Below are 57,671 nucleotides of genomic sequence, written 5' to 3'. Positions count from 1 at the left end.
ATAAATTACGCTTTGTTGTTGGAACCAAACTCGCGGATTTTACCTTTAACGGTTTCTTTGATTGCTTCACGGCCTGGTACGATGAACGTACGTGGATCGTAAGCATCTGGTTTAGCTGCAAGCACTTCACGAACCGCTTTTGTGAACGAAATTTGGTTCTCAGTGTTTACGTTGATTTTGGAAGTACCCAGGGAAATGGCTTTATCGATGTCATGTTTAGGAATACCTGTACCACCGTGCAATACGAGTGGAACTTGTACCGCATCACGAACTTCTTCCATTTCTTTGAAGCCCAGGTTTGGCTCGCCTTGGTAAGGACCGTGTACGGAACCCAGAGCTGGTGCCAATGTGTCGATACCTGTTTCTTTGACGATACGGATACACTCGTTCAGGTCAGCGTATTGGATGCCGCCGATAACGTCATCTTCCTGGCCACCAACAGTACCTACTTCAGCTTCAACGGAAACGCCTTTAGCGTGTGCATATTCAACGACTTTTTTCGTCATTTCAATGTTCTCGTCGATGGAGTGGTGGGAACCGTCGATCATAACGGAAGTGAATCCGGCATCGATTGCTTCTTTACATTTATCAAAGCTGGAACCGTGGTCCAGGTGAATCGCAACTTCAACGGTGATTTTCATGTCATGAATAAGTCCTTCTACCATTTTAACTACTGTGTAGAAGCCACCCATGTGACGTGCTGCACCTTCGGATACACCAAGGATTACAGGAGATTTCTCTTCTTCTGCAGCTGCAAGAATCGCTTGAGTCCACTCAAGGTTATTGATGTTGTATTGACCAACTGCATATTTTCCTTCAAGTGCTTTGTTCAACATGTTTGTCATAGAAACTAATGGCATGGTTTCAATCCTCCTAGGGTTTGGGTTGTGTCTATGGTTTTTAGCCGAAATCACATACGGGCTTATTATACCACATCCCATGTCAAATACTAAACAAGCATTTGCAAAAATGCTGTGCTTTGCAGCACAGTTTTCATAGACACCGCATGAAGCCGCTCCCATTTTCAATATTCCCTCGTTAATTGGACGAAATACCCATTGCCCCCAAGAAGTACATGCCCTATAGGCGCAGACAAAAAAATCCTGCATTCACAGGATTCAGCTGCACTTATTCGCCGTATCATTGCGAAGCTGCATATTGACGGCCACGCGCATTTCATCAATATCAAACGGCTTCGTGAAATGCATAAGCGCACCGAGATCAGTAGCTTCCTTGATCATGTCCAGTTCGCCATAAGCTGTCATCATGATGACTTTGATATCCGGATCAATTTCCTTAATATGCTTCAAAATTTCAAGGCCATCCATGCCTGGAATCTTCATATCGAGCAACACTAGATCAGGCTTATCTGTATTCACAATTTCCAGAGCGATCTTGCCATTGGGAGCCTGGAATGTGTTATATCCCTCACTGCTGAATACTTCCATTAAGAGGATTCGAATCCCGTTCTGGTCATCAACGATTAACACTTTTTTATTTTCCACTCTGTAACCTCCTGGATTTTAGGAAAGCATGTATTTCTCCGAATCTGGATAACTATCCCATAGTCGTCATGATAAGTATTCTACCCTCCCCATTAAAATCCTGCCCCAAGCACAAATTACAGCAAACATTTTATCCATGTCACGCTTGCACGCGAGCTACTGCCGAAACCAAAAAAGAGGTGCTCACCGCACCAGCCTGCAAACACAGGCCAATCGGCAAACACCCCTCTACATTATAGGGTAAACTCGATATTATTTTTCTGCATTTTCCAATGAAGCTTTTACGAATTCACGGAACAATGGCTGTGGACGGTTCGGACGGGATGTAAATTCCGGATGGAATTGTACAGCTAGGAACCACGGGTGTCCCGGAAGTTCCACGATCTCAACCAGACGGCCATCCGGAGATGTACCGGAGATGACCAGACCTGCTTTTTCAATCGCTTCACGGTACTCATTGTTGAACTCATACCGGTGACGGTGTCTCTCATATACCAGCTCGTCATCATAACATGCCATAGCCAAAGAACCTTCTTGCAGCTTACAAGGATATAGACCCAGACGCATTGTACCGCCCAGATTTTCGATATCTTTTTGTTCTGGCAGCAGGTCGATTACCGGGAATTCAGTAGCCGGGTTAATCTCAGAGCTGTTCGCACCATTCAGACCCACAATGGAACGTGCATATTCGATTACGGAAACCTGCATACCCAGGCAAATACCGAAGAATGGAATGTTTTTCTCGCGGGCATAACGGATCGCTGATACTTTACCTTCGATACCGCGATCTCCGAAACCACCCGGAACAAGGATACCGCCAACACCATGCAGCAGGTCGCCTACGTTCTCGTCAGTAATATCTTCGGAATGGATCCAGCGAATCTTCACATCTGCGTTGGATGCAAATCCTGCATGAGACAGGGATTCAACAACACTCAAATAAGCATCGTGCAGTGCTACATATTTACCAACAATGGCAATCTCAACGGTACGCTGCAATTTGCTGATGCGGTCAACCAGCCCTTCCCACTCGCTCATATCCGGTGCAGGAGTGGTCAGCTTCAGGTGATTTACCACGATTTCATCCAAACCTTCTTCACGCAAGTTCAAAGGTACTTCATACAACGTGCTTGCATCACGACATTCAACTACGGCATTTTCATCAATGTCACAGAAGAGAGCGATTTTGGCTTTCATGTCTTTGGACAGCTCGTACTCTGTACGGCATACAATCACATTTGGCTGGATACCGATACTGCGCAATTCTTTCACGCTGTGCTGGGTTGGTTTGGTTTTCACTTCACCAGCTGCCTTGATGTAAGGAATCAGCGTTACATGGATATACATTACATTGTCACGGCCAACATCACTCTTGATCTGACGAATAGCTTCCAGGAAAGGCAAGCTCTCAATATCGCCTACAGTTCCGCCGATCTCTGTAATAACCACATCCGAACCTGCTTCACGTCCAGCGCGGAATACGCGCTCCTTGATCTCGTTCGTAATGTGCGGAATAACCTGTACCGTGCCGCCGAGGTATTCTCCGCGCCGCTCTTTGCTAATAACGGAGGAATACACTTTACCCGTCGTGACGTTGCTGTTTTTGGAGAGGTTGATATCGATAAAACGTTCATAGTGACCAAGGTCCAAATCCGTTTCCGCGCCATCATCCGTTACAAAAACCTCACCGTGCTGATAAGGACTCATTGTTCCCGGGTCGATGTTGATGTATGGGTCAAATTTTTGAATAGTTACCTTGAGACCTCTGTTTTTCAGCAGTCTGCCCAACGAGGCAGCCGTGATCCCTTTACCCAGGGAGGACACAACTCCGCCCGTCACGAAAATATACTTTGTCACTGTTATTACCCTCCTAATATAAATGCAGAAATTCAGGCGATATATGGTGTTATCGTAACCCGTTTCCCAGGTAATCATCGTTAAAAAGAGCAATGGCAGAAATTCCCTGCATCTGCGAACTGCTCTTTTGTGCGAAGACCGTGTGTAAACCTTGTTCTACAGCTAAGAATGGTGCAAATTTTCCGAAAAGCCAAACATCCATGCCTGTCCACAAGATGGCATCAACCGATCTCTTGTCGACGTTTTTTTATATACAAAAAATGGGCCACGGATGTTTGGCCGGGAGCGTGCGGAAATCAATCATTTTGCAATATTCTGCCTCTAAAAATACAAAAAAAAGTACTCCCGCAGGACGGGGCACTTTTTATAAAAAACATAAATATATTCTCGCTCATTCATAAGCCCATGCAATAGTTTACCCGTTACCCCGTTCGCTGTCAAGGCTGACTATCTGGGGAAAACGGGTAAATTATCGACGTCAAAAATGACGGTTACTTATCGGAATCGTCGTCAAAATCATCCTCGTCTTCGGACTCATCTTCATCGTCTTCATCGAGGTCTTCGTCATCCAAATCATCATCTTCAACCAGAACTTCTTCATCGCTGTCATCTTCATCAAAGATGTCGTCATCGTCGTCGTCATCATCGTCATCATCATCTTGATCATCATCGGCATTGTCGAAGTCTTCGTCACTGTTGTAGCTGTCTTCCTCTTCGCCAAAGTCCTCATCTTCCAGATCATCGTCTTCATCGTTGATGATGCGCGGACGCTTCGCACCAGTCATGGAGTCTTCTGTTCCACCTACTGGATACCAGCGTTTCAATCCCCAAAGACTTGTACCGACGCAGGCAAAACGGCCATCGATATTGATCTCGGTATATAGCTGGGCGATAAACTCGTTGATTTCTTCATCAGTCATTCCGCGCTGTTTCGCTACCTCATTCATCAAATCACGGTAGTAGTACGGCGTATTGGCCGCTTTCAGCACCATAAAGGCAAGGTCAACCAAAGGAATCTCTCTTACCTTTTCTTTATCAATTTTCAAATTGAGCGAGGTACTCACTGACAGACACTTCCTCTCACACATAATTCACTTTATATCCCTACGAGCTGGACCGTTACGTAATAACATATCCATTAACAAACCTAAGTAAAACCTATTTAGCGGTAAAAAGCAAGTTTTTATGTAGGCATTTGATATAAATTCAAGGTGCCGTGCTTCCCGTTTGCAAATATGTCGATTCTGTAAAAGTTAGCGAAAAATGAAAAAGACGGAGTCCCCTCCGCCTTCTGACTGTATACCCTCGTAGGATTGCTCCTCACCAGGTTCCCCGCAAGAGCCCTCTAGCTCTCCATCCATCATATGTCCCTGCGCCCGTTTTGACACGAAGACAACGTCTTTTTGTAAAAAAAGGGCAAGTTCCCCATGCGGCGGGATGAACGCATTCATAGAATACCTCAGCATGTTCATCCCGAAGGGGGCAGCCCATAATGGACTATACTGGTTTTTTGCATCAATTAGTTGAAGGAATGCAACGTCCTGAACCGGAACAGGCAGGGCGGTACCTGATCCGGTTCGCCAAACCTGGACAGTATGAAGCCTGTCTGCTTGAGCTCTCGCGGATGCGGAATGAGCATACTCATCTTAGCATGATACGATCCTCACGGCTGGCCCGCTCCATTATCGCTCCGGTCCATTGTCCGGAGGTTCTGGATCAATACCGTGATGAGATTACCGTAGAGGAAGATACGCAAATCTCCCTTCATGCAACAGCCCTTCACAACAAGCCGGCCACAGCTCAAGGGGTTCCATGGGGAGTGAAGCAGATTCGTGCACCGAAAGTATGGTCCGTCTCCACAGGACACCGGATCAAAATCGGCGTGATCGATACAGGTGCCGATTATCACCACCCTGACCTCAGGTACTCCCTGGCTCGCGGGATCAACCTGTTAAACCGCAGTCTGCTTCCTCATGACGACAACGGTCATGGTACCCATATTGCCGGTACGATCGCCGCAGCGAATAGCACGGAAGGCATGATTGGCGTAGCTCCGCGTTCCCTGATCTATCCGGTCAAGGCATTTGACCATAACGGCTCCGCCTATGTCTCTGATATTGTACTGGGCATCGACTGGTGTGTGCGTAACCGGGTCGATATTATCAATATGAGTTTCGGTATGAAAACCCGCAGCAAGGCACTCCTTGATGTGGTTAACCGTGCACATCAGGCTGGCATCGTCATTGTCGCTTCGTCAGGAAATGACGGCAAACGCCGCAGCATCGATTATCCTGCACGCTATCCGCAGACCATTTCGGTGGGAGCCACCGACAAAAATCGGCGGATTGCGTCCTTCAGCAACCGCGGCGCATATGTGGATGTCTATGCCCCTGGCGACAAGATCATCTCTTCCTGGGTGCAGGGCAAGCACCATGAGATGAGTGGTACATCCATGGCTACGTCTCATGTGAGCGGTGCTATTGCACTACTGCTCGCGAAGCATCCGGGTCTCTCGCCCAGCGAGATCAAGACGATGGTCAAGCGCGCAACCGTTCCGCTGCGCGCACGCAAGTCCACCACCGCGAAGAGCAAAGTACGCGGTGGCGAAATTGACGCACTCCGGCTGATGCAGGAGGGCGGCGGGTAATGGGGCAGCTGCGTATTGCCGCTGCCCTTGGGGTCTTGCCAGCAGCAGCCTATGGCTGGCTGGCTGGCTCGGTGCCCGGCTAGTCCGCCAAGTCTTGGCGGGATGAGGCACCGGGCACAGCAAAAAAGTCTCCATGTCCACGCTGCATTGCAGGCGTGATGCATGGAGACTTTTTGCCATGGCCAAGCCGCTGCTGCGGTGCTTGGCCTGACGGTTTACATTTTGTCTGGTGCGGATACGCCAACCAGACGGAGCGCTGTCGCGATGACGGTGCGAACGGCACCGATCAGCGCCAGACGCGCTTGGGTTTGACCCGCGTCTTCGGTAATGACGCGTTCAGCACGATAGTAGCTATGGAACAATGAAGCCAGCTCATATACATAACGGATCATGCGATGAGGCGCATATCCGGTAGCTGCTGCGGCAATCTCTTCAGGCAGCTCGCCCATTTTGCGAAGAAGATCGAATTCATGTTCCGTATTCAGCTTGGACAGGTCAATCTGTGCCAGCGGAAGCAGTTCAATACCCTGCTCTTCAGCCTGACGGTATACGCTGCATACGCGGGCATGTGCATATTGCACGTAGAATACCGGGTTCTCATTGGACGTCGAAATCGCGAGATCCATATCAAAGTCCAGATGGGAATCCATGCTGCGCATCGTGAAGAAGTAACGGATCGCATCAATACCTACTTCATCCATCAGATCTTCCATCGTTACCGCTTTACCGGTACGCTTCGACATCTTCACTTTTTCGCCGTTCTGGAACAAGCTCACCATCTGTGCAATCAATACCACCAGCTTGGATGGGTCATTACCCAGTGCCTGCATTGCTGCTTTCATCCGTGGAATATATCCATGGTGGTCAGCTCCCCAAATGTTGATCATCGTGTCATATCCACGGGAATACTTGTCACGGTGATATGCAATATCCGGCGTCAGGTACGTGTACGTGCCATCGTTTTTGATCAATACACGTTCCTTGTCGTCACCATATTGCATGGTTTTCAGCCAAGTTGCTCCGTCTTTTTCGTAAATTTCGTCACGGTCACGCAATTCGTCAAGGACACGAAGCACTTCCCCATTGTCGTACAGAGAAGTCTCGCTGAACCAGATGTCAAAGTTGACGCGGAAGCGATTCAGGTCGCGCTTGATTTTATCGAGCTCTTTCTCCAGACCATAGTCACGGAAATAAGCAGCACGGTCACCTGGATGCATCGACAGCAAGCTGTCTCCCTTTTCGGCTACCAGCTCCTTGGCAAATCCTTTGATATCCTCGCCGTGGTAACCATCTTCCGGCATCTCGGCATCCTGACCGAGCTCCTGCAAATAACGTGCTTCAATGGAACGTGCCAGGTTAAACACCTGGTTACCCGCATCATTAATGTAGTATTCACGTGTTACGTCATACCCTGCATAATCGAGGATGTTGCAGAGCGCATCACCCACAGCCGCTCCACGGGCATGTCCCAGATGCAAGCTGCCTGTCGGGTTTGCACTGACAAACTCCATCTCGACCTTGCGCCCTTCGCCGACATTGATCCGTCCGTAGTTCTCACCTTGTTCATGAACAAGTTCAAGCACCGGGTAAAGGTAGCTCTTGTCCAATTTGAAGTTGATAAAACCTGGTCCGGCAATCTCTGCCTTCTCGATTCCAGCTTCCACAAGGTTCAGATTCGCAATGATCTCTTCTGCAATCTGGCGTGGATTGCGCTTGGCAATCTTGGTCAGCTGCATGGCTGCATTGGTCGCCAAATCCCCGTGCGACTTGTCACGCGGCACTTCAAGTGTGATGGCTGGCAGTTCCTCTTGCGTAACGAGGCCGGCAGCAACAACAGCATTGCCGATCGCGGTACTTACCCGTTCGTTAATCGTATCTAGTGGATTACGTGTCATGAAATTGGTTCCTCCTGTATGTGCAAACTGATCTCAAAATGTCCGGCTTCTTCGTCAAAGCGATAAAAGTCATAGCTCCACGCTGCGCGTGCGCTCAATCCCTGTATGGAAAGGTCCAGCTTATGTGTATGCGTGGACAGGGTAAATAACATGTAAGGTGATCGGTAAAAACCTGGGAGCTTGCGATTCATTTCAAACGTTTGCTCCGATTCCACCTCACCATGGCGTATAATCTTGAGGGATTGTCCACCAAGCTTCAATGTTGTTCGAGTAATACCGCCCTCAGGTCCAGCCTGCGGCTCTTCGTAACGAACGTAGAGCACAGAACCCTTCAAAACGGCTTCACCCTTCATTTCCTGCAGCACATCTTCGCCTTCATAACGGCTGTGCAGCCGGATCTGAACCGGTCGCATGTTCGACATGAATGTTAACCTCCAATATATTCGAGGCGGCGCAAAATCGGGCAGGACCGGTGAGAACAGCCCTTCCCGAATTCGAGTACCGCTATACGCGCTAATATGACCAGATAGCTCGCTATCCTACACTCTACTGTATAACTATATCCAGTTCACCCGCTCAATTCAAATCCAAATTCAGAGTTTTTGTCCCATATCATCAAAAAAAGCAGAGCGACACCCTAAAAGTGCAGCCCTGCTTTGTTACATTATAATGAAATCAAACGTTAGAGGCTCGACCATCTGGATTCATAAGGGAATGGGCAGGTCGATTCTGCCAGCTTGGCACGAACCTGGACCAGACAGCTGCAATAGCGGCAGGTCGTGCCATATTGCAGCCCTGGGCAGTCTGCACAGCAGGATAATCGCCTCTCATATTCCTCGTCCTGCACGACAGGGCGCGAACGCGATGCAATCTCCACCAAACGGGCCATTTTGGAATCACTGATGTTGACAGCATGCTGATCACTGCAGCCCTTACACGACTCCTGCTTAGCCCCAACATGACTTGAATCCGATGTGCTCATCGCATTAGTCCTGGATTGCAAGCACCCCTACAGATGCAGGCGGCAGAACAAAACGCAATTCCTGATTAACCAGAGTAACACCCTTCCAATCCGTTGGCTCAACCTTGCTCGGATCTTCAAATGTATTGAATGCACCAAAATCGGCATGATGCAGAATTCGACCAGAGACGGAAGAAGATTCCGCAGCGTCAAGCTGGCATACCACTTCCAGCTCATCTGTGTGACTGAGATTGCATGTCGTTACATGAATCACGCCGTCCTTATTGCGGGAAGCGGACAAGCTAAGCTGAGGAATAGTATCTTCACCAAGCGTATATCCAGGGCTCTCATAGTTCAGCTCCAACCGCTGTGCATCCATATGAACCTGATACATATCAAACACATGATATGTTGGGGTGAGCAGCATACGCTCGCCTTCTGTCAGGACCAGAGCCTGCAGCACATTAACGATCTGTGCCAAATTGGCCATTTGCACCCGTTTATTGTAGCGATTGAACAGGTTGAGGTTAATGCCAGCCACGAGCGCATCCCGCATTGTGTTTTGCTGATAGAGGAATCCTGGATTCGTCCCTGGCTCGACGTTGTACCAGGTTCCCCATTCATCAATAATAAGTCCCACCTTGCAGTCCGGGTCATATTTATCCATAATCTCGGAATGCTTCACGATCAATTCTTCCATGCGCAAAGTACGCTTCAGGGTCTGAAACCAGGCTTGATCATCAAATCCGGTCGATTCGCCCTTATCACTCCACACTCCCGTAGGCAATGTATAATAATGAAGGCTTAAGCCGTTCATGTGCTGTCCCGCTTCACGCATCAATACTTCTGTCCAGTGGTAGTTGTCCTCGTTGGGCCCGCAGGCAATCTTATAGATCTGATTATCAGAATAATTACGTACATATGTAGCATACCTACGATACTCATCCGCGTAATACTCGGCACGCATGTTACCGCCGCATCCCCAGTTTTCATTACCCACGCCAAAGTAAGTCAGTTTCCACGGCTTATCCCTACCGTTATCCTTGCGCCAGTTGGCCATGGGAGATTCCCCGTCAAACGTTATGTATTCAACCCACTGCTGCATTTCATGGACGGTTCCGCTACCCACATTGCCACTGATATATGGTTCTGTTCCTAACAGCTCACATAATCTTAGGAATTCATGTGTTCCAAAATGGTTATTCTCTTCCACGCCGCCCCAGTTTGTATTGATCATGCGTGCACGTTCATTCTTCGGGCCAACGCCATCCTTCCAGTGATATTCATCAGCAAAACAACCACCCGGCCAGCGAAGTACCGGAATATTCAGCTTCTGCAGTGCGGCCAGCACGTCATTGCGTATCCCTTCCGTATTCGGAATGGGCGAATCTTCCCCTACCCAAATCCCTTCGTAAATACAGCGTCCCAAGTGCTCAGAAAAGTGACCGTATATATTGCGATTTATTAATCCTTGATCTGAATTCACCTTTAAAGTAACACCAACCATAATTTCAACCTCCCAAAATGTGTTGTTACCGCTTACAATAACTTGTTTTCAAACAGGTTTCAACCGTTTTTATTTTTACAAAAACAAGCCCTTTACCAGCATAATTCCTCTGGAAAGGACTTGTTTATCGGGCACAATCAAAATAGAGCTACGAAATGGTTTTTTTTCGATTCAACTAGTGAATTTGGTTAGTTGTTATTTCAAATTAAAGGGCCATTTAATCCTGCTCTGAAGGTAACAACATTTTTTGTACCCAAGAAGTTCCCCCATCTGTCGTTTGATAGACGGCAGGTGAGTTGTCACTTGTTACAACGAGCCAGCCTGTTTGGGCTGATGGGAAAGAGATCCGCGAGCTATAACCCGGAGCCTTCAGATCGATATTTTTCCACGTGGAACCTGCATCATACGAACGCCCAATACCCACTTTACCAGCAGCAGGAGATCCACCTGAGAGATAAGCAGCCTGGTCAACGATTAGCGCCATGTTCCCTGGATGGCCCCCTGGGTCTGCCGGGCCTTTTCCTTTCCCGATATTGCTGCCACCTGGTGCAGGGCCTCCACCTGCTGTCGACTGAGCAAAAACCTGCCTCCAGCTTCTGCCTTCATTCCCGCTTGCATATAGAGAATACGATTGTTGAGACATACCTGCATTACCATACAGGACAGCCCATACCTGCTTCCCGTTTGCATATAGATCTGCCCCATTCCATGTGGCCGAAGCGACTTTGAGAGAGGCTGTCCAGTTCTTACCCCCATCTGTTGTCCGTAGCAGCTGATATCCCGAGCCCGGTACAACTTGTACAGCATACCCTTGTTGATTTGTGGTGAAAGCCGCCGATCTTGTATTTGCGGGGGTAAGGATTTTAATCCAGCTTAATCCGCCGTCCTGTGTTCGATACGCACCATTATAGGTATAGCCGTAACCTTCGTTTTTATTTTTAAAATCAATTCGCTTGAACTGCATGCCAGGGGTATCAAGTCGGTTCCAGTGTGATCCCCCATCCGTCGTGCGAATAAGATACGTCTTGGCAGAATCCTTCATTTGCGCTAAGGCAAATCCATTTACGTTATTCGGAAAATCGATCTGCATGAACTGCCATTGTCCAGTATAGATGGATTGCCATGTACACCCCGCATTCGAGGTGCCAATCAGGAACCCCTCCCCAGCAGCACGACCCGTTGTGTTGTTCAGGAAATCAATGTCTGTAAACTGCAGATGCTGATCTTCTACACCGCTGCCTTTCTTCAATGCAGCAGACAATCCGTGATCTCCACTTCCACAAGTGGATGAAGCTGCAGCAGCACTTACACCGGACTGTGCATATACCGGCCCCAATCCCCAGGCCAGCGTTAAGGATAATGCCAATGTCCCAATCCGTTTCCATGTGATCGCACTCTTTGTTGTCATCGCGACACCTCCTTCTATGTTTTACCCGAATTTGCACGTTCTAAGGTAACAATTGGTTTCTCACCAATGACATTACTGCAATAAAAAAACCACCTTCACCTACGATTGGTATCTTGTAGATAAGGGTGGTCGTTCGTAAACGTTTGGATGACCTCAATTAAATGGGATATGTCTTCATCGCAATAATAACAAAACTGATACTAAGAAACAGACATAGCCCAAAATTTAATTTGTTGTATCTAAATTCCCGGATACTATATGCTGCAAAAAGCATGGCTAGGTTACACAACAGCCAGGTCAGATTAAAAAATACGGTCATCATGGATATAAGATTGATTATAAATATCACAAGAACGGAGCTAAACCACTTTGGAACCATACTCAAGTGAGCCAGAATCGCTTGCATAGACATCCACCTTTCTCTATACCCAATATTATACATCATTGATAGATTCACCCCACTCTTTAAATTGCTCTTGAAGAACGAGGCATTCATGGTATGCAATAAATGGTAGAGTCATGCGAACATACGTGCTATAATTGATATTAAGGACCGTGAATATGGTGGATGTTTTCATGACCACGGCGCAGCTTCCCGAGAGGGGGTGACGTCGATGGTCAAACTTGTGGCGTTGCTTGATGTGATCCGGTGGATTGCTGCGATTCTCAGTCTGGTACTGAGTATACGAAGGCTATACCGTTGGTTGCGTAAAAAGTTTCGTAACAAGCGAAAACCCACCTCATAGGTTGGAGCCTGACGGTGGGTTTCGCTTGAACTAAGCTATTCAGTTTAATGCACGCCGTGGCAGTCCACAGCCTTTCTGGTCCTCAGAGTCCTATGTCGCTACCAACGACAAGGGCTCTTTTTATAGTATATGGCCGAACCAGACCACCATATACTTCCTGCTATAATACAACAATAATTTGATATATTACCTATTAACGTTGTACCCAGTATAACATAGTCGTGGGCCGAGGTTCAATGAAGTGAACCCCACCCAATCAAATATTCGACTCGCTAAAACTGGATGGTGGAGCATCCTTTACAAGTTTCCTGATAACGAAAACACCCTCCCCTACGCAATATTGGAACCGCGCAGGAAGAGAGTGTTATGTTCTAACCATTATTCAGGTTATTTTATTACTTCACGAAACCAAGCAGCATCTCACGGATCAGCTTAGCCGCTACAATCTGAGTCTGTTGTGTTGGATCATAGATTGGCGCTACCTCAACCAGGTCACAGCCAACTACATTTACATCCGATCCGGCAATCATGTGGACAGCTTCAAGCAGTTCTTTGGACGTGATACCGCCCGCTTCCGCTGTACCCGTTCCTGGAGCAGCCGATGGATCAAGCACATCGATATCGATGGTCACATACACTGGATGATTGCCCATTTTAGGAAGAGCTTCCTTCATTGGAGCTGCGACTTCAAACGGGTAGAAGTTAATGTTCTCCCGGCCATACTGGAACTCTTCACGGGAGCCGGAACGGATTCCGAATTGATAAATATTTTTGCCGCCCATCAGCTCAGCTGCTTTGCGTACTGGCGTCGAGTGGGACAACGGCTCACCTTCATAGCTTTCACGAAGGTCTGCATGTGCATCAATATGAATCAGAATGAGATCCGGGTATTTCTTGTACATTTGTTGGATCACTGGCCAAGTGACCAGATGCTCCCCGCCAAGACCGATCGGGAATTTTTCATCAGCCAGCAGGCTGCCGATATATTCGTGGATTACTTCAAGGCTGCGTCCAGCGTTACCGAAAGGCAAGAGCAGATCTCCAGCGTCGAAGTAAGTCATATCCACAATACTCTTGTCGAGGTACGGGCTGTATTCTTCAAGTCCAACCGAAGCCTGGCGGATATGAGAAGGGCCGAACCGGGAACCCGGGCGGAAGCTGACAGTATAGTCCATGGGCATCCCGTAGATGACCGCTTTGGAATTCTCATAATCCTCGGAACTGCAAATAAATACGTTACCAGAATAAGCTTGATCCAATTTCATTAATGATTTCCCCTTTATTTCGTTAAGTCTTCCACGAATTTAGGAAGTACAAAGGCTGCCTTATGCAAACGTGGTGAGTAGTATTTGGTGTCCATCTCTGGAATTTGAGTCTCATCCACTTGAAGTGGATCATGTTTCTTGCTGCCCATTGTGAATGTCCACAGACCGCTTGGGTACGTTGGAATGTTACAGCCGTATACATGTACAATGGGGAAGATTTCTTTCACATCCTTGTTTACCTTTTGAATCAGGTCTGCTTTGAACCAAGGGTTGTCGGTTTGTGCGACAAAGATGCCATCTTCTTTCAATGCTTCATGGATCCCTTGATAAAAACCACGCTCAAACAGTGGTGCAGCCGGACCTACAGGCTCCGTGGAATCCACGATGATTACATCGTACTCATTTTTATGTTCAATAATATGCATATAGCCGTCATTCACGAGCACTTCAACATTAGGCTCGTCCAGTTTACCGGCGATTTCAGGCATATATTTTTTGGAATACTCAATAACTTTACCGTCAATTTCGACGAGAACTGCTTTTTCTACCGCAGCGTGTTTGATGACTTCACGGATAACGCCGCCGTCACCACCACCTACAACCAACACTTTTTTTGGATTTGGGTGAGTGTTCAGGGCAGGGTGAGCCGCCATCTCGTGATATACGAACTCATCTTTCACAGTTGTCATCACCATACCGTCAAGCAGCAGCATGTTACCGAATTCCTCGGTTTCTACCATAGCCAAGTCCTGAAAGTCCGTCTTCTCGCTTACATATGTCTGCTTAATCTTCGCGGTAATCCCGAATGCCGGGGTCTGTTTCTCCGTGAACCACAATTCCATGATCTCTACCTTCTTTCCGTAAAGTTATTGATCAGCCATATCAAGCATGGCGCTGCACGCCGCCCGGTTCGCACAAGCACGCCCAGCGTTCGGCGCCAAAGCATTAGGGTTGCTGGCTGCGGGAAAGGTCCGCGTTCACTTCATTATATAGATTAAATTGACCACAGCGTGCTAAGCGTCTAACCGATCAACGAATCAATGACAATTGGTGCTGTTCGTCTATCTGTGCCTTTTTGTATGTTGTGCCGAACTGCTACTTTTCATTACCCTTTTGCATTATACGCGATAGATGTTTATCCTGCAAAACGGTTTTTTCTGCAGAAATGCTACATTTAAAACTGTTGGGTGGCAGACTGAATATCCCTGTCCATGAAATCCCATACTGGGAAGAAAAGAAGAAAGGAGCCCGTTCCATGACTCAACATCGCCAGAAAACCCGCAAACGCGGGTTCCGTTTATTAAAATGGATTAAAAGCCTCTCTCTGCTCGCTGTTCTCGGCGTTATTGCGACGATTGCAGGATTGGTGTATCTATATGCGACCAGCCTACCCCTAGCTGATTCGGATCGCAACTCAAGACTGCTGGATAGCCAAGGCGAAGTCATCGCCACCTTCTCTGCAGGCGGCAAGGATTCTGTACCCGTGCAGCTACAAGACATCTCACCAGACCTGGTTAGTGCCACTCTGGCTGTTGAGGATCGCAAATTCTATGACCATTATGGTTTTGACATTCAAGGGGTGGGACGGGCCGTGCTCGTTAACCTGCAGCATATGAAAATGTCCCAAGGTGCCAGCACCCTCACGCAACAGCTTGCGCGAAATCTATATCTTTCTCATGAGAAGACTTGGACTCGCAAGGCCAAAGAGGCCATGTACACGGCACAGCTTGAAATGAAGTACAGCAAAGATGAAATTCTGCAAATGTATCTCAATGAAATCTATTATGGTCATGGTGCCTACGGCATTGAAGCAGCTTCGCGAATGTATTTCGGCAAATCAGCCAAACAGCTCGATTTGGCGGAAAGCGCCATGCTCGCAGGCATTCCAAAAGGCCCCACCTACTATTCTCCATATAACCATATGAAGAACGCGAAGGATCGGCAGAAGATCGTACTGGCTGCCATGGTCGATATCGGCAAGATAACCAAAGCCGAAGCGGACAAGGCTTATGAGGAAATGCTGTCTTTTAAACCGGAAAGTGAACGAAAAACAGTAGAAAGCGCGCCCTATTTCCGGGATTACATTCGCAGCCTTGCAGTCAAGGAGCTGGGCATTAGTGAAGCCATGCTGGACCATGGAGGACTAAATATATACACCACTCTGGATCTGCGTGTGCAAAAGGCAGCTGAAGACGCTGTAGCCAAAGGCATGGACCCGAGCAGTGAACTGGAGACAGCTCTCGTGTCCATAGACCCTCGTACAGGCTATATTAAGGCTATGGTAGGCGGCAAAAACTACCGGAACAATCAGATCAACCATGTGCTGGCGACGACACGCCAGCCAGGATCTGCATTTAAGCCTATTATGTATCTGGCTGCACTGGAATCCAAAGAGCTGACAAGTGCATCCATCTTCAATAGCGAACCAACCCTGTTTCACTATGACAATGATCGCAAGACCTATAAACCTGGCAATTTCGGCGACAAGTATCTGGGGGAAATTGATCTAAGGCAGGCCATTGCCGCTTCGGACAATATCTATGCGGTCAATACGATAATGCAGATTGGGCCGGATCAGGTTGTGAATATGGCCAAAAGCCTGGGGATTACAAGCAATCTGAGCGCTGTCCCTTCTCTCGCCTTGGGTACCTCGCCCGTAAGCCCACTGGAGATGGCTTCTGCCTTCTCGGTTATTGCTGCAGGTGGACAGCGGACGCCTCCTGTCGCCATTCTGCAGGTGACGGATGCAGCAGGACGTGTCATCTATGAAGCACCACAAACCAAGGCAGAGAATGTGGTAGAACCGGCCGCAGCATATGTACTGACACGTTTAATGGAAAGTGTGTTCGAAAATGGCGGTACAGGGAACCGGGTTGCTACCACAATTAAGCGCCCCGTAGCAGGCAAAACCGGTACGACCAATACGGATGCCTGGATGGTTGGCTTCACCCCCGAACTCTCCACTGCAGTATGGGTCGGTTATGATCAGGGCAAAGCCATCTCCACGTCGGATGGACGCCGCGCAGCACCGATGTTTGCCCAATTTACAGAACAGGCTCTTGCGAGTGTACCGCCTAAGATCTTCCCTGTTCCCGATCATGTGGTCAGTGTCTATATTGATCCCGAGTCCGGAAAACTGGCGGGTAATGGCTGTGAAGAGAAACGGCTTGAGGTTTTCATTGACGGCACAGAACCGACAGAAACCTGTAGCGGAGCAACCGAGAATACTGATCCGAAAAAGAATGAAGAAAGTCGTGAGGTACAGAATCAAGATGGAATCCAGGAAGAGAAGCATTCGTGGTGGAGAGACTTTAAACGTTGGTGGGTAGAATGACGTAACTAAGTAATGACTTAACAATGACTTAATTGCGTCACTGTGATTGACCGGCTTCAGGTTCTTTCTGGAGGTCAAGTAAAGCAAAAGCCCCGAACCGATCATTTCGGTTGCGGGGCTTTTCATGTTCTTTTTAAAGAGAACAGTTATAACGCTTTTATCAGAAAGCTTTATCAGGAAAGTGCTTCTTTTAGTTCATCCGGAGAAGCGTTCCACCACTCTTCATTGTGTGTAATCAACAGCTTCTTGAGAGCAGCACGATCCTCTGGTCCAAGCTCATCCAGCATGAAGCGGCGCTTCATTGCATAATCCATCCGGTTTACATGGTCAGCCAGCAGCTTCCACCCTCGTTTCGCCTCGGTATCGATCCACATCTCGCACGCTGTTGCTCCGCCGTACAATTGTCCCTGTTCCGTACGGTCCACAGCTACCCAAACCAGCCATACCTGGCGACCATTAGGTACATCTTCCCGATTCGTCGAAAACTTGATTCCACGTTCTACCTTGCTCTTTGCATGCATGGCACCAATATCAATCTTTGCCTCGCCATTATCAATAATAACCGGCGACAGGTTGTTCAGATCAATGGAGCCTGCACCGAAACCTTTATGTTTGCTCTTAGCACTTACGATATTCAAGGCAATCTGTTTTTTGCCGTTTTGCTCGTTTTGATCCATAGTTATAGCCTCCAAGGGTTGATACAAATATTTTAACTAATAATCGCCCCATTGCAAACATATACATGCTGTAGATGCTTGTCAACGGGAGGTATTTAACGATGATTCCACTACGCGCCAAGAGCTGGCTTACTGCAATTCTGGCCCTGTGTGTGTTTACCGGAGCCATATGGATCACTCTGGATCACACTCGTTCTACGACATCCGACTTGCCAACGCTCGCCCCGGAATTGGGCAAGCCTCCGGCCAAAGTCCAAACTCCGGCACCTCCAGAAAGTGTACAGACACCTACTGCTGAGGTGTTCAGCAACCGCGTGGTGGAATATCACATGGATGTGAAGCTGGTAGACGGCAATGTTTTGGAGGGAACGCAGACGCTGACCTGGACTCATCCGGGTAAAAAAACAGTCAGCGAACTTTATTTCCACCTATACCCCAATGCATTCTCTTCTACGGACACAACATTTATGAAGGAATCCGGAGGAAAGCTTCGCGGTGATGTGATGCCAACGGACGGTTACGGCTCCATGAATATTACGGAGATGAAAACAGAGGACGGGCTTTCCCTCCTGCACCGGATGCAGTATGTACAGCCGGATGACGGAAACATGAAAGACAAAACGCTCATAAAAGTGAGATTACCAAAACCCGTCAAGGGCGGGGAAACCATTACACTGCACACCCGGTTTGAGGTCAAGCTGCCCAAAATCTTTGCCCGCATGGGAACCGCTGAAAACTTCGTTATGGCAGGCCAATGGTTCCCCAAACTCAGTGTATACGAGCCTGCAGGCACGCGAGGGCGTACGGCTGAAGGCTGGAATCTGCATCAGTACCACGGGAATTCCGAGTTTTATGCGGATTTTGGCATCTATAGTGTGCGTATTCGGGTACCGGACACATACAAGGTTGCTGCGACCGGGTTTCCTACGAAGCAGGCTGTTATAAAAAATGGCGAAAAGATCTATCAATTCTATGCTGACGATGTACACGACTTCGCCTGGGCAGCCTCACCTGACTTTGTTTATGCAGAAGAACCCTTCTCCGCTCCCAACGTGCCAGGTGTACGAATCAAGCTCTATCTGGACCCGGCCCACCAGGATCTGAAGGAACGTTACTTCTATGCAGCCAAAGCAGCTCTTTCGAATTACAGCAAGTGGTTTGGTCCGTATCCGTATTCCACGCTCTCTATCGTTGTTCCCCCAAAAACAGGTAATGGAGCAGGCGGCATGGAGTATCCTACCTTAGTTACAGCCTTCGGCGCGGATGACGCTACACCAGGCTACGATCTGGAACGCACAGTTGTACACGAGATTGGCCATCAGTACTTCTATGGTATGGTTGCCAGCAATGAATTTGAAGAAGCTTGGCTTGATGAGGGGTTCACCTCTTACGCAGAAGACAAACTGATGGAGCAGGAATACGGACTTATTCCGAATCTGCCCGTTCAATCCGGCTTAATTACTTCGCCTGCCTCACTCACGCAGGAGTCCTGGAAGTTTGATTCCCAGAATCATTACGCAGCCAATGTTTACACAAGGGGCAAGCTTGTGCTGCTGGGCATCGAACAACAAGTAGGCGCCAAAACGATGGAACGCATTCTTTCAACTTATGTCAAAAAGTATCGGTTCAAACATCCCACTTCGGCCGATTTCCAAAAGGTCGTGGAGCAAGTGACCCGTAAATCCTGGTCTGATTATTTTAATCAATACGTATATGGGGACGGGATGGCCGACTTCTCCGTGGAGAATATCCAGGTCAAGCCTGTTGAGAAAGATGGTCAAACGTTGTACGAATCATCGGTAACCTTAGTAAAGAAAGGCAGCGACTACGAGAAAGTACCCGTACGCATCGTTTTTGAGGATGGACACATCATCGCCAAGGAATGGGATGGCGGTAACGGTCGAATTACGTACAAGTTAACGTACAGCTCGCCTGTATCCTGGGCCATGACCGATCCGTTATATACCGTTGTGCTGGAGAACCGTCATATGAACAACTTTTTGAAAGCCGGTCTGGATGAACCATCCAAGTTCCGCTGGAGCATGAGTGTAACCAAACTTATTGAAGCTATATTCGGAGGTCTGTCATGGTGAGGTGGAGACAGTGAAAGCAAAAATACGTGAGGGCTGGTTTCTCGTCCGTCAGCATATGTTCATTGTGGCACTTTTATTTCTCTATCAGCTGGTGTGGGGTTACTTCATCTATAAAATGGTGCAATCCGCAGTCATTCCCTTGCTGCTGCGCTATCCGGACCCTGACGCCGGGGAACTGAGTACCATTTTATTCAAAATGGAAAGCCAGCTCAATCTGTCTACCCATCCCGAGGTGCATCGCTATTTATGGATACTTGGGGCCATGCTCCTGCTCCGCATGCTAATTACCCCTCTCATCCAGGCAGGGCTGCTCTACTCATTACAACACTTCAATCATACAGAAGAACGTGTTCCTTTTGTACGTGGGATCAAGGCACTGTGGAAACCGATGATGCTGCTTCATTTCATTAAAACGCTATTATTGCTGCTGCCTGCGTACTGGCTGATCCCCAAGCTGTATAGTATCTTTCTGGATGGATTCCACTCGCTGCAATTGCTCCTGCCAGGCATTCCATATGTAGCCGGATGGATCGTATATGGATGGATCATACATCATGCTTTGTTATATATGCAGTTTGGCGCTACAGCTCACGAGGATCAGGGCGGGGTAAAAGGTACATTTTTGGGTTTATTGCTCGCCTTGCGTCATATCTTTCCTCTCATTGGTATCGCAGTGGTTCTGGGAGGAATTCATCTGCTCATCTTCGGTGCTTTCACATCTGCGTCGTGGTTCCTGACAGGTCTCATCGGTCTCATCCTGCAACAAACCTATCCGCTCGCCAGATGTTTGCTCGATATATGGAAGATATGCGCTCATTTCCGTCTGTGGCAGTCCAAGTCCTCCAAAGGTTAAAAAGTGTAATGAACCGTGCAAAAATTGTTACCATCTTCATGTAAACTTATGTCAATGTTAACGCTTCACAAACGTAAACCCCGACCTTTCCCCGTCAAAGGTCGAGGTTTTTTTTGCTAATTTTCTTGTTAAACGTTGCCAAAGGCTTACTCCTCTGTTACAATAATCGCAGTGAGTTTTTAGTAACAACTTTGTAATCTTTACCTCATGAATTGTAACTACTTAAAATTAAATCGTCATTTCTTGATTTCGCAGGTGCACAACTAGCATAGCCAAATTCCTGGCACCTGGGAAGCGGGGGAACCAGTTATGGGTGAATTGATCTTGCTACAGAGGGATCATAGGGGACCTTCAACCGAATCCTTAAGCTAACCTCGCAGGCGTTGGAAGGGGTATATCTCTTGTTCAAAAAGAAATTAACAGCAGCTGTCCTCAGCTTAACATTCGCACTATCACTTGGAGCAGGCAGCGCATTCGCAGATTCAAAAATGGATAAAGTAATTGATTCAGCAATGGGAACTACATACAAAAGTGGTGGAACAACGCTTAACGGCTTTGACTGCTCTGGATTCACACGGTATGTATTCGAAAAGCTGGGCATCGATTTGGCTCGTCAATCCAGCTCCCAATTCGACATGGGTGACTCGGTATCCCGCATGGAAATGAGACCAGGCGATCTGGTATTCTTCAATACAACGGGTAAAGGGGTTTCACACGTAGGGATTTTCGTGGGTGAAGGTAAGTTTGCACACTCCTCGTCTTCCAAAGGAGTTACCATCAGTTCTTTGAGTGAGAACTACTGGGCCAACCGCTATGTTGGCGCTAAACGGATTATGAGCACGGACGCATATGAGTCACTGGCCCTCGACTAGGGACAAGCTGAGCAACATCATACTGTAACGAAGCATAAATCAACCGCCCGGTACATTCTCCGCAGGAATGTATCCGGCGGTTTTTTTGTGCATCTTCGTCCGTGCCCTTATGATGTTTTTACCCATCCCACTGTAATATAAACGAAATTCCAGGAACTTTTGTTTCACTTTTTTTCAAGGGAGCAAAACCTTGCCAAATGCCCTCCTCTTTTGTAGAGTAAAATCAGGATTAAATATGAAATGACATATGTTATAAACCATTAGCGTATGACTAGAAGTAGCTTGTTCACAATGAAAGGAGCGTGCAGTGGTGTGGATGAATCTTCTGTAACGTTTCACGTTGTGCCGATGCAAGAAGAACATGCAGCATTGATCTGCAGCTGGACATATGAACCACCCTATAACATTTATACCTGGCTGCCCTGGGAACAGATGAAGGCGCTGGAGGTTGAATTCGGGGATGAGCAGCTTCGAAAAGAGCAATATGCAGTTGTACTCGGAGAGCAGGACCAACTTTGCGGATTCGTTCAATTCTTTCCTCTTGAAGGCGGGACGCGGATTGGGCTTGGCATGCATCCTGAACAGTGTGGACAAGGTCGCGGTACTGCCTTCGTCTCTGCGATCGTGAAGGAAGCCATTCGGCGGAACCCTAGTCATGAGATCGATCTCGAAGTGCTCACTTGGAATACGCGAGCTATCCGGGTTTATCTCAAGGCTGGATTTGTCACCCAGGATACGTATGAACGACAGACACCAAGCGGTTTGATGCCCTTTTATTGCATGGTCTATGAAGGACCTCGCTAATCTTAAACTAACCCTTAAACCGCGTAAGACAAAGAAATTCATGCCCGTTTATGTGATTAGTTCAAAAAATTACCACAAAATGCTATGATGTCTTAACAGGTTCCGTTATAATGATATGGACAGTTTCAGTTTAGATGATCTTTCATTCTGGAGGGGACATAACGGATGCACAAATGGATCATGAGCGGGGTATTTTTTGCAGCATGCGCATTGGCTATTGTATTAATGTTTACGCTTCCAGGGAAAGAGGAAGTGGCTGAAGAAGCGAAACCAACCATGCCTGAAGTGGCAATGGATGCCGGACAGGCTGAAGCACTGGTCAAAACCAATTGTATCACGTGTCACGGGGATCAGCTTCAAGGTGGCGTAGGACCTGCACTAGCAAACATCGGCAGCAAGGATGATGTGGAGAAGATCTACTCTACCATTGTCAAAGGTAAAGGTGGCGGCATGCCTTCCTTCAAGGACAAACTGAAGGACGAGGAAATTGCCAATATCGCGATGTGGCTGGCTGAGAAGAAATAAGGAAATGAGATACACAGCAAAGAGGCCCCTGCCTTCCCTCTCGGAATGGTACGGGCCTCTTCGTCATATCGTTCAGCCTCTGGCTGCGTGTTCTGCCAAAAAGGCTTCCACTTCACGTGCATACGGCATCCCCGACTGGGCGCCGAGCTTCGTTACGGATAACGCGGCCGCTCCCATGGCATAGCCTACTGCCGCGTCCAATGCTTCCCCGCGCGCGAGGGCTACCGCCAGCGCGCCGTTGAAACAATCGCCAGCGCCGGTCGTATCGACGGCGCTTACGGCGTAGCCCGGCGCACGGCAAGCGCCGGCACGCCCTGCCTGTACGCGGCCGCCTGGCGCTGCCGCGTACACAGCCCCCTCGGGGCCGAGCGTCGTGACGACAGCGGCCCCGAGCGATGCGGCGAGCTCTGCGACCGCCGCATCCACGTCTTCCGGCCGGAGATCATCCCGGCCGGTAAGCACGGCAAGCTCGCTGCGGTTCGGCGTGACCACGTCGACGCACCGCAGGAGCTCCTGGGGCAGATCCGGCACCGCTGGAGCCGGGTTGAGCACCACCAGTGCGCTGCCTTCTGCCGCCAGTTCGGCGGCGCGGGTGACCGCTGGCAGCGGGATCTCAAGCTGCAGCAGCACTGCTGCGGCTGCAGTCAGGCTTTTTACCGTATCCGCCTCTTCCAGCATCTCCGGCACCACTTGTCCATTCGCTCCAGGAATAACGATAATCCGGTTGTCTCCCTTGGAGAGCCAGATCGATGCTGTACCTGTTACAGTGTCTTCCAATACACGAACCTGCGAGGCATCTGCCCCACTATCCGTCAGACTGTGCAGCAAGCGTTCCCCAAAACCGTCTGAACCCACTGCTCCAATCATCGTAGTCTGTCCACCCAGACGTGCAGTAGCAACGGCTTGGTTAGCCCCTTTGCCTCCCGCCAGATAGTGAAGCTCCTCACCGCTTACCGTTTCTCCCTCTTCCGGGATGATATCGGTCTTCACCACGAGGTCCATATTGAGACTGCCTACAACCGCGATCAGAGGCTTATTCTGATTCATGTCTGACATGTATGCTTCCTCATTTCTTGGCAGCACAACGATAACCGATCCCGGCTATGTCGTCCTCATTTTCTCAAACGTTTCGTTAAACTGCTCTGCTTCCTTAATATCTACAGATGTAATTCCACCCTCATCCCACGACGTGAGACGCAGCGTAACCGTTGTATAATCAATCGTAATAAAAGGATGATGATTAAATGCTTCCGAGATCGCCGCGACCTCATCCACGAATGCAATCCCTTTCATGTAGTTGGAAAATACGAACTTGCGGACAATCCACCGTCCCTCCTCCAGTTCCCAGCCTTCCAGCCTTCCCAGATGAGCTTCGACTTCTTCTTGCGTAAAAACCATACGTTATCTTCCTCCCCATAAAGACGGCACAAGGGTAGTCTCTAACCCTGTCCCTCATGCCATCCGAAACCTTGGTGCTACCACAGTAACCCCAACCGTCATAGGTTAGCCGCTCTGCGGCTCGCCCGTTTCATGACTCTCATCTTACCACGTACGGAACTCAAAATCCAATACTGTAAATGGCGTTAGAGCCAATAGCCGTAAGGCTTCCAGGCGTTTCCCCTTCCGGTTTCCACGCTAGAATTCCCCTTATATTCGGCCCTAGATTAGGGGTACAAATGTCAATTCTTCTTCCCCAATCAGAATATGAATGCGGTGCTGCTCCTTGTCATGAATAACCACACCACTCCCTACAGGAATGACCGACTCTGTGCCCAGCGCATAGAACAAGTCCTCTGCCAGAGCTTCGTCTACTTCGAGTTGCTCGTTTTCACCCAAACGGGACCAATCCTCTGCATCCATTTCGAAAAAAACATAACGATCCGGAATGCGGCCGATCGCCTGTGTCAAATCTGTCAATATTCCTTCATAATCCCGTCCATGCTTTACGCCCATTGGCTTTTTCACTCCTGTTTGGCCCCTAAAGAGCTGATTTGTTCTTATTATACCTGAAAATAACCCTTAAAAAAAAAGGGCATCTGGTCGATAAATACTATACATGACCGTTTCAGCTGTTACAGCATTTCTAAAAAATGCCATAGGTTAAACGGATTGCGGCCAAACATTCGCCCGGAAGCCCGAATACAGCCGCTTGAAAGGATTCAATTTTATCTCATGGATGAGGTGTATGATGGAAATTTCAACGATTATCGGACTAGTTTTAGGGCTGGTTTCACTTGTTCTCGGGATGTTCCTGAAGGGTGCTCCCCTGATCAATCTGGTTAACAACCCGGCAGCCTACGTTATTATCTTTGTTGGTACAGCAGCAACAATCTTCATGGCATTTCCAATGTCTGAAGTTAAAAAAATCCCCAAGCTTTTTGGGGTACTCTTCAAAAAGCAGCAACTGATTGACCGTGTTTCACTGATCGGCACATTTATGGAATGGGCTTCCACTACCCGTCGTGAAGGTTTGCTGGCACTGGAATCAAAAGTCGAAGAGATTGACGATCAATTCCTTCGCAGCGGTATGCGCATGATTATTGACGGCAACGACCAGGAATTTGTTAGTGATGTTTTGATGGAAGATATCCATGCCACCGAAGAGCGTCACCGCGGCGGAGCATTGATCTTCGCACAAGCGGGGATGTACGCTCCAACACTCGGGGTTCTCGGGGCCGTTGTAGGTCTGATTGCAGCCCTGGCCGACCTTAGTGATATGGAAAAGCTATCTCACGCGATTGCGGCTGCGTTCATTGCTACACTCCTTGGTATTTTTAGTGGTTACGTGTTGTGGCACCCGATGTCCAACAAGTTGAAGCGGATGTCCAAGAAAGAGATGGAGATCAAGCTGATGATGGTTGAAGGATTGTTATCCATTCAATCCGGTGTATCCACCATTGCCATCAACCAAAAATTATCTGTATTCCTGACACCTTCCGAACGTAGACAGCTGGAAGAGAAGGAGGGATCATCAGGTGAAAAAGGCTAAAAAACACGAGCCGCATGAAGAACATATAGACGAGAGCTGGTTGCTCCCGTATTCTGACTTGATGACACTGTTGCTTGCCCTGTTTATTACGTTGTTCTCCATGAGTTCTCTCGATGCAGCCAAGTTCGAACAGATGGCCTCGGCACTAAGCAGTGCACTGAATGGCGGCGCAGGTGTATTGGATCATACATCCATGAACCCTACGGAAGCCACAACCGACCTGGGCAAAAACAAACAGGTGCCTGAAGAGATCACCAAGAACAAATCTGCTCAGATTACAGATGCACAGATGGCTCAAAAAGAGCAGGAAGATCTGGAAAAACTCAAGAAACAACTGGACCAATACATTAGCAAAAACGGGCTATCGGACCAACTCAACACCAAGCTGAATCAATCTGAACTGAAGATTACCATCAGTGATAACGCTCTGTTCTCTTCAGGGCGAGCAGATGTGAAGCCTGAATCGCGATCACTGGCAAAAGCCATTTCCAACATGCTGCAGGAGTTCCCGCAATATGAAGTGGTTGTTTCTGGCCATACTGATAATATTCCCATCTCGAACAGCCAATATAAGGATAACTGGGATCTAAGTGCGGATCGCGCACTGAACTTCCTCAAAATCCTCTTGTTGAACGACGCACTGGACCCTGCGAAGTTCACACCTAGCGGGTATGGTGAGTATCACCCGGTTGCCAGTAACCAGACCAATGTTGGACGGGCTCAGAATCGCCGTGTAGAGGTTTCTATTATCCGGAAGTATCAAAGCAACAATTCGACTGTGAAAGCAGTTAATCCAGTAAACTAGAAGTGAATGCAAGTTCAACAGGACGTTTTTCTCTCCGGTAGAGGAAAACGTCTTTTTGATGTGTAAATGTTTAGTCACCATGATATCAAAAAAGCTCTGCTTTCTTTTCTTCCGAAAAGATATGCAGAGCTTTCATGAATTAAACGATTTATTCCAGAGAGTAGTTCAGCAGGCTGCCCAATTCAGACTTCTCCGCAGCTGTCAACTCTCTCCACTTCCCAGTAGCCTGGTCACCCAGATGGATATTCATGATACGTACACGCTTCAATTTACGCACCTCGTAACCAAAGGCACTGCACATTCTGCGAATCTGCCGATTCTTCCCTTCGGTCAGTATAATCCGGAATACTCGCTCAGAGATTCGAGTGACGGTGCAGGGCAACGTCATTTCACCGAGAATTTTGACGCCCGTGCTCATCCCCTTCAGAAAACTCGGCGTGACAGGGCGGTCAACTGTAACGATGTACTCTTTCTCATGGCGTCCCTCTGCTCTAAGTATCCGGTTGACGATATCTCCATCATTGGTCATCAGAATGAGCCCTTCGGAATCCTTGTCCAATCGGCCAATTGGAAAAATGCGTTCCTTGTGACCTACAAAGTCAACGATATTGCCCTTGATATGCTGCTCGGTTGTACTCGTAATGCCGACAGGTTTATTGAGTGCAATATATACATGTTTTCTTTTTTCCTTGATAGGCTGACCGTTGATCCGTACGTCGTCGCCTTCTTCCGCCTGACTTCCCAGTTCGGCGGTTACGCCATTAATGGTCACTTTCCCGCTCTCGACTAATTTATCCGCTTCACGCCGGGAGCAGTAGCCTGTTTCACTTATAAATTTATTAATACGCAAAAGGTAATCTCACCTCATCTAGTTCTCTTCGTCTGTAAGCGCATCTTCCGTCCGATCGTCCTCTTCCACGCTCTCCGGGAGCTGTTTGGTAGCAGGAAGATCAATGATAACGGTCGTGCCCTTGTTCATGACGCTTTTAATATCCATCATGCCCTTATGTGATTGAATGATGCGCTGACTGACCATTAAACCAAGCCCTGTTCCAGACTCCTTATTGGTAAAGAACGGCTCGCCAAGCTTCGGCATCATCTCTTCCGGAATCCCGATACCCTCATCTTTAATTTCAATCCGCACCCGGTTTAATTCCTCGTCATGGTCAAGGCGAATCCGAATGCTGCCTCCGTTCGGCATGGCTTCCATACCATTCTTAAGCAGGTTGATGAACACTTGCTTCAACTGATTCTCTTCACAGTGTACCATAGCTGAATCCGATGATGCATTTAATACAAATTCAACCCCGTGCAGATGTGCCTGGCTATCCAGCAGCGAGATCACATCGCCGAGAATAAAACGGATATCCCGCTCCTGGAAGTGAACAGCCTGTGGTTTGGCCAAAATCAGGAATTCGCCTACGATCAGATTGATGCGGTCCAGCTCCGACAGCATCAAGTCGAGATGTCGATGATTCAGTTTGTTCGTCTCCTGCTGCAGCTGCAGGAAACCACGTAGCGTTGTAAGTGGGTTACGGATTTCATGCGCAACACCCGCAGCCAGTTGGCCTACGGTTGTGAGCTTCTCTGAGCGTCTGAGCAGCTCTTCCATTCGGTTGCGGCTTGTGATATCCCTCGACACACTAATCAGTGCTGTAATTTCACCTAATTCATCGCGCACAGGCGCTGTACTGACACTAACTTCAACTCGTGTGCCATCTTTTTTCATCCATACGGTTTCATTCGAAGTAATGGATAGACCTTCTATGAGCTGGGCATGCTGCTGCTTCATTTCCTCTTCCGCTTCAGGCGGGATGATCTTCAGCCTGCGGTTTTCGACCTCTCGGCTTCGCCAGCCATATAGTTGTTCAAACGCCCGGTTTACACGCAAGACCTTACCATCTAGATCGGTAATATGAATGGCGTCGGCGGTTTGATTAATGATGGATTCCAGATGCTCCTTAACTGCCCTGTTCTCCTCATACATCTGTTTTAACCGGTTGGTATAGTGACCCAGATTGCGAATCATGGCATTAATCCGATTGGCCAGCTGGCCCAGCTCGTCCTTCCTTCTTACTTTTAGACGGAAGTCGAAATGTCCATCCGCTACATCATTCACTTTGCCCAGGATGGATTGAATAGGACGTGTAATATATCCTGCTAACAAATAGCTGCCAAAGATCACGATTTCCAGCAGCACCAGCGATATGGAAGCATGACTGACCAATTGTTCCGATACCATGGAGGATATTTGTTTATAGTCCATGACAATACTGATGACATATGATGCTTCATTCGGCGTGAAGATGGGGATGAAGCTTTTTAACACCTTCTGTTCATGCGTTTCACTGACAAACGATACATTTTGCCCGGTTCGGATCGCCCTTACGACTGCCCGGTGGTCCTCATCTGCCGTACCATACTGATACGTACCAAAACGAATCGGTCTATTATTCAGCTTGCTGTTGTTGCTATCCCTACCATCATCACTCATGTTTGGACTGCCAAAAGTCAATGGATTGATACCCGTGATTTCCAAGATGGAAGGATTCACTTCACGAATTTTGTTCAATATCTCATCCGGACCAGAGATCTTCACATAGTCATCAACTTCAGCATTATTATAGAAGGGATTGATTATGTAGTTCCTCTTGCCATCATGGTAATAACCCCAGATATCAATATCCGATGGACTGGATGTCGAGTACTCGAAACCATCGGACCAAAAATGATCCAATTTCTGCCCTTGAGTGATGGTAACCTGATGTTTTTCGAACAATTGCTTAAAGGCTTGATACCAATAGGTCATTTTCTTTGTGGATAAACCAACTTCGCGCGGATCGGAAGAGCGGGTTACAACGATATCATCCTCGGTTTGTTCCATGAGAGAGATATGTGATACCCCCACTTTTTTGCTTAAACGTACAAGTTCCTCATTTGTGATATTATTAATATCCGGGTCGAGTTCTTCTGCAGCCATGACTGAAGCAAGCCATAGATTATTACCAATCTGGCGTTTTACATAATCCAAACTATTCTGATTCTGTTCGACAGAAATTGCAATCTGTTTGGCCGTTAGGACCATCTTGGTTTCACTGTCCTGCCTAAGATTTTCCTCGGTCGTATAATAACTCAGCGCAATATTCAGAATCAAAATAACAAGCACCGAGCACGACATAATCATGGATAATTTCGTTTTAATAGACAACTTTTTTAGTTCACCTCTCGGCTTGTACCCTTTGGCGATATATGGCAAAACCTATCTCCATCATAACGGTTGTGTGTGATTTTGAAAAGGATAAATGCCCCTAGTCCAAAAGTTACCGCTTGGCTAAAAAGCTCGAATTTCATTGTTTTTTGTCTTTGCCGTGCCTACAATGAGATTAATCACTAAAACTATACACAAATCCACAGGCTTGTGGATATCCTGTTCATAACTATGTGAGCAACTATGTAGTTATCCACAGACTTATGCACATCATGTTAACAAACGAATATTTGTTCGCCGAATAAATGCTTTGGAAGGAGCTTTAACTGTAATGAACGAACACCCAATCCCGGTTGATCTTTCGCATCTTACGGAGGAACAGCAGCACGAATTCTGGATGCGTGAAGCCATTGCTGAGGCGCTAAAAGCCGAGGCACTTGGGGAAGTCCCTATCGGAGCTGTCATTGTGCAGCATAATCAGATTGTCGGACGAGGATATAATTTGCGTGAGACCACTCTTGATTCCACTGCACATGCGGAGATGGTCGCTATTCGTCAGGCAAGCGAAACGATCGGAGCCTGGCGCCTGCTTGATTGCAGCTTGTATGTGACACTGGAACCTTGCCCTATGTGCGCAGGTGCCATTGTACAGTCCAGAGTGCCCCGCGTTGTATATGGCACCGCTGACCCCAAAGCCGGATGTGCAGGAACCTTGATGAACTTGCTGCAGGAGCCACGGTTCAATCATCGTACCGAGGTGATTCCAGATGTCCTTCAACCCGAATGCTCTACAATGCTGACCCAATTTTTCCGTCGGTTACGCAAGAAGTAATACTTATACTTTTGATTTTGAGAGGATGTGCACTGCTATGGCATTAACACTGTATGATACCCCCAAAGGAATTAGCCTCCGGTTACTTACCACCGACGATACACAAGCTTATCTAGATCTGATCCAGGTTACTCGCGTTCCCTACCAAGCTGTAGAGCCTCTTCGAGATGATGAGTTCTACACACTGGATGCTCAAACAAGGCGGATTCAGGACCGTCTAAAAGCGGCTGAAGAAGGTACTGGTTATCAGTTTGGCATCTACACCATCAAGGACGACCTGCTCATTGGGCAAATCAGCCTGAATAACGTCTCCTATGGCGTTGCCAATTATGCCGATATGGGTTACTTTATCCATCCAGACTATCAGGGTGGTGGACGTATGACAGCAGCTGTTAAACTGGCTGTTGCCTATGCCTTCCGCGCCTTGAAGTTGAATCGTGTTCAGGCGGCAATCCTACCCACTAATGCCGGCTCCCAGCGTGTACTGGAGAAGAACGGCTTTCAGGCAGAAGGCATTGCCCGTAAATATCTGAAGATCAACGGAAGCTATCAGGATCACCGAATTTATGCCGTTCTTGCTGAAGATTTATCGGAATCCCTGCAATAACAGACAGATTTAAACTATAAAACAACAAAAAGCCGCCCGACATAAAATCGAGGCGGCTTTTTCCACTCATTTCTTGGAATGAGCTTAGTATCCGTAAGAAGAATTCATCAGTTCTTCGAATTCTTGCATCGTAATTACATTTTCACCTGTAGGGATATTGATTTTGAAGGCTGCTTTCTCATTGATTTTAGTGTAAGTGTTGGATCCAGTAAAGGCCAACTTCACTTCATCTTTGGTATCCACTGGTTTGATCAGCAGATCAGCTGCAATCTTTTGATAAACCGGGAAATCCTGCTTATCCAATGCAAAATCGATGTTGAAGTTATTGATGGTCAACGTCTCTTTCAACTGATCCAGATCCTTGGACATTTCAGTCTGATCAGCTTCTGTAATGTTCAGATCTTCTTTGGCCTGATCAATATCAGCCTGACTCAGTTGCAGCATATCGCGGTATTCTTCTTTGGACAAGATGTCCAGCACTTTAGGCAGTGCTTTAGTCACTAGTACAGTAACTGCTTCTTTAACGTTGTCGTTAGTAACAGAGAATTGCACTACCTGCTTGGCATCTACACCTTCTGGCAGCTGTGCATCCTTAACATCTACGTTTTTGAAGAATTTGTCTTGATCATATTCACTAAGAACAGCATCCATAACTTCATTGCTCAGTTTTTGTGTTTTGGCTGCGTCCATAGCATCAGGGTTCCACTCCGTACCCTCTTGCTCAGCCAATTCTTTCAGATCCAGCTCCAGGAACTTGCCAACTACTGTTTCCGGAATTGGGAAGAACGGAATGCTTGGCACTTTAACGTAAAGCTTCTCAGCTGTCATCACCATTGGAATGGTAAACGTCATGCCCATATCACCTTTGAGCTCAAGGCTAACTGTCATTTCTGTTTGCATTGGCTCGCTTTGATATACGCCAGTTACGTTAAACTGAGCATCCTTCAACATGCTCATAAACTGAGTCATCGTTGGATCTTGTTGTGACTCGTCTGCAGGTTTATAGCTCAAATCATTAATTGTGAAATTGGAACTCATCTCATACGAAGTCAGTTTAGAAGCATTGGCCGCAGCCGTCTTCAGTGCTTCTTTCGGTTCTTGTTTGCTGCTACATGCTGTCAAAGCCAAAGATACCGTCAACAGCAACGTTAGAAGCAACGCCCCCATACGTTTAGTCATTTGTTTCTCTCCTCTCGTGATAACCCCAAAAAAAATAATTCAACATCAATGATATACCATTTATTCTGAAACGGAAACACGATTTGGGAAATTTGTGATCTTTCCACACTAAAATGGCTACAAAGACCTATGTTAGCTTTTGAATTCCTATCATCATTGGTCATTATTTATGTATGAATACGCAAAAACCCCCTGTTAGGTAACAGGAGGTCTCAATATGCATTACTATATATCTTATATTACGATGCTGAAATGGATGGGTATTCCTCTTACCCTTGTGGGTTGTTATGATCCACATGATTTTGATTTTTTACTTTTTTGGACCCCGACAACGGTTCTTGTCCAGATGAATGCTTTTCCGGACGGCGATGCTGCTCAGCAGCTTGAACCTCCGGTACAGGTATCGCTTTTGGTTTGCTCATGCCAATACCCCCTCTTCGTAATTTTAGGAATGGGATGGGTTCATATCTTCCGTTTTGTCATGATTCAACGAATCCTGATGACGACGATCATTGGTATCTTGCTGAATTTGCTGTGCATGATGGCTGTTCACAGCTGGCTGCTCCAGATCAGCAACAACATTCTGCAAGTTTTTATCAATGCCTGCCTTGGCTTTACTCACTCGAATCACTCCTTCAATTGGGGCTATGTTCTTGTCTTGGACTGCAACGACTGGGCACATTCATGAATATGCCGTGTATAATCCTGAGCCAGCTCCTGGATGGGTTCTGTACGCTCATCTGTCGTTTGTCCATCCCGTTCTACATCAATCAGTTGTACACTGACCTCACGGGAGTCCACATACGCGCATTTGAAATCGAATGAGTACATTTGGTGTCCTGCAGTCGCGATATGAATACGAATAGCCTTCTGATCGGCTTCATCTGCCATTACCTGTGCCTGATCGCCAACGTTCAGTACTTCCGGCAAACGCTCCTGCCATGCGCCTACAAGCTCTGTCTGATCTATATTTAACTCGCGGTTCATCTAACCACCTCCACTCCTATAAAGTGCGGCGAACAAGATGATTTTATACATGTATACGGAGTCAATTCGAGCCTGTTGTTGCCTTTAATAAATAACCATGGCAGATAGCTCGATTGAGAAAAATGTAGATGCAAAAAAGGACCCAAGCTTATCGCTCGAGTCCCTGTTATAAGTGTTGTTATGGCGGAGAGGGTGGGATTCGAACCCACGTGGGCTTGCACCCTAACGGTTTTCAAGACCGCCCCGTTATGACCGCTTCGGTACCTCTCCATAATTTGAAGTTTTATAAACTTGCCACGAAATAGATCATACCACATATACAATTAAAAAAGCAAGCTCTAGATTAAAAAAAACCCGTCATAATTAAATGACGAGCTTTTGTGGTTGGTTTTATCATAAAAAAACTATTCCCTATTTTAGGAACGACGTGAAATTACACTGATTCCACCCATGTACGGACGCAATGCTTCAGGAATAACTACAGTCCCATCTTCTTGCTGATAGTTCTCCAGAATAGCTGCCACTGTACGTCCAACAGCCAGTCCGGATCCGTTCAGTGTGTGGACGAACTCAGGCTTAGCCTTCGGCTCTCTACGGAAACGAATGTTGGCACGGCGCGCCTGGAAGTCTTCACAGTTCGAGCAGGAAGAGATTTCACGATATGTATTGCTTTCTGGCAACCATACCTCAAGATCATAGGTTTTCGCGGAAGTGAAACCCATATCCGCTGTACACAGCGCCAAAACACGGTATGGCAATTCCAGCAGTTGAAGCACACGTTCTGCATTTTGCGTCATTTTCTCCAATTCCTCGTAAGACGTTTCTGGAGAAGACAATTTCAACAACTCAACCTTATTGAACTGATGCTGACGGATTAATCCACGTGTATCCCGTCCAGCAGAGCCGGCTTCAGATCGGAAACATGAGCTGTATGCCACAAAATGCTTCGGCAGATCCTCCGCATTCAAAATCTCTTCGCGATGATAGTTCGTTACTGGAACTTCTGCGGTAGGGATCAGATAATACTCCGTATCCTTAAGCTTGAACAGATCTTCTTCGAACTTCGGCAATTGGCCTGTTCCGAAGAGGCTGTCGCGATTGACGATATATGGAGGCAAAATCTCCTCATATCCATGCTGATCACTGTGCAGATCCATCATGAAGTTAATCAAAGCTCGCTCAAGACGCGCGCCAAGTCCTTTGTAGAACGTAAAACGGGAACCTGTTACTTTGGCAGCAGCCTCAAAATCAAGGATATCCAGATCCTGCGCAATCTCCCAATGTGCTTTTGGAGTAAAACCGAACGACTTCGGTTCAGACCAGCGGCGAATCTCTACATTATCATCCTCAGAGGCACCCACAGGTACACTCTCATTTGGAATGTTAGGGATGGCCATCGTCAGATCATTGATCTTCGCTTCCAGTTCCCGGACCTCTTCATCCATCGCCTTGATGCGATCAGAAACTTCACGCATCTCAACAATCAAATCATCCGCGTTCTCGCGATTCTTTTTCAGCTTGGCAACTTCACCGGATACTGTATTCCGGCGGTTCTTCAACGTCTCGCTCTCTTGCAGTAGTTCCCGGCGCTTTGCGTCCATCTCGGAAAATCCAGCAATGAGATCGAGTGACTTGCCACGGTTCGTTAACGCTTCTTCTACACGGGCGTATTCATTCCGCAATATCTTTACATCAAGCATTATATACTCCTCCTAAATGACCTCACAGAAAACATATCAATAAACCTAAGCCTATCACATAGCCTTTGTGGAGTCGCGTATAACTTCATCTTAATCATATTCAACAATAAAAAAACAACCTATAAACCCCTGTGACACCCTACGCTGCGATTCCCGCTGTATAAAGCAGATACGGGCAACATCAGGCATTCGACCAGATACAGCTCCTACAGCAGTCTTACAGCTTGCAGAAGGAGTATTCCAATCCACCGGGGTATCATAAGTTGTCTAATATGCGCTATTGGTTCTGTAGCGACTGCTTGTATGATTGGGCCATATCTACAAAATAAGAATGCAAACGGTAGTCATCGGTCAATTCAGGATGATATGAGCAGGCCAGCAAGTTTCCTTGGCGCGCGGTAACGATCTCACCCTTATACGTAGAGAGAACCTCAACCTGTTCCCCAACACTCTCAATTAAAGGTGCACGAATAAACACTGCTCTTACCGTTTCATCAATTCCTTTGACAGGCAGGTCTGTTTCAAAGCTTTCCCGCTGCCGCCCGAATGCATTTCTGGAGACAGTCATATCCATCAATTCCAAATGGGCTTCTTCCTGTCCTGAAATACGCTCAGCCATTACGATCAGGCCTGCACAGGTGCCGAATACCGGTTTACCCTTGGCAGCAAAGTCACGAATAGGCTGCATGAAACCATATTTACGCATCAATTTACCAATAGTGGTGCTTTCACCGCCAGGAAGGATCAGACCATCCAGTTCATCCAACTGCTCAACCTGTTTCACAGCCAGTCCCTCTGCACCAGCTCGCTCAACACTGCGAATATGCTCTGTAACCGCACCTTGAAGTGCTAATACACCTATCTTCATTTGCGTTCTCCTCTTCTACCAGCCGCGATCCTGTTATACGTCAAAAGCCGTAAGTTAGGAGATCCGTGTCCAGAGGTTTCTGGACACTCCAGCAATCCATTTATCGTCCATGTAATGCGTTGTCGCTCCCACTATAACATGTGCAACTAACAAGGTTGTCCTTAGAATTTTGAGCTGATTTATACGTAGAATTCTAACTTGATATTTTACCGGAAAAATTGTAAATACACAATGCATCCAGGCGCAATTTGGTGCTTATTGTCCTTATTCAGGCGAGGTAGATGGGAAACTTCTATGATCGGCAATCATGGCCTATAGCATCCATTAGAACAGGTTTTTGATACCGTCAAACAGATCAACGAAGAAGTCCTTTACCGCACGGAAGAACAAACGGAACCAGCCGCCTTTTTCAGCCTCTTCTGCGGTGATCAGGTTCACTGTTTTTTCCTGTGGTTCAATACCGTCAGCCTTATAGGTGTAGGTCACCGTTCCGACTTTCGTACCTGCTTTAATTGGAGCAACCAGCTTGTCTGCTTCCGTTACGTTTGCCTTAAAGGTAACATCCAGGTTTTGAGTGCCTTTGGGAACAACAAAGCTAACTGCATTGTCAGTCACTACGGGCACATTCGTTTCTTTACCTTTTTTCAGCGGAACAGCTTCCCAGCCAGTTACTTTGGTTTTGCCAGCGACAGCTTGCTTCACTTCGAAGTTGTTATAACCATAATCCAGTACTTTTTTCGTCTCTCTGAAGCGTGCAGGCTCGGAATCGGTACCCATAACGACACTGATCAGGCGCATACCATCACGTTCAGCCGTTCCTGTGAAGTTATTCCCTGCATTTGTGGTATGGCCCGTTTTCATTCCATCCAGGCCTTCATAGGCGTAGCTTTTGAAATTGGTTATATCTTTATTCGCTTCCAACATCCAGTTGTAGTTGATAATTGGAGCTTTGTCATTGGGACGGAATTTATAAGATTGAATTGTTGTAAAGTCTGTGTAGTCAGGGTGATCCTGAATGATATATCTGCACAGAATTGCTGCATCCAATGCAGACATAACTGTCTCTTTGTCTTCGGCTGGTTGGAAGTCCTTAGGCATATCCGCACGGTCAAGACCTGTGGAGTTAATAAAGAACGTATCCTTCATGCCCATTCGCTTTGCTTCATCATTCATCATTTTCACAAAAGCTTCTTCGGAACCGGCAACATATTCTGCCAATGCCACTGTTGCGTCATTAGCAGATCCAACGGCCATAGCAATATACAGCTCTTTGACCGTATGTTGATCGCCCTCAGCCAGGAAAATACGTGAGCCTATGCTCTCCGCTGCATTTCTTTTAACCGTAACTACATCATCCCATCCAAACTTCCCTTGCTTGACCTGCTCAGCCACAATGTACTCGGTCATCATCTTCGTCATGCTGGCAGGCGGCATGGCTTTGTCCGCATTCACATTAAGCAGAATCTGGCCTGTCGAAGCCTCCATGAGTACGGCAGATCTAACTTCAAGTCCAAGTGAGTCTACGGAAGGAACCTGCACGGCTTTCTCGGTCTTCGTTGTTGTCGCAGCAGCAGTCAGTACCTGACCCGAATCATTCGCAGCAGCCATCACCGGCATTACTGCAGACATGCAGAGCATATTGACCAGCATAACCGAGGCTACGCTTTTTTTGAGCATTTGGCGTTTCTTTTTGTTCATTTGTTTAGCTTTCAATGATAGTACTCCCTTCGTTCCGAAGCTTCGCTTAATTGATGCTTCAGTGCAGCTTGAGCTGCGTTTTCTTGGTCCTTAACGATCGTAGAAGATGTTGTTGTGAAAAGTAGCTTTTTATGCGCTGTATCGAAAGAGCAATATCATTGCTCCATACGTTTCATTATCGATTGTCACTTAGTTAGCATTATCCAATGCTTATGTAAAAGGACGTCCGCGCTTCTATCTAGCTGGGCAACCTTTCGTGGCATTTGTTCCATGTGAAACAAGATTCATAGATTCACGTCAAAAAGCCGCCGCAACGCCCTAATCCGATAAAGGATCGTCACCGCTTTTTCTATTCTATCACAGGGGTATCCGCAAAAAAAGACAGGCCCGGCGAAAATCGCCAAGCCTGTCCTGGAAATGATTAACTCTCTTCAGATTACAACGAGTAGTTAGGTGCTTCTTTTGTAATTTGAACATCATGCGGATGACTTTCACGAAGTCCCGCACCTGTAATACGGATAAAGCCTGTATCATTGCGGAGCTGTTCAAGGTTGCTTGTTCCGCAATAACCCATACCCGAACGAAGACCACCAATCAACTGATGAATGGTATCGGACAATGGACCTTTATAAGCTACACGTCCTTCAATGCCTTCCGGAACGAGTTTTTTGTCATCATCCTGGAAGTAACGATCTTTACTTCCTTGTTTCATTGCAGCCATTGAACCCATACCGCGGTAAACTTTGTAGCTACGTCCTTGGAAGATTTCAGTTTCTCCCGGGCTTTCAGCAGTTCCAGCAAACAGGCTTCCCAACATAACTGCATGTGCGCCTGCAGCCAGTGCCTTTGTAATCTCACCTGAATATTTGATCCCGCCGTCTGCGATGATTGGAACTCCATACTCGCGTGCAACAGTTGCACAATCGTAAACAGCAGTTACTTGAGGTACACCGATACCAGCAATAACGCGTGTTGTACAAATGGAACCTGGACCGATACCCACTTTGACAACCGATGCACCCGCCTCGATTAGATCGCGAGTAGCTTCACCAGTAGCTACATTACCTGCAATAATAGTCAAGTTCGGGAAACGCTCGCGCAATTGACGAACAGCTTCGATAATGTTGATGTGATGTCCATGTGCAGAGTCTACAGTAATTAAGTCTACACCAGCTTGTACCAATGCATCAGCGCGTTCAAAAGTATCTTTGGAGATACCAATTGCCGCACCAACCAGGAGACGACCTTGAGCATCCTTGGCTGCATTAGGGAACTGAATTGCTTTTTCGATATCTTTAATTGTAATGAGACCTTTCAGTGTATTGGACTCATCCACCAAAGGAAGTTTCTCAATTTTGTGCTTTTGGAGAATTCCTTCTGCTTCTTGCAGGGTTGTACCTACAGGAGCAGTAACCAGATTCTCACGAGTCATGACTTCACTGATTTTAATACCGTAGTCATGGATGAAACGCAAGTCACGGTTAGTCAAAATACCAACCAGCTTCTGATCACCTTCGACAATCGGTACACCGGAGATGCGATATTTAGCCATAACTTCTTCAGCATCCGACACCAGGTGCTCAGCAGTCAGTGAGAACGGATTGGTAATAACGCCGCTTTCCGAACGTTTAACCCGATCTACTTCTTCCGCTTGCTGTTCAACAGACATGTTTTTGTGGATAATTCCAATACCGCCCTCACGTGCAATGGCAATGGCCAGAGTTGCTTCAGTAACGGTATCCATACCAGCACTGATCAGAGGGATATTCAGTTTTACACTATCGCTCAAACGAACCGATACATCCACTTCTTTAGGCAGTGTCTCGGATTTCCGTGGCACTAGCAATACATCATCAAAGGTCAAACCTTCCTTACCAAACTTATCTTCCCACACGCAGGTGTTCCTCCTTATGTTTGCTCAGCTTTACGGTCCAAAACCCGAAGATCTCAGGCAGTATTTATGCCGAAAATACGTTTTCTGAAAAATTTATTATTGCCATCTTAGCAAAGCGATATTTAGACTGTCAAGGAAAAGTGCCTGGTTATATCAGGTGTACTGTCTGATGCATACAACTGTATTTCTTGAGCGGACAACTGCCGAATATGCCAAAAAAACCATCCGTTTTTAAATGGCGTTTGTCCTCTAAAATTTTTTGACTTTGTTTCAAGTAAAACTACATAGCTTCCATATATTTACCTTTAAAAACAAATAAAAACCACCACCGAGTATCTTCGGCAGTGGTTCTTTGCTTGGCAGCGTCCTACTCTCCCAGGACCCTTCGGTCCAAGTACCATCGGCGCTAGAGGGCTTAACGGTCGTGTTCGGGATGGGTACGTGTGGAACCCCTCCGCCATCGCCACCAAACGATGCTGCTACGCTCAGAGATCATTCTCTGAAAACTAGATCCGAAACGAAATGTGCGATTAAAACCTGCAATTTGGATAAGCCCTCGACCGATTAGTACTGGTCAGCTCCATGCATTACTGCACTTCCACCCCCAGCCTATCTACCTCGTCGTCTTCAAGGGGTCTTACATACTGGGAAATCTCATCTTGAGGGGGGCTTCACGCTTAGATGCTTTCAGCGCTTATCCCGTCCGTACATAGCTACCCAGCGGTGCTCCTGGCGGAACAACTGGTACACCAGCGGTACGTCCATCCCGGTCCTCTCGTACTAAGGACAGCTCCTCTCAAATTTCCTACGCCCACGACAGATAGGGACCGAACTGTCTCACGACGTTCTGAACCCAGCTCGCGTACCGCTTTAATGGGCGAACAGCCCAACCCTTGGGACCTACTTCAGCCCCAGGATGCGATGAGCCGACATCGAGGTGCCAAACCTCCCCGTCGATGTGGACTCTTGGGGGAGATAAGCCTGTTATCCCCAGGGTAGCTTTTATCCGTTGAGCGATGGCCCTTCCATGCGGTACCACCGGATCACTAAGCCCGACTTTCGTCCCTGCTCGACTTGTAGGTCTCGCAGTCAAGCTCCCTTATGCCTTTGCACTCTTCGAATGATTTCCAACCATTCTGAGGGAACCTTTGGGCGCCTCCGTTACTCTTTAGGAGGCGACCGCCCCAGTCAAACTGCCCACCTGACACTGTCCCCGTACCCGCTAAGGGCACCAGGTTAGAACCTAGATACGATCAGGGTGGTATCCCAACGGTGCCTCCACACAAGCTGGCGCTCATGCTTCAAAGGCTCCCACCTATCCTGTACAGATCGTACCCAAATTCAATATCAAGCTGCAGTAAAGCTCCATGGGGTCTTTCCGTCTTGTCGCGGGTAACCTGCATCTTCACAGGTATTAAAATTTCACCGGATCTCTCGTTGAGACAGCGCCCAAGTCGTTACGCCATTCGTGCGGGTCAGAATTTACCTGACAAGGAATTTCGCTACCTTAGGACCGTTATAGTTACGGCCGCCGTTTACTGGGGCTTCGGTTCACAGCTTCGGATTGCTCCTAACCGCTCCCCTTAACCTTCCAGCACCGGGCAGGCGTCAGCCCGTATACTTCGCCTTACGGCTTCGCACAGACCTGTGTTTTTGCTAAACAGTCGCTTGGGCCTTTTCACTGCGGCCCCCTCGTGCTATTCACACTACCGGGGCACCCCTTCTCCCGAAGTTACGGGGTCATTTTGCCGAGTTCCTTAACGAGAGTTCTTCCGCGCGCCTTAGAATTCTCTTCTCGCCTACCTGTGTCGGTTTGCGGTACGGGCACCTTCATCTGGCTAGAGGCTTTTCTTGGCAGTGTGAGATCATGACCTTCGCTACTGTAATTTTCACTCCCCATCACAGCTCAGCCTTAGATGTGCGGATTTGCCTACACATCAGCCTTACTGCTTGGACAGACATCCATCAGTCTGCGTCACTACCCTACTGCGTCCCCCCATCGCTCGTAACGATTTACGGTGGTACAGGAATTTCGACCTGTTGTCCTTCGACTACGCCTTTCGGCCTCGCCTTAGGTCCCGACTTACCCTGAGCGGACGAGCCTTCCTCAGGAACCCTTAGGCTTTCGGCGGATCAGATTCTCACTGATCTTTTCGTTACTCATACCGGCATTCTCACTTGTATAATGTCCAGCGCTCCTTACGGTACACCTTCAACCCTTATACAACGCTCCCCTACCCCTGATCATAAGATCAAGCCATAGCTTCGGTGGTGTGTTTAGCCCCGTTACATTTTCGGCGCAGAGTCACTCGACCAGTGAGCTATTACGCACTCTTTCAATGGTGGCTGCTTCTAAGCCAACATCCTGGTTGTCTGTGCAACTCCACATCCTTTCCCACTTAACACACACTTGGGGACCTTAGCTGATGGTCTGGGCTGTTTCCCTTTTGACAATGGATCTTAGCACTCACTGTCTGACTCCCGGAAGTAAGTCTATGGCATTCGGAGTTTGACTGAGCTTGGTAACCCTTGCGGGCCCCGCACCCAATCAGTGCTCTACCTCCACGACTCTGTTTTCCGAGGCTAGCCCTAAAGCTATTTCGGGGAGAACCAGCTATCTCCGAGTTCGATTGGAATTTCTCCGCTACCCCCACCTCATCCCCGCACTTTTCAACGTGCGTGGGTTCGGGCCTCCAGTGCGTGTTACCGCACCTTCACCCTGGACAGGGGTAGATCACCCGGTTTCGGGTCTACGTCCACGTACTACATCGCCCTATTCAGACTCGCTTTCGCTGCGGCTCCGGCTCTTCACCTTAACCTTGCACGGGAACGTAACTCGCCGGTTCATTCTACAAAAGGCACGCCATCACCCCTAAAATGGGCTCTGACTTCTTGTAAGCACACGGTTTCAGGTTCTATTTCACTCCCCTTCCGGGGTGCTTTTCACCTTTCCCTCACGGTACTGCTTCACTATCGGTCGCTAGGAAGTATTTAGCCTTGGCAGATGGTCCTGCCGGATTCATACGGGGTTTCACGTGCCCCGCACTACTCGGGATCCGTCTCGGAGGGAACAGACTTTCAATTACAGGGCTTTTACCTTCTTTGGCGGGCCTTTCCAGACCTCTTCGTTTAACCGGTTCCTTTGTAACTCCATGTGAGACGTCCCACAACCCCAGAAAGCAAGCTCTCTGGTTTGGGCTGTTCCGCGTTCGCTCGCCGCTACTGACGGAATCACTATTGTTTTCTCTTCCTCAAGGTACTTAGATGTTTCAGTTCCCCTGGTATGCCTCTACACAACCTATGTATTCAGTTGTGAGTAACTGGATATTACCCCAGCTGGGTTTCCCCATTCGGACATCCCCGGATCAAAGCTTGCTTACAGCTCCCCGAGGCAGTATCGTTGTTCGCCACGTCCTTCATCGGCTCCTAGCGCCTAGGCATCCTCCGTGTGCTCTTAGTAGCTTAACCAAATGCTCAAATTGAGCAATGCAGTTTTCGCTAATATTTGAAACTTGTTTAACACAAGTTCAGCTAAAAGGAATGTTCTAATTCGCAATTTTCGTTTCGATATCTAGTTTTCAAAGAACAAGCTCCATGCAAAAGCAAGCTGTTTGAGAGTTTGAGCTCTCAAAACTGAGCAACGAGTGAGTTAAAAGCTTTACGAAGTAAAGCTCGCTTCGGAAGCATGCTTCCTGAAGACTTTTTGAATGTTTCCGCTACGGGAAACGATTCTCCATAGAAAGGAGGTGATCCAGCCGCACCTTCCGATACGGCTACCTTGTTACGACTTCACCCCAATCATCTATCCCACCTTCGGCGGCTGGCTCCTTGCGGTTACCCCACCGACTTCGGGTGTTATAAACTCTCGTGGTGTGACGGGCGGTGTGTACAAGACCCGGGAACGTATTCACCGCGGCATGCTGATCCGCGATTACTAGCAATTCCGACTTCATGCAGGCGAGTTGCAGCCTGCAATCCGAACTGAGACCGGCTTTTTAGGATTCGTTCCACCTCGCGGCTTCACAGCCCGTTGTACCGGCCATTGTAGTACGTGTGTAGCCCAGGTCATAAGGGGCATGATGATTTGACGTCATCCCCACCTTCCTCCGGTTTGTCACCGGCAGTCACCTTAGAGTGCCCACCCGAAGTGCTGGCAACTAAGATCAAGGGTTGCGCTCGTTGCGGGACTTAACCCAACATCTCACGACACGAGCTGACGACAACCATGCACCACCTGTCTTGAATGTCCCGAAGGAAAGGCACATCTCTGCACCGGTCATTCAGATGTCAAGACCTGGTAAGGTTCTTCGCGTTGCTTCGAATTAAACCACATACTCCACTGCTTGTGCGGGTCCCCGTCAATTCCTTTGAGTTTCAGTCTTGCGACCGTACTCCCCAGGCGGAATGCTTAATGTGTTAACTTCGGCACCAAGGGTATCGAAACCCCTAACACCTAGCATTCATCGTTTACAGCGTGGACTACCAGGGTATCTAATCCTGTTTGCTCCCCACGCTTTCGCGCCTCAGCGTCAGTTACAGCCCAGAGAGTCGCCTTCGCCACTGGTGTTCCTCCACATCTCTACGCATTTCACCGCTACACGTGGAATTCCACTCTCCTCTTCTGCACTCAAGTCATCCAGTTTCCAGTGCGATCCGGGGTTGAGCCCCGGGATTAAACACCAGACTTAAATGACCGCCTGCGCGCGCTTTACGCCCAATAATTCCGGACAACGCTTGCCCCCTACGTATTACCGCGGCTGCTGGCACGTAGTTAGCCGGGGCTTTCTTCTCAGGTACCGTCACTCCTTAAGCAGTTACTCTTAAGGACGTTCTTCCCTGGCAACAGAGCTTTACGATCCGAAAACCTTCATCACTCACGCGGCATTGCTCCGTCAGGCTTTCGCCCATTGCGGAAGATTCCCTACTGCTGCCTCCCGTAGGAGTCTGGGCCGTGTCTCAGTCCCAGTGTGGCCGATCACCCTCTCAGGTCGGCTACGCATCGTCGCCTTGGTGAGCCGTTACCTCACCAACTAGCTAATGCGCCGCAGGCCCATCCTCAAGTGACAGATTGCTCCGTCTTTCCAGCTCCCTTCAGGCGAAGAAAGCAAGTATTCGGTATTAGCTACCGTTTCCGGTAGTTGTCCCAAGCTTGAGGGCAGGTTGCCTACGTGTTACTCACCCGTCCGCCGCTAACCATCAGAGAAGCAAGCTTCTCATCAAGTCCGCTCGACTTGCATGTATTAGGCATGCCGCCAGCGTTCGTCCTGAGCCAGGATCAAACTCTCCAATAAAGTATTGAAAAGAGCGATTAGCTCATTTTGAATCTGACGAGATTAAAAATCTCATTTGTTGATCTTGCAAGCAAGATCATTTACTCACTCGTTGTTCAGTTTTCAAAGATCAAACGTTGTTTACATCCGAGTGTTGTTCTCTTCAGCAACTTTTATATCTTATCACATCCGAACCAATTTAGCAAGCACTTTTTTCAAGTTTCTTTCGAAGCTTTTCAGTTAGCTTACCGCACCGTGTTTCTTGTGTTTTCTTGGCCGGAATTAGAATATACCATGTACAGATTTTTTATGCAAGTACTTTTTTGAAAAAGATTGTATATTCTAATCCTGCCCTCATTAACATCAGTTATGTTTAATTATTAGGTTCGCTGATTATATGGTCAATCGCTTCAGGAGACTATATAAAGTGTTAACAGTTAAATGCCAGTTACTTGCTGATATATAACCCCTGAATAACTCTCTTATCATTCTCTATTCGATTTTCTTAGCAGGCACTTTCTTGGGCCATAGGGTATAACTGAAACTGATTATGAAGTCGATGACCAATATAACTCCCCAAACTCTTACGATGTTCACGAAAGCTTCAGTACGGGCAGGATCACCAATCCACCAGATCATAATCAATAAGAAGGAACTCCCTATGATGTAGGCAGCCAGATGTCGAAACCATCCATGCCGTTCCTGATTAGCATGTTCCCTTCCGTATGCTTTCCTGCTCCGTGGATTCTCTCCACCTTTGAACCAGAATAGAAAGTATCGATCTGCCCATGCAATCATCTGATGACCAAAAGCAATACTAACACCTATATATATGGCAGCAATACCATGAACCATACTTGCCGTAGCGCCTCTTTGCAGATCAACAACCGTAGCCACTAATAACAATAAATCTATGATAGGCGTCGCCATAAGTAAGGCCACCCCCAGGCGTTTCATACCTAGCAGGTATCTTACACATAACCCGGCAGCGACGAAAATCCAAAAGGCAATTTCACATCCTATTATAAAATAGGCAATCACTATAACCCCTCCCTTTGTAACACAACTGTGCTAAATACAATTTAACACGTTTGTATTATATTAAGCAATAGTGTTATAATTCACATATGCCTAAAATAGTAGATCATGAAAAACAACGACTCCTTGTTACTGAAGCAGCTTGGCGCATTATACGCAGAGATGGCATGGAGCAAGCATCTGTTCGAAATATTGCTGAAGAAGCGGGTATATCTGCCGGTTCAATGCGTCACTATTTCTCAACTCAATCCGAATTACTCCTATATGCTATGAATTTGGTAACCGAAAGGGTATCGAACCGAATTAAGCAGATGTCGTTCAACGGTTCTCCTATGGAGAATATGAAACATCTACTGCTCGAATTCATGCCTAACACGGACGAAAAAATGGCCGAAATGGAGGTGTGGTTTGCTTTTACTGCCAAGTCCAAAACCGATCCGGCTCTCAAAGCACTCGCAGACAAGGTTTATGATGAAATCAGACAAGCTGTAGCTACTGTAATTATGCACCTTGTTAAGCTTAACCTCTCACGACCTGACCTCAATGAAGAACTTGAGATAGAGCGTCTCTATGCCCTGGTGGACGGACTGTCCATTCACGCCGTACTCAGACCCGATCAGATGACCTCTGAAATTATGGAAAATGCTCTTTCTCTACATCTCGCAGCATTGTGTCGTGCAGAAATGTAAAAGAATAAAGTTTGGTACTGTTTCATCACAACTAGACCTAACGAAAGCTTGAACAACAGAAGACATGCCGATAAAACAAAAAAACCGTCAGACGTTTCGAGTCCACTTCCTGTGATTGCAGGAGGTCGACCGCTGTCTGACGGTTTTTCTCTATCCGATAATAATCCGGCCTTCCGGATGACGGTACAACTTTTTCTCTTTGCGTGGACGAAGTGCATACGCAATGGTTAATGGTCCAATCCGGCCAACAAACATTGTAAAACAGATAATCAGTTTTCCTATATCCGTTAATTCATGAGTCACCCCTACGGACAGACCCACCGTACCTATTGCGGAAGCTGCTTCAAACATCAATGGCAGGAACGGAGCATCTTCCGTTGTAAGCAGGAGCATGACCACAATCATGAAGATGATTAACGAGACCATAATGATGGTCAATGCCCTCATGAGCAGTTCTTTGGGAACACGAGAACGGAAAAACACTATATCCTTATTGCCACGGATCATGGCATATACTGCTCCAATCATAATCAGGAACGTCGTTGTCTTAATTCCGCCACCGGTTGAACCCGGCGAAGCTCCAATAAACATAAGCAGTATGAAGAAAAACTGGGTCGCCTGTCTCATCTCCGTTATATCAATGGAGCTTGTTCCTGACGATCTCGTAGAAACAGACTGGAAGATGGAAGCATAGATCTTCTCAGGCCAGGTCAGCGAAGCAAGTGTATGTCCATTAGTGAATTCAAAGATAAACACTACAAGGGCTCCAATACCAATCAGCGCACCAGACACGGAAAGTACCAGTTTCGACTGGAGCGATAAACGGCGGCGTTTATGAAACTCAAACAGGTCATTCAGAACCACAAAGCCGAGTCCACCAGATATGACTAGCACAGAGGCAGTCAGGTTAAACAACAGGTCCCCGGTATAATGCTGAAAGCTGTTGCCAAACAGGTCAAATCCACCGTTATTAAACAAGGATACCGAGTGGAATATTCCATAGTAGGCCGCTTGTCCCAAAGGCATTTCAGCTGCCCAACGTAAAGCCAGGATGACAGCAGCCACACCTTCAATCGTAAAGGAAAAGATCAGAACCTTACGGATAATCCGCACAATACCTTCCATGCTATCTGCATTAATGGCCTCTTTCAGAAGCAGTCTGTCCTTGAGGGATATCCGTTTACCCAGGACAAGTGCAAACAGCGTTGCAATGGTCATGAAGCCGAGTCCGCCAAGCTGCATGAGTACCATGATGACAATCTGTCCAAGCAGATTAAACGTCGTTCCTACATCCACAACGACAAGTCCGGTCACACATGCTGCTGAAGTAGCCGTAAATAACGCATCAATGAACGCCAGATGCTCACCGCTTCGGTTTGAAATAGGCAGCATCAGCAGAATGGTACCAATAGAGATAATCAGCAGGAAACCGCCAACCAAAATAAGCGGGGGTGACAGAAATTTGGCAAAGTGAAGCCTGAATTTCATGAAGGGCACCTCTTTTAACATAATACAATCTGTAATCAGATCAAAACGAATCAAGGAGCCTTGGAAAGCGTCCTATGTAAACCTAAAGAGGAACTTGCCCCAGCATGATACTGAATGGCAGGTTCCTCTTCTATTATGAACGTGTAATACGTTCCTTATTATTCTTGCGTACGTGGACGCATGTGTGGGAAGAGCAGTACGTCACGAATGGACGGTGAGTTGGTCAACAACATGATCAGACGATCGATCCCGATACCCAATCCGCCTGTTGGCGGCATTCCGTATTCGAGTGCACGAATGAAGTCATCATCCATTTCATGTGCTTCATCATTCCCGTGTTCTTTCTCCAGCAGTTGTGCTTCAAAGCGTTGACGCTGATCGATCGGATCATTCAACTCGGTGAAGGCATTCGCGTGCTCGCGTCCAACGATAAACAGCTCGAAGCGGTCTGTGAAACGCGGATCTGCATCGCTTTTCTTCGCCAGCGGAGAAATCTCAACCGGGTGTCCCATAATAAATGTTGGCTGAATCAACGTTTCTTCAACAAACTGCTCGAAGAATGCATTCAAAATGTGCCCAAAAGTCATATGCGGCTCAACTGGAACCTTATGCTCTTTGGCCAGCTGGTGAGCTTCTTCATCTGTCATTTGCACGGAGAAGTCCACACCAACGACTTCCTTAACTGCATCTACCATCGTTACACGGCGCCATTGCGGAGTAAGATCTACTTGGTAGTCAGCATATTGGATCACTTGTGTTCCAAGCACTTCCTGCGCAATATGAGCAACCAGATTTTCGGTCAATTGCATGATATCTTTGTAGTCGGCATAAGCCTCATACAGCTCAATCATCGTGAATTCAGGGTTGTGACGAGTCGACATCCCCTCATTCCGATAGACACGGCCGATTTCGTACACTTTTTCGAGTCCGCCTACGATCAGACGTTTCAAGTGAAGCTCAATCGCAATACGCATGTACAGCTCCATGTCGAGCGCATTATGATGCGTAATGAACGGACGTGCAGCTGCACCACCAGCGATGCTATGCAGTGTAGGAGTTTCCACTTCAAGATAACCAAGGGAGTCCAAGTAGCGACGCATTGACTGAATGATTTTGGAACGTGTAACAAAGGTCTGCTGTACTTCTGGATTCATGATCAGGTCCACATAGCGCTGACGATAACGCAGCTCTACATCAGTCAGACCATGGTATTTATCCGGAAGCGGGTACAGCGACTTGGACAGCACTTCCAAATCCTTTACTTTAACCGACGTTTCACCGGTTTTGGTCTTGAAGACTACACCGCTAACTCCAACAATATCGCCAAGGTCCAGCAGGCTGAAAGCCGCAAACTTGTCCTCAGCTACCGTATCCTGACGAACATAGATCTGGATTCTGCCGCTCAGGTCCTGAATATGCGCAAAGCTTGCCTTACCCATTCCCCGCTTCGCCATAATCCGTCCGGCAATACTGACTTCGATCTGCTTCTCTTCCAGCTCTTCCTTGGTCAGTGTTTCATACTTCTTCAGAATAGAACCGGCTTCTTCGGTACGTACGTATTTTTGGCCAAAAGGGTCGATTCCCAATTTGCGGAGCTCGTCCAATTTGTCGCGGCGAATTTGCAAAAGCTCGCTAAGTTCGGTTTCCTGATTCAAGACTTCATCCGTCATGATCTATATTCATCTCCTTATTTACATTGCAGACATCCTCAGATGTATTCTTCCTCAAATGTTGAAAAAAGCTTCCCTAAGGAAGCTTTTGTCTTCGTGCCCGACTGCTTCATTACAATACTAACTATTGCTTCTTAATATCTACAATTTTATATTGAATTACGCCAGCTGGTACGCTTACGTCAACAACGGTGCCTTTTTTCTTACCCAAAATGGCCTTTCCAACCGGGCTTTCGTTCGATATTTTGTTCTGAAGCGGATTGGATTCCGCGGTACCTACAATGGTGTACTCTGTAATGTCTCCGAATTCCAGATCTTCTACAGTTACGGTTGCACCTACGCTTACCGCATCGGTATCAATTTCATCGCTGTTGATGATCCGCGCATTCCGAAGCATTTTCTCCAGAGTGATGATACGACCTTCAATAAAGGCCTGTTCATTCTTCGCGTCTTCGTATTCGGAGTTCTCACTGATATCGCCATACCCGATGGCTACTTTGATCCGTTCAGCCACTTCGCGGCGCTTAACCGATTTCAGTGTTTCCAGTTCTTCTTCCAGCTTCTTGAGTCCCTCTTGTGTAAGGATAACTTCCTTATCGCTCATCTCAACCGATTCTCCTGTCATGGGAATAATTTGATTGCACGGGAACGGAACCAATGCTGAATACAGAGCTCCGACCGCATATATCTTCAAAACTATATGAAGTTCTCCAGAGAAACAGAACGTTCCTCCTGATGCACTAGCCTTATAACGCACATGGCGAATTTATACTGTGAAATTATAGGGGAACGGTCTCGAAAAGTCAATGTTACGCCCCTTATATTTGTAAACGTTTTACAGGACAGGATCAGGATGCATTTTCGGCTACCGCTGATTCCGCATCAACGTGCTCTTCATTTTGAATCTGGCCTACAAAGTTCTCCAGAATCTGTACCATCTGATCACGTTTGGTTCCTTCCATAATAACGTCCTTGATGCGTGCAGAGCCTTTCAATCCTTTTAGGTACCAAGCCAGATGTTTACGCATCTCCTTGACCGCTACAGCCTCATTCTTCAAAGCAATCAGACGGTCCATATGGAGAATGGCAACGCGGATTTTCTCTTCTGCACCCGGATCAGGAAGCAATTCCCCGGAACTCAGGTATTGAATAGTACGATACAGCATCCATGGATTACCCAGTGCAGCTCGGCCGATCATGACTCCATCACAGCCCGTTTCGTCCAGCATGCGACGCGCATCTTCTGGTGAAGACACATCTCCGTTCCCGATCACCGGGATGGAGACTGCTTCTTTTACATTTTTGATATGGGACCAGTCAGCTGTACCTGTATATAGCTGCTCACGTGTACGGCCATGTACACTTACCGCCTGACCTCCAGCGCGTTCTACCGCGAGTGCATTTTCAACGACGAAAATGTGCTCGTTATCCCAGCCGATACGCATCTTGACGGTCACAGGCTTCTCGACTGCGTCCACTACAGCGGATACCATATCATAGATTTTGTTTGGATCAAGCAACCAGCGTGCTCCTGCATCACAGTTCGTTACTTTTGGCACAGGGCATCCCATGTTGATGTCGATAATATCCGCGTTGGTTTCTTTGTCTACAATCTTGGCTGCTTCTACTAGCGCTTCACGGTCTCCACCAAAAATCTGCAGGCTCAGCGGTTTCTCCCGCTCATCTACAAACAGCATCTCACGTGTACGCTTGTTGCCATGCACGATGGCTTTGCCACTTACCATTTCCGCACAGACAAGCCCTGTGCCGAATTCTTTTGCAATCAGGCGAAAAGCCGGATTACACACGCCAGCCATCGGCGCAAGTACGACCTGATTTTTCATTTCAATGCCACCGATTTTCAGCATTTCTGTGTTTCTCTCCTTCTGAATACCGCAGATTCATACATGAATCCCGGTCATGTTGTGCTATATACAATCAACGATTAACGATATGTGTCTTCATAAAACACGTTACATACTCATGAGTGACAATAGTGAATGAACCTTACTTACCCTGCATTTCTTCAACGCTGATGTTCAGCACGCTCGCAATGCGCTCCAGCTCTTGTTCGGATACCTTGCGGTTCCCCCGTTCAATCGTTCCCAGAATCGCAAGCGATATGCCCGTACCAGCTGCAAGTTCCTGTTGTGTTAAACCTTTCAGCTTCCGAAAGGCCCGGATGCGGCTCGCCAGTTGCACGTTTTCCAAAGCTGTATTCCATCCTTTCCATCCAGTACAGACAACGATGAGTGTACATAGGTATACAAGCCTGAAAGCTCGCCTTCAGGTACGATATCTGACAATGGAACAAGCACAAATGCCCGTTCGCCCATCCGCGGATGTGGTAATTGAAGCACTTCGGTATCCCGACTCTGCCCATTCATCCAGAGCAAATCGAGATCTACTGTTCGAGGACCCCAGCGAATATCGCGGACTCGCCCAAGCCGATTCTCGACATCGAGCAATTCGGTCAGGAGCTGCTCGGGAGTAAGACGCGTCTGTACTGCAGCAGCCATATTCAGAAACGAGGGCTGATCCACATAACCTACAGGCTCTGTCTCATATAGCGATGAACAACGAAGGACCTCTATATCAGGGTGTGCATCGAGTAACGTCAGCGCTTCAAGCAGCGTCTGTTCCCGGTCACCCAAATTGGCCCCTAAAGCAATATAAGCCTCTGAATATTCAGAGGTCGAATGTGCAGTCATGATCGGTTCTCACTTTCTTGTGCGGCGAAGCTCTACCGTTACGCCCTCAAAATGAATATCAAACGGCGGATGCGGCTTCGTCACCTTAACTGTCAATGCATTGATAATAGTATAAGTGTCCAGTAACGAAGATGCAATATGTTCGCCCAAAGCTTCAATTAACTGGAATGATTTGTTTTCCACAATATGTTTCACAAGTTCATGAATTTCGGCATAATTGACGGTCTTGGTCAGATCATCTGTACGCCCGGCTTCTCCAAGATCCATATCCAATTCTAGATCTATGTAGTAGCGCTGTCCGAGCTTCCGCTCTTCTGCAAAAACACCATGATATCCGTAATATTCCATCCGATGCAGTACCATTCTATCCATAGGATTCGCCCGCCTTCTATATTATTGAGATTGTGTGTTACTACTGGTTCGTTACCTCGTGCAAAACGCTACGCTGCTAGAGCGGGTCAATCGGACCCGCCAGGTTATTTCCTCCGCAGACCCGGAGAGGCATACAACATAGCATCACACATATCCGCCGTCCGCCGAATCGGCTTCACATCATGAACCCGAACCATCTGGCAGCCTTGGGCGATGCCGAATGCAACCGTTGCTGCCGTCCCTTCTACTGCGTCATTGGCCTGCACTTGAAGGGTGTTCTGAATGAATCGCTTGCGTGAAGTAGCCAGCAGAACCGGATACCCCATCTCATTAAGAAGCCCAAGGGAGGACATCAGAGTCAGATTCTCCGTCAGATCCTTCACGAACCCAATACCAGGGTCGAGAATAATCTGATCCGGATGCACGTCGGCGTCCAAGGCAATTTGAATGCTTTCCTGCAAATCTTGAACCACATCATCCAGATAACTTCTGTAATCCCGCTCGGGTCTATTGTGCATCAAAATGATTGGACATCCCAGATCTGCAGCCGTGCGGGCCATATCCGGATCTGCCTTGGCTCCCCATACATCATTAATGATGTGGGCACCGGCTAGGATAGCCTGCCTTGCAACTTCCGCCTTATAGGTATCTACGGATATCGGAATATGCGGAGCCTGAAGCTGCAATGCTTCAATCACAGGTATGATTCGGCTGAGCTCTTCCTCGGCACTGACGGTCTCCGACCCTGGGCGTGTCGATTCCCCTCCGATATCAATCAGATCCGCTCCATCCTCCATCATCTGTATCGCATGGGCAACTGCCAGGTCTACCTGATTGTAGCGTCCTCCATCGGAGAAGGAATCCGGCGTAACGTTAAGGATGCCCATGATCTGTGTTCGTGTACCAAGCTTGAGTTCAGCTGGCCCCCATGAATAGTTCCGTTCGTAAATGACTGGTGTGAGTGTCATGAAGTATACCCCGCTTTCTGACGGTACATACCCAGAAGTGCTGCTGTAACCGGGCCAATATGTCCGTTACTGATTATCGTTTCGTTTCCGTTCTGTCCTCGTAAAGTTGTAACCGGCACAAGCTCTGCTACTGATCCTGTCAGGAATATCTCATCTGCTTCCAGCAGCTCATTCCAGGAGTACATGCCCTCGGCACTGACTAATCCCATATCAGCAGCAAGTTCCAGAACTGCTGCCCGAGTAATTCCTGGCAAAATCCCCGTCTCGGTGGATGGTGTATGGAGAACACCCTGCCTTACCCAGAATACATTGCTGACAATGCCTTCAGCCACATAACCTTCCGGGGTCAGCTGCAGGCCTTCCGCTCCTTGAGCAGGCTCACCGTATCCATTCAATTCCCGTTTGGCCAGGATGCTGTTCATGTAATGCAGTGATTTGAAGCGTATATTGCCTTCAGGTGTGTTGCGAACCGTCGATAAGCACTGAAGCATTCTGCCCTTCTCGTATAAGGATGGGGAGGGCTCAGGTAATGCTTTTGCGAATACAATATGATTGGGGTGTTCATAATCCCCGGAGGGCAGTCCTAGTGCAGCTTTACCTGCTGAAACCGTGTATCGCACGTACGCATCGCGAAGCCCGTTTGCCTGCCGCAGACGATCGATCCAGTCCTTCAGTTCCTCTACTGTCGTAGTAAATGGAATTCCAAGCTCTGCACAACCTGCAGCCATTCGTTCCAGATGGCGTTCCAGCAAGAAGGGGACGCCTTGATAAGTCCGAAAAGTCTCGAACAAGCCCAGTCCGTACAAAAAGCCGTGATCCGTTACCGGAACCACGGCTGCCGCCATATGAACCACATTTCCGTTTATCGCGGCGTACTGCATTCCTATACCTTCACCTTCTGGGACAGAAAGTTACGCAGCATCTGATGCCCATGATCTGTGATGATCGATTCAGGATGGAACTGCACACCTTCAATGGCAAATTCCTTATGGCGCAGTCCCATAATTTCACCTTCTGCCGTCTCGGCTGTGATCTCCAGGCAATCCGGCAAACTGCTGCGCTCTACAATAAGGGAGTGATAGCGGGTTGCTATAAACGGAGAAGGCAGTCCGGCAAAGACAGACGTTCCTTGATGATGCATTTCCGAGGTTTTACCATGCATCATGCGATCTGCACGAATAACGTTGCCTCCAAAAGCCTGTCCAATGGCTTGGTGTCCCAGACAAACGCCAAAGATCGGAATACTACCCTTGAAATGATCGATGACATCCAGACTGATGCCTGCTTCATTCGGCGTACAAGGTCCAGGAGAGATCAAAATATGATCAGGTGCGAGTGCCTCAATGCCTGCCAGATCAATCTCATCATTCCGGCGAACCTCCACCGTCTCTCCCAGCTCACCCAAATATTGAACCAGGTTATATGTGAAGGAGTCGTAATTGTCGATAACCAGTATCATATTCTTGTTCCTCCTCTTCTTCCGTCATGTAATGACGGTTGCTTTAATTCGTTTAGTTTGACTGTTTCCGCTTGCTCACTGTAGTTCACGGCCCTCATCATGGCTCTTGCCTTATTCCGGCACTCCTTGTATTCCCGATACGGGTCGGAGTCAATAACAATGCCTGCGCCTGCTTGAACATAGCCCACTCCATCCTTGATGGCAAGCGTTCGGATGACGATGTTCAGCTCCATATTCCCACTGTAGTCCATCCACCCGATCGATCCTGTATAGGGACCTCTCCGCACAGGCTCAAGTTCCTCAATAATTTCCATGGTCCGTACTTTGGGAGCGCCGGTAATCGTTCCACCAGGGAAGGTGGCTGCTATGACATCGAAAACGGACAGACCATCGGCAAGTCTCCCCTCGACTTGGGAAACGAGATGCATCACATGCGAATACTTCTCGATGGTCATCAGTTCGGGTACATGAACTGACCCATAGGCTGCAATTCGCCCAATATCATTGCGCTCCAGATCAACCAGCATAATATGCTCGGCCCGTTCCTTCTCACTGTTCAGCAGCTCAGCGGCCATGGCTTCATCCTCGGCTGCGTCACGGCCTCTTCTCCGGGTGCCCGCAATCGGGCGTGCACTTACCTTGCCGTTATCCACTTTGACAAGAAGCTCCGGTGAACCACTCACCAGTTGAAAGTCCGGACTGCGAAGCATTCCCATATACGGCGATGGGTTCACAAGACGCAGCCATTCGTATATATGCTCGGCAGTGGATTGGAGTTGCTTTTCCTGCCGCAACGAAAGGTTTACTTGGAACACATCACCCTGCCGGATATATTCCTGTACGGTGCGTACAGCCTGTTCAAAATCCTGTTGGGGAAATGATGTCTGCCATCCTTCCGTTTCCCTGTGCGCGTCTTCCTCCTTCTGCGCCAGCTGCATGTGCCTGCTGCGATGCTCCAAGGCTTGCTGCTGTTCCTCTGCCTGAGCATAGCCCACAATATGCAGCCACCGCTGCCGCATGGCTTCAGCTCGCTCTTCAGCTTCTGCATACAAGACTTGAAGGTGTGCCTCGTCCGATTCAGCTCTTAGCGGCAGATGGACCATACAATACAATGCCTCTTGTTCGTGGTCATATGCCCAAAGCTCTTCAAAACGCATCCACCAGTAGTCAGGCAAAGCGGGATTGTCTTCAGCGAGCGTTGGCAGCTTCTCCAATGATCTGGCTACGTCATAGCTGAGGTAACCTGCACTCCCCCCACCAAAATCAGGAGCCTTACTCACTTTAGGGGCACTGTACGGAGCTGACCACCTTTTTAACACGTCCAGCGGTTTCCCCATATCTGTGGACGTTAATCCTTCTTTCAGATCATAGATGACCGCTTCATGTCCCTTGCCTGAAATAACGGATACCGGGTGCAATCCCAGAAATGTATATCTTCCGCCCTTCCCGTTCTCCAGCACCATGGAATAGGGCGAAGCCTGGTGCCAGGCTGCTTCCCATGTTAACGGTAAACCGCCATGAACCGGTCCCTCATCCGACTTGATTATGTACGGCATCATGGTCCATCCTTGTCTGGCCCAATCTGTCCAGTCGGCGTATGTTGTCATCAGGTGTGTCATTGCGGTTAGCCGCCCTCCATCTGTCGCTAGTTCTATTGTCTGATAGTATACTAAAGCGCCGCATCTTTTAAAAGCATTCAGCAAAAAATCCCCCATACCCGGCATGTGGGTACGGAGGATCGATATCATTATGCTTACACTTAAGCTTCGAAGTTGTATAGTGGTGTGCTGAGGTAACGCTCTCCGTTACTTGGCACGATAACCACAACACGTTTACCTGCACCCAGCTGTTTGGCTACTTGCAGACCTGCACGAATCGCTGCACCGGAAGAAATACCGGACAGAATGCCCTCTTCCTTCGCAACTTGACGAGCCGTTTCGAACGCATCATCATTCTCAATGTGAATGATCTCGTCATAGATCTCCTGATCCAGAATCTCAGGAATGAAGTTCGCACCGATTCCTTGAATTTTGTGAGGACCCGGCTTGCCGCCTGCCAAAATTGGAGACGCAGCTGGCTCTACAGCAACAATTTTAATTGAAGGGAAGGCTTCTTTCAATACTTCGCCTGTACCTGTAATTGTTCCGCCAGTACCGATCCCTGCAACAAAGGCATCCAATGTACCACCAACCGATTGAATCGCTTCAACGATCTCCGGACCTGTAGTTTCACGGTGAATTTTTACGTTTGCTTTATTCTTAAATTGCTCAGCCATGAAGTAAGATGGGTT

51 protein-coding genes, 1 tRNA gene, 3 rRNA genes and 1 riboswitch (1 of these 56 only partly in view) are annotated in these 57,671 nt (G+C 47.7%); of the genes, 13 read left to right on the top strand and 42 right to left on the bottom strand.

What is annotated here, in order from left to right; translation table 11 throughout:
- Positions 1 to 5: 5 nt before the first annotated feature.
- The 4 genes from fba to rpoE form a co-directional block, all read right to left on the bottom strand.
- Positions 6 to 860 carry a class II fructose-1,6-bisphosphate aldolase gene (gene fba, locus F4V51_RS00595; protein ID WP_095293481.1) on the bottom strand — a complete coding sequence of 285 codons (855 nt, stop codon included), beginning with the start codon at positions 858 to 860 and terminating at the stop codon, positions 6 to 8.
- Positions 861 to 1,118: 258 nt separating this feature from the next.
- Positions 1,119 to 1,505 carry a response regulator gene (locus F4V51_RS00590; protein WP_153976473.1) on the bottom strand — a complete coding sequence of 129 codons (387 nt, stop codon included), beginning with the start codon at positions 1,503 to 1,505 and terminating at the stop codon, positions 1,119 to 1,121.
- 252 nt (positions 1,506 to 1,757) lie between these two features.
- Positions 1,758 to 3,362 carry a CTP synthase gene (locus tag F4V51_RS00585; protein ID WP_095293479.1) on the bottom strand — a complete coding sequence of 535 codons (1,605 nt, stop codon included), beginning with the start codon at positions 3,360 to 3,362 and terminating at the stop codon, positions 1,758 to 1,760.
- A 491-nt stretch (positions 3,363 to 3,853) separates the two neighbouring features.
- Positions 3,854 to 4,426, bottom strand: a complete 573-nt coding sequence (gene rpoE, locus F4V51_RS00580) for a DNA-directed RNA polymerase subunit delta (protein WP_153976472.1) — start codon at positions 4,424 to 4,426, stop codon at positions 3,854 to 3,856.
- A gap of 428 nt (positions 4,427 to 4,854) precedes the next feature.
- Here rpoE and F4V51_RS00575 point away from each other — a divergent pair, with 428 nt between their 5' ends.
- On the top strand, positions 4,855 to 6,009 hold the full coding sequence (locus F4V51_RS00575; RefSeq protein WP_153976471.1) for a S8 family peptidase: 1,155 nt from the start codon (positions 4,855 to 4,857) through the stop codon (positions 6,007 to 6,009).
- 215 nt (positions 6,010 to 6,224) lie between these two features.
- Here the strand turns inward: F4V51_RS00575 and argS are convergent, their stop codons facing one another.
- The 5 genes from argS to F4V51_RS00550 all read right to left on the bottom strand — a co-directional run bounded on the left by argS (position 6,225) and on the right by F4V51_RS00550 (position 11,780).
- The gene (argS, locus tag F4V51_RS00570; protein WP_127541121.1) at positions 6,225 to 7,904 is read right to left on the bottom strand and encodes an arginine--tRNA ligase; all 1,680 of its coding nucleotides are present in this window, start codon (positions 7,902 to 7,904) and stop codon (positions 6,225 to 6,227) included.
- Entirely contained in the window at positions 7,901 to 8,326 is a 426-nt protein-coding gene (locus F4V51_RS00565; protein ID WP_153976470.1) for a YwiB family protein, read from the bottom strand. The genes argS and F4V51_RS00565 overlap by 4 nt, the downstream gene beginning before the upstream one ends.
- Before the next feature lie 260 nt (positions 8,327 to 8,586).
- Entirely contained in the window at positions 8,587 to 8,886 is a 300-nt protein-coding gene (locus tag F4V51_RS00560) for a DUF6171 family protein (protein WP_153976469.1), read from the bottom strand.
- A gap of 4 nt (positions 8,887 to 8,890) precedes the next feature.
- Positions 8,891 to 10,372 (bottom strand): alpha-N-arabinofuranosidase, encoded by a 1,482-nt coding sequence (locus tag F4V51_RS00555; protein ID WP_153976468.1) that lies wholly within the window; start codon positions 10,370 to 10,372, stop codon positions 8,891 to 8,893.
- A 217-nt stretch (positions 10,373 to 10,589) separates the two neighbouring features.
- Positions 10,590 to 11,780, bottom strand: coding sequence for a beta propeller repeat protein (locus tag F4V51_RS00550; protein WP_153976467.1), 1,191 nt, complete (start codon positions 11,778 to 11,780; stop codon positions 10,590 to 10,592).
- A 614-nt stretch (positions 11,781 to 12,394) separates the two neighbouring features.
- On the opposite strand from F4V51_RS00550, the gene F4V51_RS29220 reads away from it, so the two are divergent.
- A complete protein-coding gene (locus F4V51_RS29220) occupies positions 12,395 to 12,526 on the top strand; it encodes a hypothetical protein (RefSeq protein WP_265333665.1) in 132 nt (43 codons plus the stop codon).
- A 395-nt stretch (positions 12,527 to 12,921) separates the two neighbouring features.
- Here the strand turns inward: F4V51_RS29220 and speB are convergent, their stop codons facing one another.
- Positions 12,922 to 13,791, bottom strand: a complete 870-nt coding sequence (gene speB / locus F4V51_RS00545; RefSeq protein WP_153976466.1) for an agmatinase — start codon at positions 13,789 to 13,791, stop codon at positions 12,922 to 12,924.
- Between the two features lie 14 nt (positions 13,792 to 13,805).
- Entirely contained in the window at positions 13,806 to 14,633 is an 828-nt protein-coding gene (speE, locus tag F4V51_RS00540) for a polyamine aminopropyltransferase (RefSeq protein ID WP_153976465.1), read from the bottom strand.
- 413 nt (positions 14,634 to 15,046) lie between these two features.
- Here speE and F4V51_RS00535 point away from each other — a divergent pair, with 413 nt between their 5' ends.
- Complete coding sequence (locus F4V51_RS00535) at positions 15,047 to 17,125, top strand: transglycosylase domain-containing protein (RefSeq protein ID WP_153976464.1); 2,079 nt, start codon at positions 15,047 to 15,049, stop codon at positions 17,123 to 17,125.
- Between the two features lie 173 nt (positions 17,126 to 17,298).
- On the opposite strand, the gene F4V51_RS00530 is transcribed toward F4V51_RS00535, so the two are convergent.
- A complete protein-coding gene (locus tag F4V51_RS00530; protein WP_095293467.1) occupies positions 17,299 to 17,802 on the bottom strand; it encodes a YwhD family protein in 504 nt (167 codons plus the stop codon).
- 101 nt (positions 17,803 to 17,903) lie between these two features.
- Between F4V51_RS00530 and F4V51_RS00525 the strand changes: the two genes are divergently transcribed.
- From F4V51_RS00525 to F4V51_RS00505, 5 genes are all read left to right on the top strand, one after another.
- Positions 17,904 to 19,895, top strand: coding sequence for a M1 family metallopeptidase (locus F4V51_RS00525; RefSeq protein WP_153976463.1), 1,992 nt, complete (start codon positions 17,904 to 17,906; stop codon positions 19,893 to 19,895).
- A 10-nt stretch (positions 19,896 to 19,905) separates the two neighbouring features.
- Positions 19,906 to 20,748 (top strand): hypothetical protein, encoded by an 843-nt coding sequence (locus F4V51_RS00520; RefSeq protein WP_153976462.1) that lies wholly within the window; start codon positions 19,906 to 19,908, stop codon positions 20,746 to 20,748.
- Between the two features lie 260 nt (positions 20,749 to 21,008).
- A riboswitch (cyclic di-AMP (ydaO/yuaA leader) is annotated at positions 21,009 to 21,146 on the top strand.
- A gap of 3 nt (positions 21,147 to 21,149) precedes the next feature.
- On the top strand, positions 21,150 to 21,620 hold the full coding sequence (locus tag F4V51_RS00515; RefSeq protein ID WP_095293464.1) for a C40 family peptidase: 471 nt from the start codon (positions 21,150 to 21,152) through the stop codon (positions 21,618 to 21,620).
- Positions 21,621 to 21,911: 291 nt separating this feature from the next.
- Positions 21,912 to 22,424 carry a GNAT family N-acetyltransferase gene (locus tag F4V51_RS00510; RefSeq protein WP_153976461.1) on the top strand — a complete coding sequence of 171 codons (513 nt, stop codon included), beginning with the start codon at positions 21,912 to 21,914 and terminating at the stop codon, positions 22,422 to 22,424.
- A gap of 165 nt (positions 22,425 to 22,589) precedes the next feature.
- Positions 22,590 to 22,949: a c-type cytochrome gene (locus tag F4V51_RS00505; RefSeq protein WP_153976460.1), complete on the top strand. Its 360-nt coding sequence runs from the start codon at positions 22,590 to 22,592 to the stop codon at positions 22,947 to 22,949.
- Between the two features lie 72 nt (positions 22,950 to 23,021).
- Here the strand turns inward: F4V51_RS00505 and rbsK are convergent, their stop codons facing one another.
- The 3 genes from rbsK to F4V51_RS00490 all read right to left on the bottom strand — a co-directional run bounded on the left by rbsK (position 23,022) and on the right by F4V51_RS00490 (position 24,902).
- Positions 23,022 to 24,005, bottom strand: a complete 984-nt coding sequence (gene rbsK, locus F4V51_RS00500; RefSeq protein ID WP_153976459.1) for a ribokinase — start codon at positions 24,003 to 24,005, stop codon at positions 23,022 to 23,024.
- A gap of 45 nt (positions 24,006 to 24,050) precedes the next feature.
- Positions 24,051 to 24,347, bottom strand: a complete 297-nt coding sequence (locus tag F4V51_RS00495; RefSeq protein ID WP_095293460.1) for a 4a-hydroxytetrahydrobiopterin dehydratase — start codon at positions 24,345 to 24,347, stop codon at positions 24,051 to 24,053.
- Between the two features lie 261 nt (positions 24,348 to 24,608).
- Positions 24,609 to 24,902, bottom strand: a complete 294-nt coding sequence (locus F4V51_RS00490) for a hypothetical protein (RefSeq protein ID WP_095293459.1) — start codon at positions 24,900 to 24,902, stop codon at positions 24,609 to 24,611.
- Positions 24,903 to 25,137: 235 nt separating this feature from the next.
- Between F4V51_RS00490 and motA the strand changes: the two genes are divergently transcribed.
- Positions 25,138 to 25,938, top strand: coding sequence for a flagellar motor stator protein MotA (gene motA / locus F4V51_RS00485; RefSeq protein ID WP_095293458.1), 801 nt, complete (start codon positions 25,138 to 25,140; stop codon positions 25,936 to 25,938).
- Positions 25,925 to 26,743 carry a flagellar motor protein MotB gene (gene motB, locus F4V51_RS00480; RefSeq protein WP_153976458.1) on the top strand — a complete coding sequence of 273 codons (819 nt, stop codon included), beginning with the start codon at positions 25,925 to 25,927 and terminating at the stop codon, positions 26,741 to 26,743. Before motA ends, motB begins: the two co-directional genes overlap by 14 nt.
- A 148-nt stretch (positions 26,744 to 26,891) precedes the next feature.
- On the opposite strand, the gene rluF is transcribed toward motB, so the two are convergent.
- Positions 26,892 to 27,593, bottom strand: coding sequence for a 23S rRNA pseudouridine(2604) synthase RluF (gene rluF / locus F4V51_RS00475; RefSeq protein ID WP_153976457.1), 702 nt, complete (start codon positions 27,591 to 27,593; stop codon positions 26,892 to 26,894).
- Between the two features lie 18 nt (positions 27,594 to 27,611).
- Positions 27,612 to 29,951: an ATP-binding protein gene (locus F4V51_RS00470; protein ID WP_153976456.1), complete on the bottom strand. Its 2,340-nt coding sequence runs from the start codon at positions 29,949 to 29,951 to the stop codon at positions 27,612 to 27,614.
- A gap of 331 nt (positions 29,952 to 30,282) precedes the next feature.
- On the opposite strand from F4V51_RS00470, the gene tadA reads away from it, so the two are divergent.
- Positions 30,283 to 30,783, top strand: coding sequence for a tRNA adenosine(34) deaminase TadA (gene tadA, locus F4V51_RS00465; protein WP_153976455.1), 501 nt, complete (start codon positions 30,283 to 30,285; stop codon positions 30,781 to 30,783).
- A gap of 37 nt (positions 30,784 to 30,820) precedes the next feature.
- Positions 30,821 to 31,390, top strand: coding sequence for a GNAT family N-acetyltransferase (locus F4V51_RS00460; protein ID WP_153976454.1), 570 nt, complete (start codon positions 30,821 to 30,823; stop codon positions 31,388 to 31,390).
- An 84-nt stretch (positions 31,391 to 31,474) separates the two neighbouring features.
- Here the strand turns inward: F4V51_RS00460 and F4V51_RS00455 are convergent, their stop codons facing one another.
- From F4V51_RS00455 to F4V51_RS00400, 13 genes are all read right to left on the bottom strand, one after another.
- Positions 31,475 to 32,569, bottom strand: a complete 1,095-nt coding sequence (locus tag F4V51_RS00455; protein ID WP_153976453.1) for a hypothetical protein — start codon at positions 32,567 to 32,569, stop codon at positions 31,475 to 31,477.
- Positions 32,570 to 32,838: 269 nt separating this feature from the next.
- Positions 32,839 to 32,991, bottom strand: coding sequence for a small acid-soluble spore protein P (locus F4V51_RS00450; RefSeq protein WP_095293452.1), 153 nt, complete (start codon positions 32,989 to 32,991; stop codon positions 32,839 to 32,841).
- 23 nt (positions 32,992 to 33,014) lie between these two features.
- Complete coding sequence (locus F4V51_RS28765) at positions 33,015 to 33,191, bottom strand: hypothetical protein (RefSeq protein ID WP_167301673.1); 177 nt, start codon at positions 33,189 to 33,191, stop codon at positions 33,015 to 33,017.
- Between the two features lie 23 nt (positions 33,192 to 33,214).
- Positions 33,215 to 33,556: a hypothetical protein gene (locus F4V51_RS00445; protein ID WP_095293451.1), complete on the bottom strand. Its 342-nt coding sequence runs from the start codon at positions 33,554 to 33,556 to the stop codon at positions 33,215 to 33,217.
- Positions 33,557 to 33,737: 181 nt separating this feature from the next.
- A tRNA-Ser gene (locus F4V51_RS00440) sits at positions 33,738 to 33,826 on the bottom strand.
- Positions 33,827 to 33,972: 146 nt separating this feature from the next.
- Positions 33,973 to 35,256: a serine--tRNA ligase gene (gene serS / locus F4V51_RS00435; RefSeq protein WP_153976452.1), complete on the bottom strand. Its 1,284-nt coding sequence runs from the start codon at positions 35,254 to 35,256 to the stop codon at positions 33,973 to 33,975.
- Positions 35,257 to 35,533: 277 nt separating this feature from the next.
- Positions 35,534 to 36,124: a pyridoxal 5'-phosphate synthase glutaminase subunit PdxT gene (gene pdxT / locus F4V51_RS00430; RefSeq protein WP_127541152.1), complete on the bottom strand. Its 591-nt coding sequence runs from the start codon at positions 36,122 to 36,124 to the stop codon at positions 35,534 to 35,536.
- 324 nt (positions 36,125 to 36,448) lie between these two features.
- Positions 36,449 to 37,837 carry a D-alanyl-D-alanine carboxypeptidase family protein gene (locus F4V51_RS00425; protein ID WP_153976451.1) on the bottom strand — a complete coding sequence of 463 codons (1,389 nt, stop codon included), beginning with the start codon at positions 37,835 to 37,837 and terminating at the stop codon, positions 36,449 to 36,451.
- Positions 37,838 to 38,258: 421 nt separating this feature from the next.
- Positions 38,259 to 39,716, bottom strand: coding sequence for an IMP dehydrogenase (gene guaB, locus F4V51_RS00420; protein WP_095293447.1), 1,458 nt, complete (start codon positions 39,714 to 39,716; stop codon positions 38,259 to 38,261).
- Between the two features lie 354 nt (positions 39,717 to 40,070).
- Positions 40,071 to 40,187 (bottom strand): 5S ribosomal RNA (rrf, locus tag F4V51_RS00415).
- A 73-nt stretch (positions 40,188 to 40,260) separates the two neighbouring features.
- Positions 40,261 to 43,184 (bottom strand): 23S ribosomal RNA (locus F4V51_RS00410).
- Positions 43,185 to 43,455: 271 nt separating this feature from the next.
- A 16S ribosomal RNA gene (locus F4V51_RS00405) occupies positions 43,456 to 45,007 on the bottom strand.
- The 16S, 23S and 5S rRNA genes sit together here, the layout of an rRNA operon.
- Positions 45,008 to 45,478: 471 nt before the next feature.
- Positions 45,479 to 45,916 carry a 2TM domain-containing protein gene (locus F4V51_RS00400; RefSeq protein WP_323131796.1) on the bottom strand — a complete coding sequence of 146 codons (438 nt, stop codon included), beginning with the start codon at positions 45,914 to 45,916 and terminating at the stop codon, positions 45,479 to 45,481.
- Positions 45,917 to 46,113: 197 nt separating this feature from the next.
- On the opposite strand from F4V51_RS00400, the gene F4V51_RS00395 reads away from it, so the two are divergent.
- Positions 46,114 to 46,713 carry a TetR/AcrR family transcriptional regulator gene (locus tag F4V51_RS00395; protein WP_153976449.1) on the top strand — a complete coding sequence of 200 codons (600 nt, stop codon included), beginning with the start codon at positions 46,114 to 46,116 and terminating at the stop codon, positions 46,711 to 46,713.
- Positions 46,714 to 46,863: 150 nt separating this feature from the next.
- Here the strand turns inward: F4V51_RS00395 and F4V51_RS00390 are convergent, their stop codons facing one another.
- The 12 genes from F4V51_RS00390 to cysK all read right to left on the bottom strand — a co-directional run.
- Complete coding sequence (locus F4V51_RS00390; RefSeq protein ID WP_153976448.1) at positions 46,864 to 48,201, bottom strand: TrkH family potassium uptake protein; 1,338 nt, start codon at positions 48,199 to 48,201, stop codon at positions 46,864 to 46,866.
- Positions 48,202 to 48,359: 158 nt separating this feature from the next.
- Positions 48,360 to 49,871 carry a lysine--tRNA ligase gene (lysS, locus tag F4V51_RS00385; protein WP_153976447.1) on the bottom strand — a complete coding sequence of 504 codons (1,512 nt, stop codon included), beginning with the start codon at positions 49,869 to 49,871 and terminating at the stop codon, positions 48,360 to 48,362.
- Between the two features lie 124 nt (positions 49,872 to 49,995).
- Positions 49,996 to 50,475: a transcription elongation factor GreA gene (gene greA, locus F4V51_RS00380; protein ID WP_095293395.1), complete on the bottom strand. Its 480-nt coding sequence runs from the start codon at positions 50,473 to 50,475 to the stop codon at positions 49,996 to 49,998.
- A 244-nt stretch (positions 50,476 to 50,719) separates the two neighbouring features.
- Positions 50,720 to 51,739, bottom strand: a complete 1,020-nt coding sequence (dusB, locus tag F4V51_RS00375) for a tRNA dihydrouridine synthase DusB (protein ID WP_110756297.1) — start codon at positions 51,737 to 51,739, stop codon at positions 50,720 to 50,722.
- Positions 51,740 to 51,878: 139 nt separating this feature from the next.
- Positions 51,879 to 52,082: a helix-turn-helix domain-containing protein gene (locus tag F4V51_RS00370; RefSeq protein ID WP_095293384.1), complete on the bottom strand. Its 204-nt coding sequence runs from the start codon at positions 52,080 to 52,082 to the stop codon at positions 51,879 to 51,881.
- Positions 52,034 to 52,582 carry a 2-amino-4-hydroxy-6-hydroxymethyldihydropteridine diphosphokinase gene (folK, locus tag F4V51_RS00365; protein WP_153976446.1) on the bottom strand — a complete coding sequence of 183 codons (549 nt, stop codon included), beginning with the start codon at positions 52,580 to 52,582 and terminating at the stop codon, positions 52,034 to 52,036. The genes F4V51_RS00370 and folK overlap by 49 nt, the downstream gene beginning before the upstream one ends.
- Positions 52,583 to 52,591: 9 nt before the next feature.
- A complete protein-coding gene (folB, locus tag F4V51_RS00360) occupies positions 52,592 to 52,954 on the bottom strand; it encodes a dihydroneopterin aldolase (RefSeq protein WP_095362233.1) in 363 nt (120 codons plus the stop codon).
- Between the two features lie 104 nt (positions 52,955 to 53,058).
- Positions 53,059 to 53,922, bottom strand: a complete 864-nt coding sequence (folP, locus tag F4V51_RS00355; RefSeq protein ID WP_153976445.1) for a dihydropteroate synthase — start codon at positions 53,920 to 53,922, stop codon at positions 53,059 to 53,061.
- Complete coding sequence (locus F4V51_RS00350; protein ID WP_153976444.1) at positions 53,919 to 54,803, bottom strand: aminotransferase class IV; 885 nt, start codon at positions 54,801 to 54,803, stop codon at positions 53,919 to 53,921. The genes folP and F4V51_RS00350 overlap by 4 nt, the downstream gene beginning before the upstream one ends.
- Positions 54,804 to 54,805: 2 nt before the next feature.
- Positions 54,806 to 55,381, bottom strand: a complete 576-nt coding sequence (gene pabA, locus F4V51_RS00345; protein ID WP_153976443.1) for an aminodeoxychorismate/anthranilate synthase component II — start codon at positions 55,379 to 55,381, stop codon at positions 54,806 to 54,808.
- Complete coding sequence (locus tag F4V51_RS00340) at positions 55,378 to 57,000, bottom strand: anthranilate synthase component I family protein (protein WP_153976442.1); 1,623 nt, start codon at positions 56,998 to 57,000, stop codon at positions 55,378 to 55,380. The genes pabA and F4V51_RS00340 overlap by 4 nt, the downstream gene beginning before the upstream one ends.
- 140 nt (positions 57,001 to 57,140) lie before the next feature.
- Positions 57,141 to 57,671, bottom strand: partial view of a cysteine synthase A gene (gene cysK / locus F4V51_RS00335; protein WP_127540883.1) — the 3' portion only. The gene runs 408 nt beyond the window's last position; 531 of the gene's 939 nt are visible here — the last part of the coding sequence; its start codon lies off the right edge, out of view; the stop codon is at positions 57,141 to 57,143.

This window comes from Paenibacillus xylanilyticus (assembly GCF_009664365.1).
GTDB lineage: Bacteria > Bacillota > Bacilli > Paenibacillales > Paenibacillaceae > Paenibacillus > Paenibacillus xylanilyticus_A.
The sequence above is the reverse complement of the archived record's forward strand: the minus strand, read 5'-3'. Positions and strand labels throughout refer to the sequence as shown.

What these genes read in the sequence shown, in the direction of transcription:
- speB (WP_153976466.1), bottom strand. Translation starts at nt 13,791, where the DNA reads ATGAAATTGGATCAAGCTTATTCTGGTAACGTATTTATTTGCAGTTCC.
- F4V51_RS00510 (WP_153976461.1), top strand. Translation starts at nt 21,912, where the DNA reads ATGAAAGGAGCGTGCAGTGGTGTGGATGAATCTTCTGTAACGTTTCAC.
- F4V51_RS00450 (WP_095293452.1), bottom strand. Translation starts at nt 32,991, where the DNA reads ATGAGCAAACCAAAAGCGATACCTGTACCGGAGGTTCAAGCTGCTGAG.
- F4V51_RS00555 (WP_153976468.1), bottom strand. Translation starts at nt 10,372, where the DNA reads ATGGTTGGTGTTACTTTAAAGGTGAATTCAGATCAAGGATTAATAAAT.
- F4V51_RS00350 (WP_153976444.1), bottom strand. Translation starts at nt 54,803, where the DNA reads ATGCAGTACGCCGCGATAAACGGAAATGTGGTTCATATGGCGGCAGCC.
- greA (WP_095293395.1), bottom strand. Translation starts at nt 50,475, where the DNA reads ATGAGCGATAAGGAAGTTATCCTTACACAAGAGGGACTCAAGAAGCTG.
- F4V51_RS00525 (WP_153976463.1), top strand. Translation starts at nt 17,904, where the DNA reads ATGATTCCACTACGCGCCAAGAGCTGGCTTACTGCAATTCTGGCCCTG.
- F4V51_RS00505 (WP_153976460.1), top strand. Translation starts at nt 22,590, where the DNA reads ATGCACAAATGGATCATGAGCGGGGTATTTTTTGCAGCATGCGCATTG.
- serS (WP_153976452.1), bottom strand. Translation starts at nt 35,256, where the DNA reads ATGCTTGATGTAAAGATATTGCGGAATGAATACGCCCGTGTAGAAGAA.
- rbsK (WP_153976459.1), bottom strand. Translation starts at nt 24,005, where the DNA reads ATGTCAGACATGAATCAGAATAAGCCTCTGATCGCGGTTGTAGGCAGT.
- pdxT (WP_127541152.1), bottom strand. Translation starts at nt 36,124, where the DNA reads ATGAAGATAGGTGTATTAGCACTTCAAGGTGCGGTTACAGAGCATATT.
- F4V51_RS00560 (WP_153976469.1), bottom strand. Translation starts at nt 8,886, where the DNA reads ATGAGCACATCGGATTCAAGTCATGTTGGGGCTAAGCAGGAGTCGTGT.
- speE (WP_153976465.1), bottom strand. Translation starts at nt 14,633, where the DNA reads ATGGAATTGTGGTTCACGGAGAAACAGACCCCGGCATTCGGGATTACC.
- fba (WP_095293481.1), bottom strand. Translation starts at nt 860, where the DNA reads ATGCCATTAGTTTCTATGACAAACATGTTGAACAAAGCACTTGAAGGA.
- motA (WP_095293458.1), top strand. Translation starts at nt 25,138, where the DNA reads ATGGAAATTTCAACGATTATCGGACTAGTTTTAGGGCTGGTTTCACTT.
- F4V51_RS00535 (WP_153976464.1), top strand. Translation starts at nt 15,047, where the DNA reads ATGACTCAACATCGCCAGAAAACCCGCAAACGCGGGTTCCGTTTATTA.
- F4V51_RS00390 (WP_153976448.1), bottom strand. Translation starts at nt 48,201, where the DNA reads ATGAAATTCAGGCTTCACTTTGCCAAATTTCTGTCACCCCCGCTTATT.
- F4V51_RS00340 (WP_153976442.1), bottom strand. Translation starts at nt 57,000, where the DNA reads ATGACACACCTGATGACAACATACGCCGACTGGACAGATTGGGCCAGA.
- folP (WP_153976445.1), bottom strand. Translation starts at nt 53,922, where the DNA reads ATGACACTCACACCAGTCATTTACGAACGGAACTATTCATGGGGGCCA.
- pabA (WP_153976443.1), bottom strand. Translation starts at nt 55,381, where the DNA reads ATGATACTGGTTATCGACAATTACGACTCCTTCACATATAACCTGGTT.
- dusB (WP_110756297.1), bottom strand. Translation starts at nt 51,739, where the DNA reads ATGCTGAAAATCGGTGGCATTGAAATGAAAAATCAGGTCGTACTTGCG.
- F4V51_RS00575 (WP_153976471.1), top strand. Translation starts at nt 4,855, where the DNA reads ATGGACTATACTGGTTTTTTGCATCAATTAGTTGAAGGAATGCAACGT.
- F4V51_RS00445 (WP_095293451.1), bottom strand. Translation starts at nt 33,556, where the DNA reads ATGAACCGCGAGTTAAATATAGATCAGACAGAGCTTGTAGGCGCATGG.
- F4V51_RS29220 (WP_265333665.1), top strand. Translation starts at nt 12,395, where the DNA reads ATGGTCAAACTTGTGGCGTTGCTTGATGTGATCCGGTGGATTGCTGCG.
- F4V51_RS00490 (WP_095293459.1), bottom strand. Translation starts at nt 24,902, where the DNA reads ATGGGCGTAAAGCATGGACGGGATTATGAAGGAATATTGACAGATTTG.
- F4V51_RS00565 (WP_153976470.1), bottom strand. Translation starts at nt 8,326, where the DNA reads ATGTCGAACATGCGACCGGTTCAGATCCGGCTGCACAGCCGTTATGAA.
- F4V51_RS00400 (WP_323131796.1), bottom strand. Translation starts at nt 45,916, where the DNA reads ATGGCGACGCCTATCATAGATTTATTGTTATTAGTGGCTACGGTTGTT.
- argS (WP_127541121.1), bottom strand. Translation starts at nt 7,904, where the DNA reads ATGACACGTAATCCACTAGATACGATTAACGAACGGGTAAGTACCGCG.
- F4V51_RS00530 (WP_095293467.1), bottom strand. Translation starts at nt 17,802, where the DNA reads ATGGATCAAAACGAGCAAAACGGCAAAAAACAGATTGCCTTGAATATC.
- F4V51_RS00455 (WP_153976453.1), bottom strand. Translation starts at nt 32,569, where the DNA reads ATGACTAAACGTATGGGGGCGTTGCTTCTAACGTTGCTGTTGACGGTA.
- folK (WP_153976446.1), bottom strand. Translation starts at nt 52,582, where the DNA reads ATGACTGCACATTCGACCTCTGAATATTCAGAGGCTTATATTGCTTTA.
- tadA (WP_153976455.1), top strand. Translation starts at nt 30,283, where the DNA reads ATGAACGAACACCCAATCCCGGTTGATCTTTCGCATCTTACGGAGGAA.
- lysS (WP_153976447.1), bottom strand. Translation starts at nt 49,871, where the DNA reads ATGACGGATGAAGTCTTGAATCAGGAAACCGAACTTAGCGAGCTTTTG.
- F4V51_RS00495 (WP_095293460.1), bottom strand. Translation starts at nt 24,347, where the DNA reads ATGGTTTTTACGCAAGAAGAAGTCGAAGCTCATCTGGGAAGGCTGGAA.
- folB (WP_095362233.1), bottom strand. Translation starts at nt 52,954, where the DNA reads ATGGATAGAATGGTACTGCATCGGATGGAATATTACGGATATCATGGT.
- F4V51_RS00460 (WP_153976454.1), top strand. Translation starts at nt 30,821, where the DNA reads ATGGCATTAACACTGTATGATACCCCCAAAGGAATTAGCCTCCGGTTA.
- F4V51_RS00550 (WP_153976467.1), bottom strand. Translation starts at nt 11,780, where the DNA reads ATGACAACAAAGAGTGCGATCACATGGAAACGGATTGGGACATTGGCA.
- F4V51_RS00395 (WP_153976449.1), top strand. Translation starts at nt 46,114, where the DNA reads ATGCCTAAAATAGTAGATCATGAAAAACAACGACTCCTTGTTACTGAA.